The sequence below is a fragment of the Salegentibacter sp. T436 genome (genome assembly GCF_001932675.1).
Lineage (GTDB): Bacteria > Bacteroidota > Bacteroidia > Flavobacteriales > Flavobacteriaceae > Salegentibacter > Salegentibacter agarivorans.
The window spans coordinates 2,707,746-2,765,416 of sequence record NZ_CP012872.1 but is presented as its reverse complement, the minus strand read 5'-3'; the positions used below and the strand labels follow the sequence as shown (position 1 = coordinate 2,765,416).

Annotated in this window: 56 protein-coding genes (2 of these 56 cut by a window edge); 31 read left to right on the top strand and 25 right to left on the bottom strand. The window is 35.9% G+C overall.

The features are described from left to right. From AO058_RS12085 to AO058_RS12065, 5 genes are all read left to right on the top strand, one after another. A protein-coding gene (locus AO058_RS12085; protein ID WP_075326807.1) for a mechanosensitive ion channel family protein crosses the window boundary here: on the top strand, positions 1-818 show its 3' portion. Its footprint begins 490 nt before the window's first position; only the last 818 of its 1,308 coding nucleotides appear in the window; its start codon lies off the left edge, out of view; it ends in the stop codon at positions 816-818. A 114-nt stretch (positions 819-932) separates the two neighbouring features. Then, positions 933-2,006 (top strand): endonuclease/exonuclease/phosphatase family protein, encoded by a 1,074-nt coding sequence (locus AO058_RS12080; protein ID WP_075326806.1) that lies wholly within the window; start codon positions 933-935, stop codon positions 2,004-2,006. A gap of 242 nt (positions 2,007-2,248) precedes the next feature. After that, positions 2,249-4,093, top strand: coding sequence for a flavohemoglobin expression-modulating QEGLA motif protein (locus AO058_RS12075; RefSeq protein WP_075326805.1), 1,845 nt, complete (start codon positions 2,249-2,251; stop codon positions 4,091-4,093). Then, the gene (locus AO058_RS12070) at positions 4,093-5,142 is read left to right on the top strand and encodes a glutathione synthetase (RefSeq protein WP_075326804.1); all 1,050 of its coding nucleotides are present in this window, start codon (positions 4,093-4,095) and stop codon (positions 5,140-5,142) included. Before AO058_RS12075 ends, AO058_RS12070 begins: the two co-directional genes overlap by 1 nt. Positions 5,143-5,199: 57 nt before the next feature. Then, positions 5,200-6,120: a succinylglutamate desuccinylase/aspartoacylase domain-containing protein gene (locus AO058_RS12065; RefSeq protein WP_075326803.1), complete on the top strand. Its 921-nt coding sequence runs from the start codon at positions 5,200-5,202 to the stop codon at positions 6,118-6,120. Positions 6,121-6,231: 111 nt separating this feature from the next. On the opposite strand, the gene AO058_RS12060 is transcribed toward AO058_RS12065, so the two are convergent. Together AO058_RS12060 and corA are read right to left on the bottom strand one after the other, a co-directional pair. Further along, positions 6,232-7,353 (bottom strand): lactonase family protein, encoded by a 1,122-nt coding sequence (locus AO058_RS12060; protein WP_075326802.1) that lies wholly within the window; start codon positions 7,351-7,353, stop codon positions 6,232-6,234. 12 nt (positions 7,354-7,365) lie between these two features. Beyond that, positions 7,366-8,442, bottom strand: coding sequence for a magnesium/cobalt transporter CorA (corA, locus tag AO058_RS12055; RefSeq protein ID WP_075326801.1), 1,077 nt, complete (start codon positions 8,440-8,442; stop codon positions 7,366-7,368). A 268-nt stretch (positions 8,443-8,710) separates the two neighbouring features. On the opposite strand from corA, the gene nhaA reads away from it, so the two are divergent. The 10 genes from nhaA (at position 8,711) to AO058_RS18840 (ending at position 18,838) form a co-directional block, all read left to right on the top strand. Then, entirely contained in the window at positions 8,711-10,033 is a 1,323-nt protein-coding gene (gene nhaA, locus AO058_RS12050) for a Na+/H+ antiporter NhaA (protein WP_075326800.1), read from the top strand. 77 nt (positions 10,034-10,110) lie between these two features. Beyond that, positions 10,111-12,516: a heavy metal translocating P-type ATPase gene (locus AO058_RS12045; RefSeq protein WP_075326799.1), complete on the top strand. Its 2,406-nt coding sequence runs from the start codon at positions 10,111-10,113 to the stop codon at positions 12,514-12,516. 60 nt (positions 12,517-12,576) lie between these two features. After that, the gene (gene ccoS, locus AO058_RS12040; protein WP_075326798.1) at positions 12,577-12,771 is read left to right on the top strand and encodes a cbb3-type cytochrome oxidase assembly protein CcoS; all 195 of its coding nucleotides are present in this window, start codon (positions 12,577-12,579) and stop codon (positions 12,769-12,771) included. 2 nt (positions 12,772-12,773) lie between these two features. Then, a complete protein-coding gene (ccoN, locus tag AO058_RS12035) occupies positions 12,774-14,975 on the top strand; it encodes a cytochrome-c oxidase, cbb3-type subunit I (RefSeq protein ID WP_075326797.1) in 2,202 nt (733 codons plus the stop codon). 2 nt (positions 14,976-14,977) lie between these two features. Continuing rightward, positions 14,978-15,166, top strand: coding sequence for a cytochrome C oxidase subunit IV (locus AO058_RS12030; RefSeq protein ID WP_075326796.1), 189 nt, complete (start codon positions 14,978-14,980; stop codon positions 15,164-15,166). Then, positions 15,163-16,044, top strand: coding sequence for a cbb3-type cytochrome c oxidase N-terminal domain-containing protein (locus AO058_RS12025; protein ID WP_075326795.1), 882 nt, complete (start codon positions 15,163-15,165; stop codon positions 16,042-16,044). Before AO058_RS12030 ends, AO058_RS12025 begins: the two co-directional genes overlap by 4 nt. Before the next feature lie 18 nt (positions 16,045-16,062). Beyond that, positions 16,063-17,478: a cytochrome c oxidase accessory protein CcoG gene (ccoG, locus tag AO058_RS12020; RefSeq protein WP_083634176.1), complete on the top strand. Its 1,416-nt coding sequence runs from the start codon at positions 16,063-16,065 to the stop codon at positions 17,476-17,478. A 61-nt stretch (positions 17,479-17,539) separates the two neighbouring features. Continuing rightward, a complete protein-coding gene (locus tag AO058_RS12015) occupies positions 17,540-17,986 on the top strand; it encodes a FixH family protein (RefSeq protein ID WP_075326793.1) in 447 nt (148 codons plus the stop codon). Next, positions 17,987-18,688 carry a sulfite exporter TauE/SafE family protein gene (locus AO058_RS12010; RefSeq protein WP_075326792.1) on the top strand — a complete coding sequence of 234 codons (702 nt, stop codon included), beginning with the start codon at positions 17,987-17,989 and terminating at the stop codon, positions 18,686-18,688. A gap of 15 nt (positions 18,689-18,703) precedes the next feature. Further along, positions 18,704-18,838 carry a hypothetical protein gene (locus AO058_RS18840; protein WP_257787181.1) on the top strand — a complete coding sequence of 45 codons (135 nt, stop codon included), beginning with the start codon at positions 18,704-18,706 and terminating at the stop codon, positions 18,836-18,838. Between the two features lie 91 nt (positions 18,839-18,929). Here AO058_RS18840 and hemN read toward each other — a convergent pair whose 3' ends face one another. Then, a complete protein-coding gene (gene hemN / locus AO058_RS12005) occupies positions 18,930-20,285 on the bottom strand; it encodes an oxygen-independent coproporphyrinogen III oxidase (protein WP_075326791.1) in 1,356 nt (451 codons plus the stop codon). 289 nt (positions 20,286-20,574) lie between these two features. Here hemN and AO058_RS12000 point away from each other — a divergent pair, with 289 nt between their 5' ends. The 8 genes from AO058_RS12000 to AO058_RS11965 all read left to right on the top strand — a co-directional run bounded on the left by AO058_RS12000 (position 20,575) and on the right by AO058_RS11965 (position 27,353). After that, entirely contained in the window at positions 20,575-21,039 is a 465-nt protein-coding gene (locus AO058_RS12000; RefSeq protein WP_075326790.1) for an SRPBCC family protein, read from the top strand. Positions 21,040-21,117: 78 nt separating this feature from the next. Beyond that, entirely contained in the window at positions 21,118-22,185 is a 1,068-nt protein-coding gene (locus tag AO058_RS11995; protein ID WP_075326789.1) for an AI-2E family transporter, read from the top strand. Positions 22,186-22,223: 38 nt separating this feature from the next. After that, a complete protein-coding gene (locus AO058_RS11990) occupies positions 22,224-23,054 on the top strand; it encodes a DUF1853 family protein (RefSeq protein ID WP_075326788.1) in 831 nt (276 codons plus the stop codon). Between the two features lie 86 nt (positions 23,055-23,140). After that, positions 23,141-24,019 carry a cation diffusion facilitator family transporter gene (locus tag AO058_RS11985; RefSeq protein ID WP_075326787.1) on the top strand — a complete coding sequence of 293 codons (879 nt, stop codon included), beginning with the start codon at positions 23,141-23,143 and terminating at the stop codon, positions 24,017-24,019. A 111-nt stretch (positions 24,020-24,130) separates the two neighbouring features. Beyond that, the gene (locus AO058_RS11980; protein WP_075326786.1) at positions 24,131-25,291 is read left to right on the top strand and encodes a baeRF7 domain-containing protein; all 1,161 of its coding nucleotides are present in this window, start codon (positions 24,131-24,133) and stop codon (positions 25,289-25,291) included. 225 nt (positions 25,292-25,516) lie between these two features. Next, positions 25,517-26,257, top strand: a complete 741-nt coding sequence (locus tag AO058_RS11975) for an NYN domain-containing protein (protein ID WP_075326785.1) — start codon at positions 25,517-25,519, stop codon at positions 26,255-26,257. A gap of 79 nt (positions 26,258-26,336) precedes the next feature. After that, on the top strand, positions 26,337-26,735 hold the full coding sequence (locus AO058_RS11970; RefSeq protein ID WP_075326784.1) for a GlcG/HbpS family heme-binding protein: 399 nt from the start codon (positions 26,337-26,339) through the stop codon (positions 26,733-26,735). Positions 26,736-26,894: 159 nt separating this feature from the next. Beyond that, positions 26,895-27,353 carry a VOC family protein gene (locus tag AO058_RS11965; RefSeq protein ID WP_075326783.1) on the top strand — a complete coding sequence of 153 codons (459 nt, stop codon included), beginning with the start codon at positions 26,895-26,897 and terminating at the stop codon, positions 27,351-27,353. Positions 27,354-27,411: 58 nt separating this feature from the next. On the opposite strand, the gene hisIE is transcribed toward AO058_RS11965, so the two are convergent. The 20 genes from hisIE to AO058_RS11865 all read right to left on the bottom strand — a co-directional run bounded on the left by hisIE (position 27,412) and on the right by AO058_RS11865 (position 48,270). Beyond that, a complete protein-coding gene (hisIE, locus tag AO058_RS11960; protein WP_075327962.1) occupies positions 27,412-28,029 on the bottom strand; it encodes a bifunctional phosphoribosyl-AMP cyclohydrolase/phosphoribosyl-ATP diphosphatase HisIE in 618 nt (205 codons plus the stop codon). A gap of 215 nt (positions 28,030-28,244) precedes the next feature. Then, on the bottom strand, positions 28,245-29,000 hold the full coding sequence (hisF, locus tag AO058_RS11955; protein WP_075326782.1) for an imidazole glycerol phosphate synthase subunit HisF: 756 nt from the start codon (positions 28,998-29,000) through the stop codon (positions 28,245-28,247). A 49-nt stretch (positions 29,001-29,049) separates the two neighbouring features. Continuing rightward, positions 29,050-29,787, bottom strand: a complete 738-nt coding sequence (gene hisA, locus AO058_RS11950) for a 1-(5-phosphoribosyl)-5-[(5-phosphoribosylamino)methylideneamino]imidazole-4-carboxamide isomerase (RefSeq protein ID WP_075326781.1) — start codon at positions 29,785-29,787, stop codon at positions 29,050-29,052. Positions 29,788-29,962: 175 nt separating this feature from the next. Next, positions 29,963-30,565 carry an imidazole glycerol phosphate synthase subunit HisH gene (gene hisH, locus AO058_RS11945; RefSeq protein WP_075326780.1) on the bottom strand — a complete coding sequence of 201 codons (603 nt, stop codon included), beginning with the start codon at positions 30,563-30,565 and terminating at the stop codon, positions 29,963-29,965. 80 nt (positions 30,566-30,645) lie between these two features. After that, positions 30,646-31,788, bottom strand: a complete 1,143-nt coding sequence (gene hisB / locus AO058_RS11940; RefSeq protein WP_075326779.1) for a bifunctional histidinol-phosphatase/imidazoleglycerol-phosphate dehydratase HisB — start codon at positions 31,786-31,788, stop codon at positions 30,646-30,648. 117 nt (positions 31,789-31,905) lie between these two features. Further along, positions 31,906-32,952: a histidinol-phosphate transaminase gene (gene hisC / locus AO058_RS11935; protein ID WP_075326778.1), complete on the bottom strand. Its 1,047-nt coding sequence runs from the start codon at positions 32,950-32,952 to the stop codon at positions 31,906-31,908. A 122-nt stretch (positions 32,953-33,074) separates the two neighbouring features. Next, on the bottom strand, positions 33,075-34,358 hold the full coding sequence (gene hisD, locus AO058_RS11930; RefSeq protein WP_075326777.1) for a histidinol dehydrogenase: 1,284 nt from the start codon (positions 34,356-34,358) through the stop codon (positions 33,075-33,077). Position 34,359: 1 nt separating this feature from the next. After that, positions 34,360-35,223, bottom strand: coding sequence for an ATP phosphoribosyltransferase (gene hisG, locus AO058_RS11925; protein ID WP_075326776.1), 864 nt, complete (start codon positions 35,221-35,223; stop codon positions 34,360-34,362). Between the two features lie 372 nt (positions 35,224-35,595). After that, on the bottom strand, positions 35,596-36,894 hold the full coding sequence (locus tag AO058_RS11920) for a serine hydrolase domain-containing protein (RefSeq protein WP_075326775.1): 1,299 nt from the start codon (positions 36,892-36,894) through the stop codon (positions 35,596-35,598). 10 nt (positions 36,895-36,904) lie between these two features. Continuing rightward, positions 36,905-37,723, bottom strand: a complete 819-nt coding sequence (locus AO058_RS11915; protein ID WP_075326774.1) for a prohibitin family protein — start codon at positions 37,721-37,723, stop codon at positions 36,905-36,907. Between the two features lie 14 nt (positions 37,724-37,737). Further along, complete coding sequence (locus tag AO058_RS11910) at positions 37,738-39,768, bottom strand: hypothetical protein (protein ID WP_075326773.1); 2,031 nt, start codon at positions 39,766-39,768, stop codon at positions 37,738-37,740. A gap of 66 nt (positions 39,769-39,834) precedes the next feature. Beyond that, on the bottom strand, positions 39,835-40,581 hold the full coding sequence (gene fabG, locus AO058_RS11905) for a 3-oxoacyl-[acyl-carrier-protein] reductase (RefSeq protein ID WP_075326772.1): 747 nt from the start codon (positions 40,579-40,581) through the stop codon (positions 39,835-39,837). 132 nt (positions 40,582-40,713) lie between these two features. Then, complete coding sequence (gene sucD, locus AO058_RS11900; RefSeq protein WP_075326771.1) at positions 40,714-41,589, bottom strand: succinate--CoA ligase subunit alpha; 876 nt, start codon at positions 41,587-41,589, stop codon at positions 40,714-40,716. Positions 41,590-41,730: 141 nt separating this feature from the next. Then, positions 41,731-42,126, bottom strand: a complete 396-nt coding sequence (locus AO058_RS11895; RefSeq protein ID WP_075326770.1) for a hypothetical protein — start codon at positions 42,124-42,126, stop codon at positions 41,731-41,733. A 6-nt stretch (positions 42,127-42,132) separates the two neighbouring features. Then, the gene (locus AO058_RS11890; RefSeq protein ID WP_075326769.1) at positions 42,133-43,062 is read right to left on the bottom strand and encodes a UDP-3-O-(3-hydroxymyristoyl)glucosamine N-acyltransferase; all 930 of its coding nucleotides are present in this window, start codon (positions 43,060-43,062) and stop codon (positions 42,133-42,135) included. 169 nt (positions 43,063-43,231) lie between these two features. Further along, positions 43,232-43,798 (bottom strand): elongation factor P, encoded by a 567-nt coding sequence (efp, locus tag AO058_RS11885; RefSeq protein ID WP_075326768.1) that lies wholly within the window; start codon positions 43,796-43,798, stop codon positions 43,232-43,234. A gap of 8 nt (positions 43,799-43,806) precedes the next feature. Next, positions 43,807-44,592 carry an acyl-ACP--UDP-N-acetylglucosamine O-acyltransferase gene (lpxA, locus tag AO058_RS11880; protein WP_075326767.1) on the bottom strand — a complete coding sequence of 262 codons (786 nt, stop codon included), beginning with the start codon at positions 44,590-44,592 and terminating at the stop codon, positions 43,807-43,809. Positions 44,593-44,597: 5 nt separating this feature from the next. Next, positions 44,598-45,998 carry a bifunctional UDP-3-O-[3-hydroxymyristoyl] N-acetylglucosamine deacetylase/3-hydroxyacyl-ACP dehydratase gene (locus AO058_RS11875; RefSeq protein ID WP_075326766.1) on the bottom strand — a complete coding sequence of 467 codons (1,401 nt, stop codon included), beginning with the start codon at positions 45,996-45,998 and terminating at the stop codon, positions 44,598-44,600. Then, positions 45,988-47,016, bottom strand: a complete 1,029-nt coding sequence (gene lpxD, locus AO058_RS11870) for a UDP-3-O-(3-hydroxymyristoyl)glucosamine N-acyltransferase (RefSeq protein ID WP_075326765.1) — start codon at positions 47,014-47,016, stop codon at positions 45,988-45,990. The genes AO058_RS11875 and lpxD overlap by 11 nt, the downstream gene beginning before the upstream one ends. Before the next feature lie 24 nt (positions 47,017-47,040). Beyond that, positions 47,041-48,270, bottom strand: a complete 1,230-nt coding sequence (locus tag AO058_RS11865) for an HD domain-containing protein (RefSeq protein ID WP_075326764.1) — start codon at positions 48,268-48,270, stop codon at positions 47,041-47,043. 186 nt (positions 48,271-48,456) lie between these two features. Here AO058_RS11865 and AO058_RS11860 point away from each other — a divergent pair, with 186 nt between their 5' ends. The 6 genes from AO058_RS11860 to AO058_RS11840 all read left to right on the top strand — a co-directional run bounded on the left by AO058_RS11860 (position 48,457) and on the right by AO058_RS11840 (position 53,136). Further along, positions 48,457-50,007 carry a T9SS response regulator signal transducer PorX gene (locus AO058_RS11860; protein WP_075326763.1) on the top strand — a complete coding sequence of 517 codons (1,551 nt, stop codon included), beginning with the start codon at positions 48,457-48,459 and terminating at the stop codon, positions 50,005-50,007. An 85-nt stretch (positions 50,008-50,092) separates the two neighbouring features. Next, positions 50,093-50,497, top strand: a complete 405-nt coding sequence (tsaE, locus tag AO058_RS11855) for a tRNA (adenosine(37)-N6)-threonylcarbamoyltransferase complex ATPase subunit type 1 TsaE (protein WP_075326762.1) — start codon at positions 50,093-50,095, stop codon at positions 50,495-50,497. A 281-nt stretch (positions 50,498-50,778) separates the two neighbouring features. After that, positions 50,779-50,925, top strand: a complete 147-nt coding sequence (locus tag AO058_RS18555; protein WP_177195643.1) for a hypothetical protein — start codon at positions 50,779-50,781, stop codon at positions 50,923-50,925. Continuing rightward, positions 50,864-51,460, top strand: a complete 597-nt coding sequence (locus AO058_RS11850; RefSeq protein WP_075326761.1) for a hypothetical protein — start codon at positions 50,864-50,866, stop codon at positions 51,458-51,460. The genes AO058_RS18555 and AO058_RS11850 overlap by 62 nt, the downstream gene beginning before the upstream one ends. Before the next feature lie 59 nt (positions 51,461-51,519). After that, the gene (locus AO058_RS11845; RefSeq protein WP_075326760.1) at positions 51,520-52,719 is read left to right on the top strand and encodes an alanine dehydrogenase; all 1,200 of its coding nucleotides are present in this window, start codon (positions 51,520-51,522) and stop codon (positions 52,717-52,719) included. 42 nt (positions 52,720-52,761) lie between these two features. Beyond that, entirely contained in the window at positions 52,762-53,136 is a 375-nt protein-coding gene (locus tag AO058_RS11840; protein ID WP_075326759.1) for a DUF4258 domain-containing protein, read from the top strand. 82 nt (positions 53,137-53,218) lie between these two features. Here AO058_RS11840 and bcp read toward each other — a convergent pair whose 3' ends face one another. Continuing rightward, positions 53,219-53,674: a thioredoxin-dependent thiol peroxidase gene (bcp, locus tag AO058_RS11835; RefSeq protein WP_075326758.1), complete on the bottom strand. Its 456-nt coding sequence runs from the start codon at positions 53,672-53,674 to the stop codon at positions 53,219-53,221. Positions 53,675-53,792: 118 nt separating this feature from the next. Here bcp and AO058_RS11830 point away from each other — a divergent pair, with 118 nt between their 5' ends. Beyond that, a complete protein-coding gene (locus AO058_RS11830) occupies positions 53,793-54,449 on the top strand; it encodes an endonuclease III domain-containing protein (RefSeq protein WP_075326757.1) in 657 nt (218 codons plus the stop codon). A gap of 376 nt (positions 54,450-54,825) precedes the next feature. On the opposite strand, the gene AO058_RS11825 is transcribed toward AO058_RS11830, so the two are convergent. Further along, positions 54,826-55,410 carry an RNA polymerase sigma factor gene (locus AO058_RS11825; protein ID WP_075326756.1) on the bottom strand — a complete coding sequence of 195 codons (585 nt, stop codon included), beginning with the start codon at positions 55,408-55,410 and terminating at the stop codon, positions 54,826-54,828. Positions 55,411-55,648: 238 nt separating this feature from the next. Between AO058_RS11825 and uvrA the strand changes: the two genes are divergently transcribed. Next, positions 55,649-57,671, top strand: the 5' portion of a protein-coding gene (gene uvrA / locus AO058_RS11820; protein ID WP_075326755.1) for an excinuclease ABC subunit UvrA. Its footprint extends 764 nt past the window's final position; the window shows 2,023 of its 2,787 coding nt (coding positions 1-2,023); the start codon lies at positions 55,649-55,651; its stop codon lies off the right edge, out of view.

The window sequence follows — 57,671 nt, the reverse complement described above, 5'->3', positions numbered from 1 at the left end:
TTATCTTTATTATTGCCGAAATTACGGGGAAAGATGTAATTAATTTTATAATCTCCCTGGGTGCTGCTTCGGCAATTTTGCTGTTAATTTTTAAAGATACCATCTTAGGTTTTGTAGCTTCCATTCAGGTTAGTGTAAACGATATTGTAAGAATTGGCGATTGGATTACCTTTAGTAAATACGGCGCCGATGGTACCGTGACCGAAATTACCCTGGCAACCGTTAGGGTACAGAATTTTGACAATACCTTTACTTCTATTCCCACCTATAGTTTGATTTCTGAATCTTTTCAGAATTGGCGCGGAATGCAGGAATCTCCCGGGAGAAGAATTAAACGTTCGGTTTTTATAAAACAGAATTCGGTTAAATTTATTACTCCTGAAGATTTTGAAAAGTATAAGAATATACAACTAATTTCTTCTTATCTGGAAGACCGGCAAAATGAGATTAACGATTATAATACTACTAACCAAATAGACAAAAACCTGCCGTTAAACGGAAGAAACCAAACCAACCTGGGTATTTTTAGAAAGTATATAGACACTTATTTAAACAACCACTCGGCTGTACATAAAGAAATGTATATTATTGTAAGACACTTGCAACCTACCGAGCATGGGATACCTTTAGAAGTATTATGTTTTAGCCGGGATAAACGCTGGGAGAATTTTGAATATATCACCGCCGATATTTTTGACCACATTATTGCTGCCGTTTCATATTTTGATCTTCAGTTATTCGAAGCACCTTCAGGCGATGATATTAGGGATTACTTTAATAAGACCAATTTAGAAAACACTCCAAATAAAAATTCGTAAATTTTTCCGACTAAATTTAAGTTGAAGAGCTTGAATCAGGCTAATTTTCATTATCCTAAACCTTGATTAGAATTGGATTAAAAATTATCTTTTAGCCACCAAACAAAAACAAATATGACTTTAAAAGGCTTTCTTCAGGGTTTTGGAATTATCGCGGTAGTAATGACCTTAGTTCCCTTAATCGCCGCAGATTTCTGGTGGATTCGTATTTTTGATTATTTGCACATACAATTAACGCTTCTCACCCTCACGGCAATTGCCGCATATTTTATAAGATTTGATATAAAAAGAGCCGAAGATTATATTTTTATGGTTGTTTTACTGGCTTGTTTTATTTTCCAGGTTGTAAAGATTTATCCCTATTTTCCCCATAAAAATTATGAAGTTGGCCAGGCTTCAGAAGAGAATTTCAGTAATAAATTTAGCCTTTATACTGCAAATGTTCTTCAGAAAAATGAAAATCCTGACCTGGTTTTAGCCGATATTAAAAAGCAAAATCCAGATATTTTATTATTTACTGAAACCAATACTCGCTGGAAAAATGATCTTGCTGCCGTAACCAATTCTTATCCTTATAAAGTTGAAGTTCCTTTAGACAATACTTACGGGATGTTATTCTATTCCCTGTTAGAGCTTAAAAACCCTGAAATACAATTTTTAGTAGACGATAGTATACCTTCCATTCACAGCATTTTAAAATTACGCTCTGGGGAAGAAGTGATGTTTCACGCCATACATCCTACGCCGCCAATGCCGCAGCATAATCCTTCTTCTTCAGACAGGGATGCCGAAATGATGAAAATTGCATTTATGGTAAAAGATTCTAAGTTGCCGGTAATAGTAGCAGGAGATTTTAATGATGTGGCCTGGTCTTCTACCACGGCACTTTTTCAAAATGTTGGTGGTTTACTAAACACCAGGATTGGCCGTGGCTTTTATAATACTTTTGATGCTTCCAGTTTTATTATGCGATGGTCTTTAGATCACGTATTTGTCACCGAAGAATTTAGGGTTGCCGATTTTAAACTGGGAAGTTCTATAGATTCAGATCACTTACCTCTTTATATAGAACTTAACCTTGAGCCTGAAAAAGCTGAAGAACAAAAGCCCGGGCCTGCAACTGAAGAGGAAATTAAATCTGCCCGCGAACAAATAAAAGCAGAACAAGAAGCTAAAGAAAATGATTAACAAAGACTAAAGCTCTTTCTTGTTTTCGCTTCAAACTTCCATTTAGTGCACATATTTCTCACTCTTTAAGTAATTCTTTACTAGAATTCTTAAATAAAACCCAAAGTAAGTTTATGCATTAGTTTTCCTTAGTTTTCTTTCTAAATTTAAATATTGTTTAGCCACATTATAGCTCTTATTTAGCTAATACACAGTGGTTTTATTTTAATAAAATTCAATAGAAAACTTTAGAAAAACTTAGAATGCTGAATATATCTGAATTATCGGAGAAATCAATTAAACAAATTTTAACAATCCTTGAAGAAGATGGCAAAATAAGTGCTTCGCTTCCGGGGGCTGGTTTAATTCATATAGAAGATAATTTACCCTACCTGGTTGTTTATAGAAAAAGAGAAGACGATCCCGGCACCGAAAGAATAATTATTAGTGAAGCATCTTACCTTTTAATTGGTAATAAATTTTTTGAAGCTTACCAAAGATTAATCTATGCCCTGGCCGATAAGCTTTCTTCAGATTTTAAATCTTATATGGTTTTTGAGATCTATACGGGAGAACCCAATAATTGTTTTACCATTAAAGCCCCTGCGCAAAAGCTACCAAGTTCTGTAAAAGTATTAGAAAAAGAACTTAACAGTATAAACGATATATTTTCGGGACTTTATTTAAAAGCCGAAATAAAAGATACTCCCCATCGTCAAAGAGAAGGAGACGAGGATATTTTAAGTATAGACGAGGCAAAGAAATCTGGTGCAGTAATCGTTGGGCTAGAAATTCCTCCCGTTTTTCGGAATGAAAATAATGAAGTTTACCCCGTTTTTTTAAGGCAATTTAAAGATTACCTAATTACCTGTATACATAAAGCATTATTTGATTATGTGAGAGTGCAAACTTCCAGTGGGGTTGGTAGTTATCTTGCCCTGGGCAGAAAACATTTAAAGGAAAAAGTGTTTGAAATTGATAAAGCCCTCGCTAAAATAGAACGCTCTTACCAGTTTTTATGGTTGGTTTCTCCCGCCAATATTCAGGATATAAAACAAACTTTTTTTGAAAGTAATTATGAGAAGGTTTTAGATTATCACTATAGATTGCTTCCCATAGACCCCGATCTTTTAAAAAGAGAACTTTATAACCTTAAAGTTGAAGAAATAGACGATCCTGCGATGTCACATATTTTTAGGGAGAAACGTGAAGAACTGGATCAACAAATCACGATGTTAAGTGAACGTGGCACCTCTAATTTCTTTTATAACAGTATTAGACTTTATAAAGGTTTAGACTCTAAATTAAGTCAGGAAGCAGGTCAAATACTTAGGGAAGTAGACGAAGTAGCCGAAGAAGAAGATGCCGAATTTATTGATGCAAAAGGCTTTAGTAGTTTGGCCCGCCGGGAGTTTGATTATTTTGCTGAACAAGATGAAAATTTTAAAAGTAAAGTTCATATTCGTAAAGATGTGAATATTATGATGGTGAATAAAGGCGAACTTTATATCCCTGCTGATTATAGAATGAATAAAACTGAAGCGACAGCCCTTATTCAACACGAGGTGGGAACACACGTTTTAACGTATTATAATGGTACGCGACAACCTTTAGAATTATTAAGCAGTGGCCTGGCAGATTACGATCCGCTTCAGGAGGGACTGGCAGTAATGTCTGAATTTTTAGTAGACGGGCTTACCGGAAATAGATTAAGAACTTTAGCCGGAAGGGTAATTGCCGGTTCGGCATTAATGGAGGGCGCTGAGTTTCCGCAGTTGTTCCGTTTACTAAAAATGGATTATGGATTTACCCCCGAAAGAGCTTTTAATATTACTTCCAGGATTATGCAGGGCGGCGGATTTCTAAAAGATATAATTTATTTAAAAGGTTTGGTTCAACTTCGCGATCACTTACAAAATGGCGGGGAATATGAACCACTATTAGCAGGAAAATTTGGATTAAAACACACCAAAATAATTGAAGAATTAACCGAAAGAAAAGTATTAAAAACGAGCGCACTGCGCCCAAGTTATTTATTAACCGAAAATGTTACCAATAAATTAAACCTAATCAGAGAGGGGCTTCCCCTTTCACAAATGATAACCTAATGAAAATTTGCTTTGTATTAAACGATATTAAAAACGAAAAATGTGGAACCTCGGTATTATTAATGAATACTGCTCACGCTCGTGGACATGAAGTTTATGCCATGGGAGTTGGTGATTTTAATTTTCATCACGATGCACCAATTAGTATAAATAGTGTGCAGGTGCCAAAAAATACTAAAACAAAATCTCCGGCTAAATTTCTGGAAGCTTTACAGAGTTCTAAAGCGCGTAAAAAGACCATTGCAGCCAATAAACTGGATGTACTTTTTATAAGAAATAATCCTACCGAAGAAGAATCTGGGCGGGAATGGGCAGAACATGCCGGGGTTGCTTTTGGCAGGATGATTCAGCAAGAAGGCGTATTGGTATTAAACGATGCCAATGCCCTATCTAATGCATTTATAGATAAACTTTATTTTGAAGAACTTCCGCAGGAAATAAAACCCGATTCTTTAATTACCAGGAATAAAGAGGATATTTTAAAATTCTGGGAAAAGAATAATAAAAAAATTGTTTTGAAACCCCTGGAAGGTTCTGGTGGTCAAAATGTTTTTTTAATAGATGAAAATGAAAAAAATATCAATCAAATTATTGAAACCATTAGTCAGCATGGTTATGTAATTGCCCAAGAATACTTACCGGCAGTTAAAGACGGTGATGTTCGAATTTTATTAATGAATGGAAGGGTCATGGTTAAAGATGGAAAACAGGCAATTATTAGACGCGTTAGTGGTGAAGGAGAATTCCGAAGTAATTTTGCCCTTGGTGCCACTGCCGATAGTAGTGACCTTACTCCAGAAATGCAACGCATTGTAGATCTAACCGCACCAAAACTTATTCGCGACGGGCTTTTCTTCGTCGGGCTGGACGTGGTAAAAGATAAATTGATAGAAATAAACGTGTTAAGCCCAGGCGGTATGGAGCGTTTTAAAGACATAGGCTTACCAGATTTTACTCCAATGGTAATTGAAGCCATTGAGCGAAAAGTTGAATACAAAAAGCTTTACGGGCATCAATTTGATAACAGGGAAATTGCCTGTATGGAATAGTAAACAATCCCAGAGCATTCAATATAGATTATCGAGTAAAACTGAAAAAGAGATATTATGAGTAATAAACCAGAAAAACATATTCCCAGGATAATTGGGAAGTATACCAGCAATAAAAAAGGACCTTTACTCTTTATAACTGCCGGCATTCACGGCAACGAACCAAGTGGTATTAAGGCCCTGGAAGAAGTTTTTAAACAACTTGAAAAATCCAAACCTGAAATTGAAGGAACTCTGGTTGGAGTCTCTGGAAACCACAAGGCCCTTAATCAAAATAAGCGCTATATAGATGAGGATTTGAACCGGGTTTGGACCGAAGAGAATATAGAACAGAAAAAATCGGAAACCCACGAGCAAAAAGAAATGTGGGAAATTATAGACATCTTAAAGCAATTTACGGAAGAAGATTACACCAAGCGTTATTTCCTGGATTGTCACACCACCTCATCAGCGAGTTTACCTTATGTCTCGGTACAGGAAGTGAATGATAATGATGAATGGGCACATAATTTCCCCACCTTTATCGTACGTGGATTTAGCGATATAATTACCGGTGATATAGATCATTATTTAAGCAGAACCGGAATGACTGGTTTTGTTTTTGAAGCTGGACAACACGAAGATAAAACTTCAGTTGAAAATCACGAAGGTGTAATTTGGCTGGCCTTAAAAGAAGCCTGCAAACTGGATCTTTCGATAATCGAAACTTACCCTGAATGTGTAAATCGTTTTGCTGAAAAAAATGCACCAGATCAAAAAACCTTTGAATTGGTTCATCGTCACGGCCTTGAAGATTCTGATGTATTTGAAATGGAACCGGGATACGAAAATTTTCAAGAGATCAAAAAGGGAGAGCTACTGGCAAAACAAAATGGAAAAGAAATAATAAGCGAATGGGATGCCCGTATTTTTATGCCATTATACCAATCTCAGGGAAATGACGGCTTTTTTGTGATTGAGGAAGTGAAAGGAAAGTAATTGAAGTAAGCTCAAAAATCATAGGTTATTCTGAATTTATTTCAGAATCTAAGCCGTTAGAATTAATAAAGAGACCTCACCGGTAAAAAACCAGTGAGGTCTTTTATTTGATTAATTTTCAGCAAATTCTACACACACCGGAGACATTACCTCAACGGGAAGTAAATGTTCTTCAAGTTCTCCCGTTTTCATATTTATTTTAAAACTGCTAATTGTAGAAGTATCCTGGTTAGCTGCATAAAGAAAGTTTCCATTTGGAGAAATCGCAAAATTACGCGGTGTTTCTCCTTTGGTTGGGTAATAACCAATCACACTTAATTTACCGGAATTTTCATCAACTTTAAAAGTCGCGATACTATTATGCCCACGATTAGAAGTGTACACAAATTTCCCCGAAGGATGTAAATGAATATCTGCTCCTGAATTATTTTCTTTAAAATCTTCAGGAAGCGTTGAAATATTTTGAATAATCTCCAGGGTCCCGTCTTCTTCTATTTTCAATACACTTAGCTTTGAATTCAATTCGTTCATTGAAAAAGCGAAGTTTTCATCTTTAGAAAAACTAAAATGTCTTGGACCCGAGCCCTTTTCTAATTGCAAAAAAGCTTTTTCTTTCTTACTTAATTTCCCGGTTTTAGCATTAAAATTAAACATCCATATTTTATTGTTTCCAAGATCAGAAATATAAGCGGTTTTATTATCTGAAGAAATTGAAACCGAATGGGCGTGAGAGGCTTCAGGATTTTCTAACTGAATTTTTTGTTGTTTTTCCAGGTTTCCATCCTCTCCCCTTTTATAAACCATAACCACGCCACCCATATAGTTGGAGACAAAAACATAATTTCCACTTTTGTCAATCTCTATATGGCAGGGCGCAAAACTTTCGGTAGAAATTTTTCCTAATTCTTCTAAACTATTATCACTATTCCTTTTAAACGAATATATAAAACCAGATTCAGCATCGCCACCACCTAATTCGCTCACCGCATACAGGTTTTTACCATCTTTAGAAGCTTTTACAAAGCTGGGATTAGTAACTTTCGCCACAGTTTTTTCGGGATGCAAACTTCCATTTTCAGGATCTTGCAAGGCTAGAAATATTCCTTTTGCCTTTCCATCTACATGGCCTTCTTTTTTGGTGTAAGTACCTATATAAACCGGTATTTCAGCATTTTGAGCGGCACAGGTTGTGGTAAGGACCACGGCCAAACTAATTAGCGTAAATCTTATCATAATTTTATCTGGTTAAAGCCATTTTTTACGTTTAAAATAATAGATCATAAGTAGAAAAATAACAATCATTATTCCCCATAATACAAAGTAACTGTACTCCCACTGCAGCTCGGGGATATATTCAAAATTCATCCCGTAAATTCCGGCAATAAAGGTCAGCGGAATAAAAATAGAAGCCATAATGGTTAAAACCTTCATCACCTCGTTCATTTTATTGCTAATAGTGGTCATGTACATATCCATAAGCCCCCAGGCCATCTCGCGGTATAAATCTATATTTTCTGAAACCTGGAGAATGTGATCGTGAAGGTCGTTTATATAATTTTTGGTTCGGGTTTTTATGAGATCGTTCTCTAAATTCTGAAACCGGGAAATAACTTCTTTAAGCGGAAAAACTGCCCGTCTAACCCGTAAAATTGCTCTTTTTAAATCCTGAATCTCATAAGTAATATCATCACTTGGCTGACTTTCAAAAAGTTGTTCCTCCAGTTTTTCTACTTTTTCGCTTAACTCATCTACCACCAGGAAATAATGGTCTACTATAGCATCTAAAAGAGCAAAAACCAGGTAATCTGAACCATTAGTACGAATGCGTCCGTAAGCCTTTTCCAGGCGACCCCTAACACCATCAAACACATCGCCTCCTGCTTCCTGAAAAGTAAGTACATAATCTTTACCTAAAACAAAACTTATATGTTCATTTACCAATTTATCGTCCTGGTGATAAAGCATTTTGGCCACAATAAACAAATAATCTTCATACTCATCTATTTTTGGACGTTGGGTAGTATTTACAATATCTTCAATAATTAACGGGTGGAGATCGTAATATTTACCCAGTTTTTCTATCTCTGCGGTATTACTTAAACCATCTATATTAAACCAGGTAATTCGGTCTTCAGCTTCAAATTTAAAAGCATCTTCGGTAGAAGAAGAAATATGCCTTTCATAATTCTCTTTATTATAATCTATAACTTCCAGGCTGGTTTCACCAGATTCTTTTCTACCAACATAGGTTACAGTTCCCGGGGGTTGGTTTACAGATTTCATTTTTGGCCTACGTAAACTTTGCGTAATTCTTTTTACCATAATCGTACTTTGTAGGTTAAAGGTAGCAAAGTTTTGTTTTTGGCTCTATTAAAAACACGACGAAACTAAACTTCATTCAAAAATTATCACAAACCTACCTCAGCCAAAAAAAGCCCTTTTAAAAAGTTAATCGTGATGTGAGGGCAGATTTTAAAACATTTAAGTTTCAATTATTCAGTAAAACTGAGTTTAATCATATTTATATGAAGAAAACGACAATAAATTTACCTAATCCTATTAACTGAATATTCTTTACAAACAGGTTATTATGAAAAAATCGCCCCTTGATATTTACCTGCTCTTACCTATTAAAAACTTTATTGAGAGAAAAACTTCAGTTGGATTATTGCTTATTTTCTCTGCAATTCTTGCAATGATCGTTGCCAACTCACCACTGGCTGATGCGTATCACAATCTTTGGAAACAATATATTCACCTGGGAATTAACGATTTTGTAATTAGAAAAAACCTGTTGCATTGGATTAACGATGGCCTCATGTCTATTTTCTTTTTTATGATTGGTCTTGAGTTAAAACGAGAAATATTACAGGGCGAACTTTCCAGTTTTAGAAAGTCTATACTTCCAATTGCTGCGGCTATTGGCGGGATGATTTTTCCGGCTTTAATTTATTATTATTTTAATACTGGGGTAGATTCAATTTCGGGATGGGGAATTCCTATGGCTACAGATATCGCTTTTGCACTGGGTATTCTTTATCTCCTTGGAGACCGGGTTCCTCTTCCCTTAAAAGTATTTCTAACCGCAATTGCTATTGTAGACGATCTTGGAGCGGTGCTGGTAATTGCATTTTTTTATACTTCAGATATTTCTTTACAAAGCCTTGCTATTGCGGGTGTTTTTGTACTTATACTGGCTACCGCTAATTTAATTGGTATTAGAAATACCTTGTTTTATGCAATTATGGGAATTGGAGGTTTATGGCTGGCTATTTTACTTTCGGGTGTTCACGCCACTATTGCAGCGGTTCTAGCGGCCTTTGCCATACCTAACACCAAACGTATTAATACGCCTTTATTTCTTAGAAAAACTAAACTCTTAGCTTATAAAATTAAAGAGGAATTTAGAAATAGAAATAAAAACCCGAAAGAAGCTGATGACCATATTTCTCATACTATACAAAAATTCACATCATTAACCGAAGATGCCACTCCGCCACTACAACGTTTAGAACATGCGCTTTACCCCTTTGTAAGTTTTGTGGTTCTTCCAATTTTTGCATTTGCCAATGCAGGCGTGAGCCTTGGTAATGTTTCTCTTGAAGCACTATTAAGCCCGGTAACGATTGGGGTAATGTTTGGACTCATTTTTGGAAAATTTATTGGCATCGTATTCTTCTCCAGGCTTATGGTTTGGTCTAAGATTGCCAGTTTACCGCATAAAGTAAAGTGGAAACACGTCTACGGAATTGGTTTTCTCGCTGCTATAGGCTTCACCATGTCTTTATTTATTACCGAGCTCGCTTTTGAAAATGAAAATTACCTGGCCCAGGCCAAAATAGGGATTCTTTCAGCTTCTTTAATTGCAGGCCTAATTGGATATTTCTACTTACGAAAAACCGGAAATGAATAATAATTCATCTTAAAGCTGATTACCATCATATTATGTGATTCAAATTTTCGAAAAATTTGCGGTTAAAATATTTAAGAATGAACAGCTGTTTTCACTGCGGTGAAGAATGTAAGGAAGATTACATTGTTTTTCAGGAAAAAGATTTCTGTTGCACCGGTTGTAAAACAGTTTTTGAGATCCTGAACGAAAGTGACCTTACCTATTATTATGATATCCAGGAAAAACCTGGAATTTCTCCCGGAGCTTCAGAAGGAAAATTCGATTTTCTTGATAACGAGGAAATAACCGAAAAACTGCTGGAATTTAATGAGAACAATACCCAAATAGTTAATTTTCTTATTCCTTCTATGCACTGCAGTTCTTGTATTTGGGTGTTGGAAAATTTAGGGAAATTACACAAAGGAGTAAAATCGGCTCAGGTAGATTTTCCAAAGAAAACTGTACGAATAAGTTTTTCTTCAGAAAAAATAAGTTTAAAAGAGCTCGTATATCTACTTAGCCGAATTGGTTACGAACCCTATATTTCCCTTAAAGATTACGATGAAAAAGATCACCGTGTAGACCGAAGCTTAATCTATAAATTAGGCGTTGCTGGTTTTGCATTTGGGAATGTAATGTTTCTCTCTTTTCCCGAGTATTTTGAAGTTAAAGAATTCTGGCTGGAACAATTCAAACATTTATTTAGATGGTTGATGTTTGCTTTTTCTCTTCCTGTGGTTTTTTATTCTGGTGCAGATTATTTTATTTCAGCTTACAAAGGTTTACGCGCAAAGATTCTAAATATAGATGTTCCCATTGCCCTGGGAATTGCAGTACTTTTTATTAGAAGTACCACAGAAATTATCCTTGATCTTGGCACCGGCTTTTTTGATAGCCTTACGGGACTTGTTTTCTTCTTACTTCTGGGTAAATTCTTTCAGCAAAAAACCTATTCCTATTTATCGTTTGAGCGGGATTATAAATCTTATTTCCCAATGGCGGTAACGCGATTAAAAACTAATGCTTCAAAAGAGATTATAGAAGAACAGGTTCAGGTTTATAATATAAAACCCGGCGACCGAATTTTAATAAGAAACGGCGAATTAATTCCTATAGATTCGGTTTTAATGAAGGGCAGCGCGAATATAGATTACAGTTTTGTAACCGGTGAGGCCGAAGCCGTTAGTAAAGAGTCTGGTGAAACGCTTTATGCCGGTGGCCGCCAACAAGGCGGAATACTTGAGATTGAAGCTATAAAAGCCATAGACCAGAGTTACCTCACCAAACTTTGGAGCAATGAAGTCTTCAAAAAAGATAAAAAAGGTCAATTTCAAAGTTTAATCAATCAAATAAGTAAGAGATTTACCGCTGGGGTTTTAAGTATAGCATTTCTATCAACTCTTTTCTGGCTAATTTACGATCCTTCTATAGCACTAAATGTTTTTACCGCGGTTCTAATAATCGCCTGCCCCTGCGCTATTGCTTTAGCAACTCCATTTACACTTGGGAATTTGTTGCGCATCTACGGAAGAAATAAATTCTACTTGAAAGAAGCCGGGGTAATAGAACAAATTGCAAAAATAGATTGTCTTGTTTTTGATAAAACCGGCACTATAACTTCCAATAAAAAAACAGAAGTATTCTACGAAGGTTTAAAACTTAATGCTGAAGAAGAACAATTGCTTAGCAGTAGTTTAAGAGCATCTGGGCACCCGCTAAGCAGGCAACTTTACCAGATCCTGGATAAGAATAATATCCTGAGTTTAGATGAATTTAATGAACATACCGGAAAAGGAATTAGCTCTGGCAGTATGGGTAGTAAAATGAAAATTGGTTCCTCTTCTTTTGTAAAAGAAAGCGAAACTGAAACTAAAGAACTCAATAAAACAGCGGTTCATATAAGTAGTAATGAAGAATATAAAGGTTGCTACATTTTTAAGAATTCTTACCGGGAAGGCCTTGCCCATTTATTTAAGGAGTTAGGAGAAAACAAGCAACTCTTTATCCTTTCCGGTGATAATGATGGTGAAAAGGAAAAACTTGAAAATATGCTTCCCTTAAATACTAAGTTTTACTTCAATCAAAAACCTGACGATAAGCTAAATTTCATTAAAAAGCTTCAGGAAGAAGGGAAATCGGTGATGATGATTGGCGACGGACTTAACGATGCAGGTGCACTTGCCCAAAGTAATGTTGGGATTGCAGTTTCAGAAAATATTAATGTATTCTCCCCTGCTTGTGATGGAATCCTGGAAGCTTCAAATCTTACCAGATTGAGTGAATATTTTAAACTTTCAGAAAAGGGTATAAAAATTATCAAATGGAGTTTTGTACTAAGTCTTTGTTATAACGTAGTAGGCCTTGCCTTCGCCGTAACCGGTAACTTAATGCCCGTAATTGCCGCTATTTTAATGCCGCTAAGTTCTATTAGTATCGTGGCATTTACAAGCCTGGCCACAAATCTTGCCGGGAAAAAATTAAAACCTGTATTAACGAAAACCTGATTTCAATCATATTTTAAATTTTAACACCGCTTTAAGTTTGCTGAAAATAATTCATTCTAAATGAACATCATTTACCTCTTACTTGCTTTAAGTGTTTTAGTAGCCCTCATTTTCTTTGTCGCCTTTATTTTTTCAGTAAAAAAAGGACAGTATGACGATGTCTATACACCATCGGTAAGGATGCTTTTTGATGACGAATTAGTTAAAGAAAAATCTGATAAATCCAATTCCACCAAAAACAAGAAATCTAATTAACTATGGAAGTAGAACAGTTTCATTACGATAATAAGATCGTAAAAAAGTTTACTATGGCTACCCTGTTCTGGGGTATAGTAGGTATGAGTGTTGGGCTACTGCTCGCCTTTATGTTTATATTTCCCGATCTTACCGACGGAATTTCATGGTTAAGTTTTGGCCGTTTAAGACCATTACATACTAACGCGGTAATTTTTGCTTTTGTTGGGAACGCCATTTTCGCAGGGGTTTACTACTCTACCCAGCGCTTACTCAAGGCGCGTATGTGGAGTGATTTTTTAAGTAATTTCAACTTTTGGGGTTGGCAGGCTATTATTGTAGCAGCCGCCATTACTCTGCCAATGGGTTTTACCAGTTCTAAAGAATATGCCGAACTGGAATGGCCAATAGATATTGCAATTGCTTTGGTATGGGTTGCTTTTGGTGCCAACCTTATTGGTACTATGATAAAGAGAAGGCAGCGTCACCTATATGTTGCTATTTGGTTTTACCTCGCAACTTTTGTAACCGTAGCCGTGCTTCATATTGTAAATAATATTGAAATTCCTGTTTCTGCATTTAAAAGTTATTCGATTTATTCGGGAGTTCAGGATGCTTTGGTACAGTGGTGGTATGGGCATAATGCGGTGGCATTCTTCCTTACTACACCTTTTTTAGGTTTAATGTATTATTTTGTTCCTAAGGCAGCAAACAGGCCGGTTTATTCCTATAGACTTTCTATTATTCACTTTTGGTCCCTGATCTTTATTTATATCTGGGCGGGACCACACCATTTATTATATTCAACTTTACCAGACTGGGCGCAAAATCTTGGAGTAGCATTTTCTGTTATGTTATTATTCCCTTCCTGGGGAGGGATGATCAACGGACTATTAACCCTACGTGGTGCGTGGGATAAAGTACGTACAGATCCTGTTCTTAAATTCTTTGTAGTAGCTATTACCGGCTACGGGATGGCAACTTTTGAAGGTCCAATGCTTTCGCTTAAAAACGTAAATGCTATCGCGCATTTTAGCGACTGGATTATTGCTCACGTGCACGTTGGGGCTTTAGCCTGGAACGGTTTCCTAACTTTTGGGATGGTTTACTGGTTAGTACCAAGATTATTCAAAACCAAACTCTACTCTATTAAATTGGCTAATGCCCATTTCTGGATTGGTACGTTAGGTATTATTATTTACACTTTACCTATGTACGTTGCCGGATTTGTACAGGCATCTATGTGGAAACAATTTAATCCAGATGGAACCCTTACTTACGGAAACTTCCTGGAAACGGTTACTTCTATTATGCCAATGTACTGGATGCGTGCTATTGGTGGTAGTTTATACATAGTTGGTGCATTTATTTTGCTTTATAATATTGTGCAAACTGTTAGACAGGGAAGTGCAGTTGAAGACGAATTAGCTGAAGCTGCTCCTTTGCAAAAAGTAACACGAAAAAGAACTAAAGGGGAAGCTTATCACTCCTGGTTAGAAAGAAGACCCGTAAAACTTACCATTTTCGCAACTATAGCCATTTTAATTGGTGGCGCGGTACAAATTGTTCCCTCCTTAATGGTAGACGAATATGTGCCGGTAATTTCCAGTGTAAAACCTTATACTCCTTTAGAACTTGAAGGTCGGGATATTTATATCCGGGAAGGTTGTGTGGGTTGTCACTCGCAAATGATTAGGCCATTTAGAAGTGAAGTAGAACGCTATGGTGAATACTCCAAAGCCGGGGAATATGCTTACGATTATCCCTTCTTATGGGGAAGTAAACGTACCGGCCCAGATCTTATGCGGGTAGGCGGTAAATATTCCGATAACTGGCACCTTAACCATATGTACGATCCGCAAAGCACCTCTTCAGGTTCTATTATGCCTTCTTATAAATGGATAATTAAAGACGAGCTTGATAAAAGTGATACCGAAGCTAAAATGAGAGCTCTTAGCAAGCTTGGCGTACCATATTCTTTAGAAGAAATAGAAAACGCCCAGCAATGGATGGCAGAACAGGGAACTCAAATCGAGAAAAACCTGTACGCAGATCCTGATTTTGTAAAAACTTATGAAGCTGAAAAAGAATTTGCAGAACAAAACGGTACCGAATTCGTAGAAATGCGAAACCGCGAAATTGTAGCGCTAATTGCTTATTTACAGCGCCTCGGAACTGACATTAATGCGAAAGATGCAGAAGTATCAACCACTAAAACCAACTAAGCATGTTTAAATTCGTAAAAGGCCATATGGAAAGTATAGACGGGGTTATGATCTACCCGCTAATTTCCCTGCTCATTTTCTTCATCTTTTTTGTAGTGCTATTCTTATGGGTAATTACCGCAAAAAAGAAAGACATAGAAGAGGTTAGCAAATTACCCTTAGATATTAATACCGAAAACCAGGAATTATGAAAACGATAGGATATTTAAGAATTCTGGGGTTTTTAATTCTTGCCCTCGTATTAATAGAATTAACCGTTGAGACCGAAAGTGGTTGGGCAATTGAAGAATACCCAATTATTTGGTGGATTTTAGGTGTAGTACTGGTAATTGCTGTAGCCATAGAAATTTCTATAGCTGCTTTAGAAAATATGGTTTTTAAAAGTCTTAATTCTGAAGCCCAGCAACATTATACCAGGTTAAAAATTGAAAATTCTGACAAGCAGTTTATAGGCTTAAAAAAGTTCTATAAGAAAATGCTGAACCAGAAACCTTTAGAGAAAGAAGAAGAAATTCTTTTAGATCACAATTACGATGGGATAAAAGAACTGGACAACGATCTTCCCGCCTGGTGGCTTTATGGGTTTTACGTAAGTATTGTATTTGCCTTTGTGTATATGGCTTATTATCACATTTTTGATGGGGAAAATCAAACAGAAGAGTACCTGGCTGCCGTTGCCGAAGCCGAAGAAGAAATTGAAGCTTATAAAGCTGCTAATCCAGATCTTATAGATGCTTCTTCAGTAGAATTGCTAACTGATGCTGCCGATTTAGAAGCGGGAGAAACCATTTATATGGCAAGCTGTATGGCTTGTCACCGCGCCGATGGTGGTGGCGCTATTGGTCCTAACCTTACCGATGATCATTGGATTCTTGGAGGCGGAATTAGCAATGTTTTTCAAACAGTTTCTGAAGGTGGCCGTGACGGAAAAGGAATGGTGGCCTGGAAATCTGAGTTGAATGCACAGGAAATAGCCCAGGTATCCAGCTATGTTTTAAGCCTGCAGGGAACCAATCCTCCAGATGCTAAAGCACCGGAAGGAGACATTTGGGAAGCAGATTCAGAATAAATTTTAGAAGAACAGATTTTGGATAATCAGGAAAAATTCAGGGATAAAATAGCCACGGCAGACGACCAGGGAAAAAGACTATGGGTTTTTCCGAAGAAACCTTCTGGAAAATTTTATGAATATAGAAAATATGTAAGTTATGTATTGCTCATTTTACTTTTTGCCGCTCCATTTGTAAAGATAAACGGCAATCAGTTTATGATGTTCAATATCCTGGAAAGGCGTTTTAATATTTTTGGTTTTCCTTTCTGGCCCCAGGATTTTCACATTTTTGTAATTATGATGGTAATTGGGGTGGTCTTTATCATCCTCTTTACGGTAGCTTTTGGTAGAATATTTTGCGGTTGGTTTTGTCCACAAACCATTTTTATGGAAATGGTTTTCCGCAGAATTGAATACTGGATTGAAGGCGATCGCGGAAAACAAATGCGCCTGGAAAAACAAAAATGGGATGCCGAAAAAATTAGAAAACGTGCTCTAAAATGGTTCTTATTCTTTGTTATTTCGTTCCTTATAGCCAATGTTTTCCTCGCTTATTTAATTGGGAGTGATCGCTTAATTCAATACGTAACAGATGGCCCGCTAAATCACCTGAGCACTTTTATTTCATTATTGATTTTTACCGCGGTATTTTACTTTGTATTTGCCTGGTTTAGAGAACAGGTTTGTGTAATTGCCTGTCCTTACGGAAGGCTTCAGGGCGTTCTTTTAGATAATAAATCTATAGTAGTAGCCTACGATCACAAACGCGGAGAAAAGGAAAAAGGAAGGGCAAAATTCAAGAAAAATGAAAACCGTGCAGAAACCGGAAAAGGAGATTGTATAGACTGTTTCCAATGTGTGCAGGTTTGCCCTACCGGAATAGATATTAGAAACGGTACGCAGCTGGAGTGTATAAACTGTACCGCTTGTATAGATGCCTGCGATAGTATGATGGAAGCGGTAGACCTTCCAAAAGGTTTAATACGCTACGCCAGCGAAGAAAATATTGAAAAAAAGGCAAAATTCAGGTTTACTCCCAGGTTAAAAGGTTACAGCATTGTACTAGGAATCTTAACCGCAGTTTTGGTGGGGATGTTATTTATAAGAAGTGAAGTTGAAGCCCGTATTTTAAGATTACCCGGGCAGTTATACGAACGGAAAGCCGATAACGTGGTGAGTAATGTTTTTACCTACAAATTGGTAAATAAAACCACAGCCGATTTTGAAGATATTGAATTTAGGTTATTGTCCCACAAAGGAGTAATAAAACCGGTAAAGACTTCAAATATTACCGTACCGGGACAGGAGTTAACCGAAGGGACACTCTTTATTGAAATACATACGGCCGCATTAGAAGATGAAAAAGAAAAGCTGAAAATTGGGGTTTATAGTGGTGAAAGGTTAATAGAAACAACGAGCACTATGTTTATGGGACCCCGCAGTTTTAATTAATGAAAGTGCGCATAAGAACTCATAAATTATTAAATCTCGATTAAGAGTAAAATATAAAGAAATGAAAATAAACTGGGGAACAGGAATTGTAATTGGAATGGCACTTTTTATAAGTTTCATTATGTATTTAGTGATAAATATGCTTACCGATAAAAAATTTGATCACGATTTGGTAACTGAAGAGTATTACCAAAAAGAACTGCATTACCAGGAAGAAATTGATGCAGAAAATAATGCATTTTCATTAGAAGAAAACATTAGTGACCGGCGGGTAAAAGATGGATGGATCGTAGAATTTCCTAAAAACCTGGAACTTTCTAAAATTTCAGGAAATCTAAATTTCTATCGCCCTTCTAATGCTAAACTTGATTTTAATATTCCTTTAGAATTAACATCACATCAAATTTTTATTGCAGATAAAAACCTTGTAGAGGGGCGTTGGAATATCAATATTCATTGGGAATATGAAGAAACGCCCTATTTATATAAAAACGAAATTGTTTACTAAATGTGGATTTCGGCATTAATATTTGGACTTTTAGGAAGTTTCCACTGTGTGGGAATGTGCGGTCCCATTGCATTTTTATTGCCGGTAGATCATAAAAACAACTTAAAAAAACTAGGCCAAATTTCCCTTTATCATTTTGGAAGAATAAGTTCCTATGCCCTTATTGGTATTCTATTTGGCTTACTAGGCAAAAGTTTCAGATTGTTTGGGCTTCAACAGCAACTTTCAATTTTAGTGGGAGTTTTAATGATTTTAGTAATTCTTATTCCGTATAAAAAATTCAGTAAATACAATGGTTCAAAATTTATCTTCAAAATTGTTTCAAAAGTAAAAAGCCACCTGGGTAAACAGCTGAAACAAAAATCACCCGATACTTTTTATACCATTGGCTTTCTAAACGGTTTCCTCCCTTGTGGACTGGTTTATATGGCGGTTTTTGGAGCTATCGCTGCGGGAACGGCTTTAGAAGGCAGTTTATATATGGCACTTTTTGGCCTAGGAACGGTGCCTTTAATGACTGCCGCAATCTACCTGGGAAACTTTATTAACCTTAACCTGAGATCAAAAATAAGAAAAGCGGTTCCTGTTTTTGTGGTAATAATGGGATTGCTGTTTATACTTAGAGGAATGGGACTCGGAATTCCATACCTCTCCCCCATGGAAATAACTCCGAAAATCACTGCAGCGCAAAGCTGCCATTAACCTAAAACATTTGTTATGAATTTATTTGACACTATTGCATTAGTAAATTGGGAACTGGGCACTTTTCTAATCGCGATGTTTTTTGTTGTTTGCGCCGGCCTGGTGCTTATTGTTCTAAATATGATAGGCAGCGGAAATGACAAAGAATAAAATTTGAATTTTCAAAAAAAAGAAACCTTATAAACATAAAAAAGTCCGTCTGGGAATTTCCAGACGGACTTTTTTGTATTCTACTTTCAGATTAAACTGTCATAGAAAATAATTGGGTGTTTGGTTTCTGTGCCTGCATTCTTAAATCAAAAGCCATACAAATATTACGAACAAAAGGTCTTCCCTTTTCGGGAATGGTTAAGCCTTTTTCAGAAAAACTAACGAGTCCATCAGCTTCCATTTCCCTTAATTTAATAAGTACTTCGGGTAATTCTTCAAAATAATCTTCGGGAGCGACCCAACTCGTTTCCAGGCGACACATTAATTTAAGAATGTGTTTTCTAATTACAAGATCTTCTTCATTTAAAATATGCCCCCGGAAAACCGGAATTATTCCCTCGGCAATAAGTTCCTGGTAAGTCTCAACCGATTTTTCATTTTGGGCAAAACCGTACCAGCTGTCACTAATTGCTGAAACTCCCAGGCCAATCATAGACGCACCAGACGAGGTGGTATAGCCCATAAAATTACGGTGTAAAGTTTTATCTTCTACCGCTTTATAAAGAGAATCGGTTTTAAGAGCAAAATGATCCATTCCTATTTCAATATATCCTGCTTCTTCCAGCATTTTTTTCCCCGTTTCGTACATTTCACGTTTTTCATCGGCACCGGGAAGATCAGAGTCTTTGAAGCCGCGTTGCCCATTTCCTTTAATCCACGGTACGTGCGCATAGCTGTAAAACGCAATACGGTCTGGCATTAACTGCTTCGTCTTTTCAATAGTATCAATTATATCTTCTTTGGTTTGAAATGGTAAACCAAAAATAATATCATGCCCTACCGATGTAAACCCGGTTTCCCTGGCCTGTTCGGTGGCATTTTTTACGTTTTTAAAAGGTTGAATCCTATGAATTGCTTTTTGTACTTTTTCACTATAATCCTGCACGCCGTAACTTACGCGTCTAAAACCAAGATCGGCTAAAACCTTTAAATGCTCTTTGGTGGTATTATTTGGATGTCCTTCAAAACTTAATTCTGTTTTACAATCTCTTTCAGCTTTACGAAAAAGCATATTCAGTAAAAATTTAAGGTTCTCTGGAGCAAAAAAGGTTGGCGTCCCCCCACCAAGATGCACTTCTCTAATAAATGGTTTTTCGCCCAGCATTTCTAAATAAAGATCCCATTCCCGTAACACGCTTTCTATATATGGCGTTTCAACCGAGTGTTTTTTGGTAATTCGCTTATTACAACCACAAAAAGTACAAAGGCTTTCACAAAACGGTAAGTGTATGTAAAGGCTAATTTCTCTATTTTCCTGGAAGCTGCGTTTTAAACTGTGCTCCCAGGCACTTGCAGAAAATGTATTGTCGTCCCAATATGGTACTGTTGGGTAGCTGGTATATCGTGGTCCCGGAACATTGTATTTACTAATAAGGTTAGAAGACATAAAGCAATAGTTTTTTACAAAATTAAAATACGTGTGCCTTATTAGATATGAGTAAGATCAGGTTCTGCATAAAAATTCAAACTAATATGTTTTTTTCTACATATAGTTTAAAAAACAGAATCTCTAATTTTGAGAATTAATATTTACGATTTTTATAATTTAACTTGTTAATTTTTCTTAAATTTAATTAAATAAGCAAAGGTGAAGCTGGTGATTTTAATATTCGCCCTATAGCAGTTAACCGCGATAAAATTTTATAAGCTTCACTGTTTAATTAAAAAACTATTCTATGTCCCGAAAAATAAAGAAGGAAATTCGAATTAACGAAAATGGAGGTAAAGTATTTAATGCGCTAATAACTCCCAATTTAATTAAGGAATGGTGGGGTGCTACTCAAGCCATTGTAGTGCCAGATGAAGATGGCATTTTTGCCTTAAGCTGGGGAGAAAATCCTGATAAAGCTGATTACATTGCGGCGGCAAAAATTTCAGAATTTAAACCCCACGTAAAACTTACCTTAAGCGATTATACCTATTTAGCCGATAATGAATATTTACCTTTTAAGGCAAAATTTAAAGTGAAATTCAGAATTCACTGTGAAACTAAATATTGTGTCCTAAAATTAGAACACTCAGGTTTTCCCAAAAAATCTGAAGCAGATCAATTTTACTCTGATTGTGAATCTGGTTGGGAAGAAAACCTGGAATCGCTAAAAAATCTTGTAGAACAGGAAAATGTGCCGGTTTATAGCTAAAATGTGCTTCATTTAAAGGAAGAGTAGAAAAATTAAATTACTTTTTCTACCTTCAAAGTTTCAAACCAACTTTAAAAAATGAATTCGGCACCAAAAAACTTGCTTTATCCGCTTGTTGCCTTAATACTAGGCGCTTATTTTCTTTTCACAGGCCTGGTTGATGCAAAAGGCTTTCTAGCTCCCTTAGTAACCGCAATAATTCTCGCGCTGTTACTTATTCCATTGGCTAATCTTATGGAAGCAAAGCTAAAACGCCTTTTTTCATCACTTATAAGTACCATTTTATTACTGCTGTTTTCTTTTGGGGTTTTTATTTTACTCTCTTTTCAAATTAAAAATTTTGTAGACGATTGGGATAAAATTAAGGAGACCATGACGCCCAAAATTGAACAGCTACAAAATTATGCTTACGAGCATACTGCGTTAAGCAGCGAAGATTTAGAAGAATACAAGAAAGAAAATGATATAAAAAGTATGCTCACTTCTGGCGGAAATTCAGGACAAAAGGCTTTTAATTTTCTTAATTCTGTAACCAGCTTTTTTAGTAATTATTTACTCACTTTTATTTATATTTTTTTCCTGCTAAATTATAGAAGACGCTTTAAAATATTTATTCTAAAATTATTCTCCAATCAACGTAAAGAGGAAGTAAAGCAAATTATTGATGAAACAGCCCGGGTGGCACAATTTTATTTAAGAGGAAAATTAATCCTAATTATAATCCTTTCTATTCTCTACAGTATAGGCCTGGGAATTTCGGGCGTGAATAATTATATTTTAATTGCAGTAATCGCTTCTTTTCTCACCCTTATTCCGTTTATAGGAAATATTATTGGGATGGGACTTGCATTAATATTTGGTTACCTAACCCAGGGCGAAACCAGCATTTTAATTGGCGTAATTCTCACTTTTACTATAGTACAATTTATTGAAAGTTATGTTTTAGAACCCTTTATTGTAGGTGACAAGGTTGATATTCACCCTTTTTTCGTAATCCTCGCCATAATTTTAGGAAATATGATTTGGGGCGTAATGGGAATGATATTGGCAATTCCGGTTTTGGGAATTTTAAATGTAATCTTTAATCACGTGCCATCTTTAAAACCTTTTGGATACCTGCTAAGCACAGATGAAGATAAAGATTAATTTATCTTTCTAAACTACTTCAGTTCTAAATAAAAAGAATGCAAAATCGCGTCGAAAAGCAATTTCAGGGATTTTTAAAAACACCTCCCCTTTGGACAAACTCATTTCAACAAATAGATCAGTTTAAACTTCCTGAAATTGAACAGCCATTAAAGCAGCCTATAACCAAAGATTTACCTTCGCTTTCATCAAATTTTGTAATGGGAAAGCGGGTAGAACGATTTTTTAAATGGATAATTAACCAAAATCCAAATTATAATTTGCTGGCTGAAAATATGCAAATTAGTCGCAATAAAATTACCCTTGGCGAATTAGATTTTCTTGTTGAAGACTTAATAAATAGGCAGGTATGTCATATTGAAATAGTTTATAAATTCTATGTTTACGATCCTTCTTTTTCAACAGAAATGCAACGCTGGATAGGCCCCAACCGCCGGGATACTTTATTGCAAAAAACCGGGAAATTAATAGAAAAACAATTTCCCCTACTTTACAAACCCGAAACCGAAGAAGTATTGAATTCATTAGGTGTGAAACCAAAAGAAATATTACAGCAAACCTGCTTTAAAGCTAATTTATTTGTGCCGAAGCATCTTGAGGAAAAACAATTCCCGGTAATAAATAATGAATGTATTGCGGGAATATGGCTTCATTTTAAAGAATTTCTTTCAGCTGAATATCATACGTTACAATTTTACGCACCAAAAAAGCAAGACTGGCCAATTCTACCGCGACACGGCGAAAACTGGGTTAATCATTCAGAAATAATTGCTCAAATTGTAAATTCATTCCAAAGAAAAAAAGCGCCATTAATTTGGGTAAAAAAAACGGGCAATAAATTTGAACGGCTATTTGTTGTTTGGTGGTAGATTAGACGATTTTTGGAGAAACACTGGCTTAAATCCGGAGAATAATATTATTCCCATTAAATTTGCAGGCTGAACCACACCACACAATGGATCAAAACACCAATGAAGCAATAAAGGCCTCCTGGCTTAGCATTATAGGAAATGCTTTATTGGCTATTGCAAAATTTATCACCGGAGTTTTTGGAAATTCTTACGCCTTAATCGCAGATGCAATTGAATCTACTACCGATGTTTTTTCGTCGTTTTTAGTATTATTAGGACTTAAATATTCGAGTCGCCCGCCAGATAAAAATCATCCTTACGGCCACGGCAAGGCAGAACCACTAATGACATTTGCCGTAGTAGGGTTTTTGGTAGTTTCAGCCACAGTTATCGCTTACGAAAGTATAGAACACATTAGAACCCCGCACAAAGTTCCCGAACCTTATACCCTTATTGTTCTTGCCGTAATTATAATTATTAAAGAATATTTTTACAGAAAAGTTTCTAAAAAAGGCAATGAAACAAACAGCACCTCACTAAAGGCTGATGCCTGGCACCATCGTAGCGATGCCATTACTTCATTAATGGCATTTATAGGAATTTCTATCGCACTTTTTATGGGGAAAGGTTACGAAACGGCAGATGACTGGGCCGCGCTTTTTGCTTCAGGATTTATCTTATACAATGCCTATCTTATTTTACGCCCAGCACTTGGCGAAGTTATGGACGAACATATGTATGATGATATGATTGCTGAGATTAGAGAAATATCTGGTGGCGTTCCAGGAGTTCTAGATACCGAAAAATGCTATGTTAGAAAAACCGGAATGACCTACCACGTAGATCTCCATATAACCGTAAATGCTGAAATTAGCGTAAAAAAAGGTCACGATATTGCTCACAATGTAAAAAATGAACTCCTGGCCCATTTCCCCGAAATTTTTGACGTGCTTATTCACGTTGAACCCGATGATTTTTATTAAACCTAAATCTTGACATCTTCTTAAGATTAGCGTTAAAGCCCTGCTAAACCCCATTGAAATAAAGCGAAATCAACTTATCTTGAGTAAATAGTTAACCAAAAAATTAGTAAGATGAGTTTGATAAATGAAAAAGACTTGCAAAAATTAAGCAATCAAGAAAATAAAACCTGTATTTCTATTTTTATTCCTACTCAAAGAGCAGGAAAAGAAGTGCTGGAAGAAAAGAATAAAACCCACCTAAAATCTCTTTGGAAAGAAGTTGGTAATGAACTTAAGAAAAAAGATATTCCTGAAGAGAAAATTCAGGAAATTGGTAAACCTATAGAAGAACTTCTTAATGATAAATCTTTTTGGCGCCATCAAAGCGATGGACTCGCAATTTTTGCTGCTGAAGGATTTTTTGAAAAATACACCCTGCCGGTAAACTTTGAAACGCATACTTATATTTCAAATGAGTTTTATATAAAACCATTGGTCCCCATGTTTTCTGAAGATACCCGTTTCTATTTGTTGGCACTTCAATTAGAAGATGTGGTTTTATATGAAGCTACCAAATACAGCATAGGCAAGGTAGAAGTAGACGATTTAACGCCTTCCCGCCTGGAAGAACGCGTAGGTTTTGATTATAAACAAAAACATTTAGATTTTAGAAGCCAGGGCGCCGGTGGAGAAAAAACCATTTTTCATGGGCACGGCAGTGGTAGCGAAGAAGAACGAAAAGAAGAAATTCTAAAGTATTTTAGAGCTATAGATAAAGGCCTGGATACTATTCTACACAACGAGAATGTTCCACTGGTAGTTTCTACTCAAGATTACCTTTTCCCTATTTATAAGGATGTAAACACTTATAAACATTTGTTTGATAAAGTGGTTTCCGGTAACCCATCTGATACCGATATATTTGGATTGCATGAAAAAGCGCTGCAAACTGTAGAACCATATCTTGAGAAAACAAAAAGGGATAAAATGAAGAAATTTGAAGAACTGAATAATACCGAAAGTACCGGTACATCAGTAACCGATATTCTCCCGGCAATACAACAGGGAAAAGTAGATACTTTATTCCTGGAAAACAGAAATGAAATCTGGGGCACTTACAATAATGATAATATGAATGTGAGTATAGATAATGAACAAACGAGTAAGAACTATTCATTGATGAACTGGGCTGCCAAAGAAGTTTTAAGACAGGGAGGAAATGTTTTTCTAATTCCTGATGCCCAAATGCCAGATAAAAATTCAAAAATGAATGCACTTTATCGTTTTAATTAGTAATTACCTTTTTAAAGGTGTTATATATTTATTACCGAGTTAAACTATTAAGTTATCGAATAAGGAAAAGACGGCGTACAGCCGTCTTTTCTATGCAAAAAAAGTATCTTTACTCGATAATCGAGATTAAATGCTCCCAAGCTTAACTCGAAATCAAATTATATTTTCCAATAATAATGCTGCGTGAGCTTGCTCCGGAGTAGTTTACTTTAAATAACAGATTCTATGGAAACCAACCTTGCGGTACTAATTGATGGTGATAATATACCATCTGCATATATTAAAGAAATGATGGAAGAGATTGCCAAATACGGCAATCCCACTATTAAAAGGATTTATGGTGACTGGACAAAACCCCATTTGGTAAAATGGAAAAATGTTTTGTTGGAAAACGCAATAAATCCTATTCAGCAATATGGTTACACCCAGGGGAAAAACGCGACAGATTCTGCAATGATCATAGACGCCATGGATATTTTGTATTCAGATAAAGTAGATGGTTTTTGCCTGGTTTCCAGCGATAGTGATTTCACAAGATTAGCTACAAGACTGCGTGAAGCAGGAAAAAATGTAATTGGAATTGGAGAAAAGAAAACCCCGGAACCATTTATTGTAGCTTGCGACCGCTTTATTTATATTGAAATTTTAAAGAGTTCTGATAAGGATAATGAGCAAGAAAGCGAAAAAGGCGGAAAAACTTCCAAAAAGAAAAACGTAGATAAAATTACTCCAAAAGTGGTAAGGCTTATTTCTCAAACAATTTCAGATGTTGCCGATGAAGACGGTTGGGCGTTTCTTGGAGATGTAGGAAGTTTACTTCAGAAAAAACAACCTAATTTTGATTCGCGTAACTATGGCTTTCAGAAACTTACCCCTATGATTCATTCTATAGATAAATTTGAAATTGAATCCCGAACCAATCAAAGCAGTAAATTCAAATTAATTTACGTGAGGAACAAAGATTAAATATTCGTTATATTCCTCTTAAAATCAATATATTCCGTTTTTGATTATATAATTTAGGACAAATTAAAAACCTTAAATTATGAATATCACTTTAGCACAAGCACAAAAAGTAATTGCTGCCGCCGAAAAGAAATCGAAAGAATTAGATGTGAAAATGGATATTGCGGTAGTAGACTCTGGCGCAAACCTAACCGCTTTTGCCAGGATGGACGGCGCCTGGCTGGGCTCGGTAGATATTGCCATTAAAAAGGCTAAGACTGCCAGGTTTTTTGATATGAATACTGGCGAAATTGGAAAATTATCACAACCCGGTGAAGCACTTTTCAATATTGAGCATTCCAACAACGGACTTATAACGTTTCCTGGTGGCGTGCCTTTAAAAAACAAAAGCGGTGAAATTATTGGAGCAGTAGGAGTTTCTGGAAGTTCTGTAGAAAACGATCACGCAGTTGCAAATTTTGCTGCGGAAATCATTTAGAGTATTAAAATAGAAACTATTAGGTAATGGAAGTCCTATTTTTGGTTTCCATTACATCTTACTTATATATTTGTTTAGAGAATTTAAAATTGAGCTGACGGGCTAAGATTAATATTATTACTACAGCTAAATATTGGTTTCATTAAACAACAAAACTATATGAAAAAATCATTGATTTTAATTTCCTTATTCTTCATATTTATTACGCTTTCTACAAAAGCTCAGGATCTTAATTCTAAAATCACTATCGATCATATCGCAGTTTATGTAGTTGATCTTGAAAAAAGCACCAATTTCTATGAAAACATCATTGGGTTAGAAAAAATACCCGAACCTTTTAAGGATGGTAAACATACCTGGTTTACTTTGGGGTCAAATGTTCAACTGCATTTAATTAAAGGAGCATCTACCATTATTGAACCCGATAAAAACAGCCATCTTTCCCTGTCTGTTCCATCTGTTCCTGATTTTATTAAGGTTTTGGAAAAAAATAAAATACCTTATGAAAACTGGCTTGGAGAAAAACAAACGGTTACCAATCGTGTTGACGGAGTAAAACAAATTTATATCACCGACCCTGACGGAAACTGGTTAGAAATAAATGATGCAAAGAAATAACGCTGCTTTTAGCAAACTAATAACAGTTCCTTCAAAACATATTGGCTAAGTCTCTTTTTTAATGTCTGTTTTCCAAAACTTCAGCGATATCTTTTAGGGAATAACCTTTTGCTTTTAGCAGAATCAAGTAATGAAAAAGTAAATCGGCGCTTTCGTTTAAGAATAACTCTTCATTATCATCTTTGGCTTCAATAACCGTTTCTACAGCTTCCTCACCTACTTTTTGGGCAATTTTATTCATTCCCGCGTCAAAAAGTGAAACCACATAAGAATTTTTATCTTCTCGTAACTCAGGCTCCACCTCGCTCATCCTTTTTCGTTTAGCGATAATTCCTTCCAAATGAGAAAGAAAACCGAAATTAGGCTCATTATCCTCTGCCCAGCAAGTATCTGTTCCTTTATGGCAGGTTGGACCTTCAGGTTTAACCGAAATTAGCAAGGTATCATTATCGCAATCATTTTTAATGTTGACTAAATGAAGGTAATTACCGCTTTCTTCGCCTTTGGTCCATAAACGATTTTTAGTCCTGCTGAAAAAAGTGACTTTCTTGGTTTCATTGGTTTTCAAAAATGCTTCCTCGTTCATATATCCTAGCATCAACACATTTTTGGTCGAAGCATCCTGAATTATCGCAGGAATAAGTCCGTCGTTATTTTTATTAAAATCTATATTCATCATTATATTTTTATACGTCATCCTAATTTATTTTAGGATGTATATTTGTATTAATAGAAACAGTTTTATAAGCTTTGAAACCCTCATGCTAACCCAAAGCTTCAGGATTATTTCAAACGAGTTAGAAGCTGAAACAAGTTCAGCTTGACGAAATATACCACCAATCAAGCTTGTTTCTCTATTCTATCTTCTCTTCTCTTTTTTCATGCTATTATTTAAAGCCTAACTTCCACTCCATTTCTACGAAGTTCCTCTTTTAAATCTTTAATTTCAATTTCTTTAAAGTGAAAAACACTGGCTGCAAGTGCTGCATCAGCTTTTCCTTCAATAAAAGTATCGCAAAAATGCTGCATATTTCCGGCACCACCTGAGGCGATGATCGGAATATTTAATTCTGAAGATAAAACTGCCAGGGCTTCATTAGCAAAGCCTTCTTTAGTTCCATCATTATTCATAGAAGTAAATAAAATTTCTCCGGCACCACGTTCTTCAACTTCTTTCGCCCATTGAAATAAATTGATATCGGTAGGCACTTTTCCACCAACCAAATGTACCAACCATTCGCCGTTTACCTGCTTGGCATCTATCGCCACAGTTATACACTGACTCCCGAATTTAGCTGCAAGTTCATTAATCAAATCAGGATTTTTAACCGCAGAAGAATTTATAGAAACTTTATCGGCGCCATTTTTAAGCAAAATATCTACATCTTCTACTGATGAAATTCCACCGCCAACGGTAAACGGAATGTTTACTTTTTCGGCAACCCGTCTAACCAAATTGGCCAGGGTTTTTCGCTTCTCTTCAGTAGCCGAGATATCAAGGAAAACCAATTCATCTGCACCAGATTTTGCATAGATCTCAGCCAATTCTACAGGATCACCGGCATCGCGTAAATCTATAAAATTTACGCCCTTAACGGTTCTTCCGTCTTTAATATCCAGGCAGGGTATAATTCGTTTTGTAAGCATTTTAAAAGTTTTGTATTAAATAAATACTTTTTGATTTCCCTTTTGGAGGCTAGGGGGCTATTATAAATTTCTCTAATTCTTTCATCTGAATACGGCCTTCGTAAATCGCTTTTCCTATTATAGTGCCTTCGCATCCAAGTTCAGCCAGTTCCGGTAACTCGCTAAAGGTAGAAATTCCACCCGAAGCGATAAGTTTTAGTTTTTTATCTTCTGATGAAGTCTCTTCCAGAATTCTGCGATACAGTTCAAAGGAAGGACCTTCTAACATTCCATCTTTAGAGATATCGGTGCAAATTACATAGTTTATTCCCTCTTCCTGGTATTCCTGAATAAAAGGGATTAGTTCTTTATTAGATTCTTCCTGCCACCCACTAACTGCAATTTTTTCATTGTTGGCATCAGCTCCCAGGATTATTTTATCTGAACCAAATTTCTGAATCCAGGATTTAAAAATATCTGGATCTTTAACAGCAATACTTCCACCGGTAATTTGATGCGCACCGCATTCAAAAGCAATTTGTAAATCTTTATCGGTTTTTAATCCGCCGCCAAAATCAACTTTTAAGCTGGTTTTTGAAACGATCTCTTCCAGGACTTTATGGTTTACGATATTTTTTGATTTGGCACCATCCAAATCTACCAAATGCAAATATTGAATTCCATGTGCTTCAAAATTTTTAGCTACTTCTAGCGGATTTTCATTATAAATTTTCTTGGTGTTATAATCACCTTTAGAAAGGCGAACACATTTACCTTCAATAATATCTATAGCTGGAATTATTCTCATTTTTGTTTTTACTTATTGTTTTGCCACGAATGCACTAATGTTTTGTTTTATTATCAATTTTGCTTCTCTATGTCATTACGAGCGACAAAGGAGCGTGATAATCTTTTGCTAGAAATTTTTTGGTTGAACAGATTGCTTCAGTCGTGCCTCCATCGCAATGACGTCGTCTTTAAATCTACTTTACCGTGTTGGATTGGGTGACTTTCAAAAAATTCTCAAGAATTTTCTCACCCGCATCACTGCTTTTCTCTGGGTGAAATTGTACACCATAGAAATTATCTTTTTGAATAGCCGAAGTGTATTCCACTCCATACTCGGTTGAAGCTATGGTTTCTGCGCATTCCTTTACATAAAAACTATGTACCAAATACACGAATTCTCCTTCTGAAATTCCGGTAAACAACTCGGACCTTAAATCATAAATTTTATTCCACCCAATTTGCGGAACTTTTAATTGGTTATCGAATTTCACCACATCAGCATGAAAAATTCCAAGTCCGTCTGTATCTCCTTCCTCGCAATAAGTACACATTAACTGCATTCCCAGGCAAATCCCTAAAACCGGCTGTTTCAAAGTAGGAATCACTTTATCTAAACCGGTAGACTTTAGCATTTTCATTGCACTGCTGGCCTCGCCCACACCGGGGAAAATTACTTTATCTGCTGACTTTATTTCTTCGGCATCACTACTTAAAATAGCCTCATATCCAAGTCGTTTTATGGCAAATTTGATACTTTGAATATTACCGGCTCCGTAATCTATTATTACAATCTTCATATTCTATTATTGAGTATTAAGCATTGAGTTTTGAGTTTCCTTAAAATATCTAATTACTCAATACTCATATCTAAAATCTTTTAAAGCATTCCTTTAGTTGATGGAAGTATCATTTTTTCAGCATCGCGTTTTACCGCTACTTTAATTGCTTTGGCAAAGGCCTTAAATATCGCTTCAATTTTATGATGCTCGTTTTGCCCTTCAGCTTTTACATTGAGGTTGGCCTTAGCACCATCGGTAAATGATTTAAAGAAATGATAGAACATTTCTGTAGGCATTTTTCCAACCATTTCTCGTTTAAATTCGGTTTCCCAAACTATCCAGTTTCTACCTCCAAAATCTATAGCTACTTGTGCCAGGCAATCGTCCATAGGCAGGCAAAAACCGTATCTTTCTATTCCAAGTTTATTACCCAAAGCTTTACTGAAAACCTCTCCAAGAGCAATTGCCGTATCTTCTATGGTGTGGTGCTCATCAACCTCTAAATCGCCCTTTACCTGAACCGTAAGATCCATTTGGCCGTGGCGTGCTATCTGATCTAACATATGATCAAAAAATGCAATGCCGGTACTAATATCAGATTTTCCGGTACCATCTAAATTTAGTTGAATAAAGATATCGGTTTCTTTGGTTTTCCTTGAAATTTCAGCCGTTCTATCGTTCAGCTTTAAAAATTCATATATTTCTTTCCAACTATCGGTTTTTAAAACAATAGTTTCTTTAACCTTATCCTGATCATTTTTAACCTCATCAGATGCAAGGTCTTCGTGGGTATCTATAAATATACCTTTCCCACCAAAATTATATGCAAATTCAATATCTGTAAGTCGGTCACCGACCATAAAAGAATTCTTTAGATCGTAGTTTTCTTCGTTATTTAGATACTTCTCCTCTAAAAGGCCGGTGTTAGGTTTCCGGGTGGGAGAATTATCTTTTGCAAAAGTACGGTCCATCAAAACCTCTTTAAATTCCACTCCTTCATTTTTAAAGGTTTGAAGAATAAAATTTTGAATAGGCCAAAAGTCTTCTTCAGGATAAGCATCTGTTCCCAGGCCATCCTGATTAGTCACCATTACCAATTCGAAATCAAGTTCTGCGGCAATTTTCTTTAAATAATACAAAGCCTCCGGATAAAACTCCAGCTTTTCAATACGGTCTACCTGGTAATCTTCCGGTTCGTGAATTAAAGTCCCATCACGATCTATAAATAATACTTTTTTCATAATCTATTTTTTCTTCGATGGTCTAACCACCAATTCAAGCTGAACTTGTTTCAGCTTATAATATGTTTTTATGCTAACAACTTAGATCCTGAAACCAGTTCAGGATGACGCTTACGTTTAATCTATATGTTTCAATGCCTCAAGTAATTTATAATTCTCCTCTCCAGTCCCCACCGTAAACCGTAAGGTATTTTCACAAAGCGGTTGTGTGGTTCGGTTTCTGATTACTATGCCTTTTTCTAATAGTTGGTCATAACGTTTATTGGCGTCATCTACTTTTACCAATATAAAATTAGCATCTGAAGGATATATTTTTTCAATAAAATTCACTTGAACTAATGCTTTACTTAAAAGAGCTCTTTCCTTCAGTAAATCAGATATTTCCGAATCCACTTTTTCCTTATTCAGTACACGCTCTAAAGCTCTTAGCTGAGTTAATTCGTTTACATTATAAGGTGGTTTTATCTTATTTAAAATCTGAATAATTTCTTCGGAAGCATAGCAAATTCCCAATCTAATTCCCGCCATTCCATATGCTTTTGAAAGCGTTTGGGTGATCACCAAATTTGGGTATTTTTCCAATTTATTTAGCCAGCTTTCTTCAGTCGAAAAATCAATATAAGCTTCATCGATAATTACTAATCCCTTAAAATTCTCAAGAATATGAATGATCTTTTGTTCGGAAAATGAGTTTCCGGTGGGATTATTCGGCGAACACAAAAAGATCATTTTTGTGTTTTGGTCTACCGAATTCAGGATTTCTTCAACATTTGGTTCAAAATCTGAACTCAGCAAAACTTCCCTATTCTCAATATTATTGATATTGCCCAGTACTTTATACATCCCATAAGTTGGCGGCAAAGTAATCACATTATCAGTTCCAGGCTCACAAAATGCCCTAAACAATAGATCCAGCACTTCATCGCTCCCATTTCCCAATAAAATATGCTCTGTCGAAACATTTTTGATTTTTGCCAATTCAGCCTTTAGGTTGCGTTGTTGCGGATCTGGATAACGGTTTACATCGGTTTGAAACGGATTTTCATTAGCATCCAGAAAAACCATTTCTGAGCCCGTAGACTGGTATTCGTCCCTTGCGGAAGAATAAGGTTTTAAACCGGCCACGTTTGGCCTTACCAGGTTATGTATATTGAATTTTTTCATTTATAATATTAAATTGGATTAAATCGTCATTGCGAACAAAGTGAAGCAATCTCAACATTTAGTTACCACAATTTAAAGATTGCTTCGTGCCTCGCAATGAGGTCCAAAAGTCACTTGAACAATTATTTCAATTCCTTTAATCGTAATGTCACCGCATTTTTATGCGCTTCCAAACCTTCGGCTTCAGCCATTAATTCTATGGCAGGCCCAATTTCCTTAATTCCTTCTTCTGTTATTTTTTGAAAAGTCATACTCTTCATAAAACTATCAAGATTTACACCGCTATATTGCTTGGCGTAGCCATTTGTTGGCAAAGTATGGTTTGTTCCTGAAGCATAATCGCCCGCACTTTCTGGGGTATAGTTTCCTATAAAAACCGAACCTGCATTCTGAATTCCTGCAGCAAAAAAGGCCTCATCATCGGCACAAATAATAAAGTGCTCTGGCCCATATTCGTCGATTAACTCCAGCGCGTCTTCTTTCTTTTCAATGTAAATTAGTCTCGAATGAGCTATAGCCTTTTCAGCAATACTTTTCCTGGGTAAAACCTCTAACTGACTTTCTACCTCTTTCTCCACCTTTTCAATTAGATCTTTAGAAGTAGAAACCAAAATCACCTGGCTATCTGCACCGTGCTCTGCCTGGCTTAGAAGATCTGAAGCCACAAAAGCAGCATTGGAAGAATCATCTGCAAAAACTAATAATTCTGATGGCCCGGCAGGCATATCTATCGCTACATTATGGCGGGTTGCCAGTTGTTTAGCCACGGTAACAAATTGATTTCCGGGACCAAAGATCTTGTAAACTTTAGGAATACTTTCTGTCCCAAAGGTCATAGCCGCAATCGCCTGGATTCCCCCAACTTTATATATTTTGGTAACGCCACACAGTTCGGCGGTGTATAAAATGGCTGGATGCACATTTCCGTTCTTATCTGGCGGAGTACAAAGCACAATTTCCTTACAACCAGCAATATTTGCGGGTGCGGCTAACATTAAAATAGTAGAAAATAAAGGAGCGCTGCCGCCAGGAATATACAACCCAACTTTTTGAATCGCCCTCTTTTCCTGCCAACATTTTACGCCTTTGGTAGTTTCAATTTCAATCCTATCGGTTTTCTGGGCGGTGTGAAATCTTTCGATGTTATTTTTAGCCAATTTAATGGCTTCTTTCAATTCCTCGGAAACCTCATTTGCAGCAGCACTTACTTCTTTTTCGGTAACCTGAGTATTTGTTAGGTTTATGCCATCAAAAAGTTCGGTATATTTTGAAACTGCCGCGTCCCCTTTGGTTTTAACTTCAGCAAAAACCTGATTTACCGTTTCTTCAATATCTTCTACGGTTTGGGTGGGTCTTTTTAAAATTTCAGGCCATTCGGCTTTAGTAGGATTAAAAAACTTTTTCATTTTAAAGTACCATTTTTTCGATTGGCGCTACTAAAATACCTTCGGCACCATTTTGTTTTAATTCATCTATAACTTCCCAGAAACGCTCTTCATTAATTACGGTATGTATAGAACTCCAACCTTCTTCAGCAAGTGGTAAAACAGTTGGGCTGCGCATTCCAGGTAGTAATTTGATTATGTTCTCTAAATTCTCATTTGGAGCATTTAAAAGAATATATTTAGAAGTACGCGCATTTAAAACCGATTTCAACCTGAATTGTAATTTCTCTAAAATCTGTTGACGAACTTCCGAAATTTTAGGTGAAATAGCGAGCACAGCTTCACTCTTCAGCATTACTTCTACTTCTTTTAGTCCGTTTTTGAAAAGCGTGCTTCCACTGGAAACAATATCACAAATACCATCTGCAAGCCCAATATTTGGAGCTATTTCTACAGAGCCATTAATAATATGCAATTCGGCTGTAATTCCTTTCTTTTCCAGAAATTCATTTACAGTATTTGGATAAGAAGTGGCTATCTTTTTTCCATCCAAGTCATTAATGCCATTATATTTCATCGATTTTGGTACAGCAAGAGAAACACGACATTTTGAAAAGCCAAGTTTTTCACCCTGGATAATATCTTTACCCTTTTCAATTAAAACATTCTCCCCAATAATTGCTGCATCTACAACACCATCTCTTAAATATTGAGGAATATCACCGTTTCTAAGATACATTACTTCCAAAGGAAAGTTACGAGACGAAGCTTTGAGTTGTTCCTTTCCATTATCTATAGAAATGCCCGCATCCTTTAATATTTTAAGGGAATCTTCGTTTAATCTCCCTGATTTTTGAATAGCTATTCTTAATTTTTCTTGGCTCATTTTTTTAATTTTTCTTTTTAATTTTTGGTTGGTGGCTATAAAATAAAAAACCCGTTTGAATAGCTCAAACGGGTTTTAAATATGCTGAAATCACAACACACCAAATTTACCTCGCCTGAGCGCAGTAGTAAATATGATGGTGATGTAATTGAAAATTCTTCATTGTGATTACAAATCTAAATATAAATTTTAAACTGCAAAACAGCTTTCTTGTTTTTTATGAATTGTTTTACTCGATAATCTAGATTTAAATGCTTCGAAGCCTGTTAGATCTAAATTACTCCTCTTAATATTTCGGAATCTTACTTGAAATAATTTTCTAAAAATCTGTTGAAGTTTGCATTAGCAGTAAAATTCAATTGATTCTATATACTAATCATCTATAGCACTAAAAAGCATTTGCCGGAATTTCCAGCCGGTTTCATCACCGGTATTTCCCTGGGTTTGCTTTAACAAAACACCAATTATTTGCTCTTCGGGATCGGCAAAATACTGGGTATTAAAATAACCACCCCAATCAAAAGTACCGGCACTACCCTGCCCTCCTGCAATTTCTCCTTTTTTGCTAACTACGCCAAAGGCAATACCATAGTACTGATTTGGAAAATTAAATTTTTCTCCTGTTTGATTTCCCATTATAATATCTACCGTTTTTCGACTTAATAAGCGAGTACCATTATATTCGCCTCCATTTAGATACATTTGAAGGAATTTAGCATAATCCTCTGCGGTACCCGATAGCCCGGCGCCTCCTGAAAAAAATGTTCCATCTTCTGTTAGCGGATAATTGGTATTATAAAATGTATTCGGAAAGTTTTCCCATTTTCCATCTTTTTTATGCTGTACAGCCACTAAGCGATCTTTTTTAGATGAAGGTTGATAGAACCTGGTATCATCCATTTGCAGAGGGTCGAAGATTCTCTCTTGTAAGAATTCATCAAAATCCTGTCCTGAAACTACTTCAATAAAATAACCCAGAACATCCAAACCTAAACTATAAGTGAATTTTTCACCGGGCTCGTGATGTAAAGGTAAAACGGCCAATTTTTTTACATTTTCTCCAATCTTAACTTCTTCTTCAGTGAACAATTCGGTAATTCCCGCCTTTGCGTAAATCTTTTTAATACGCTCGTCACTGTCTATCGCTCCATAACCAAGACCAGAAGTATGTGTTAGTAGGTGCCGAATAGTTATTTCATTTTCAGCTGGCGTAGAAGTAAAACTACTGTCAGCTTCATTAAAACTCTTTAGAATTTTGGGATCTTTAAATTCAGGGATATACTTTGAAACAGGATCGTCCAAACGGAACTTTCCTTCTTCCCAAAGCATCATTACCGCGGTAGCTGTAATAGCTTTTGTTTGAGAGGCTAATCTAAAAATCGCATCTTTTTCAAGTTCTTTTCCTGAGGCATTAGCTTCGCCATAAGCTTCGTAAAAAACAATTTTCCCATCCCTGGCTATTAAAGCAACCGCTCCCGGTATTTGGTTTTCTTCAATTGCCGATTGGAGCATTTCTTCAATCTTCTGAATTCTTTCTGAAGACATCCCTACTTCAGCAGGAGTAGCTGATTCCAGTTTTCCGGAATCAATAACGGAAGTCGTTTGTGCAGAAATAGCAAGGCTTCCTATAAAAATAGAAAGCCTTGCGATATTTAAGAAAATAGATCTCATCTTTAATAGTTTAATTTGAACCACCTAAAATTAAAGGCATACCATCTTCACCTGAACCTATAATAACGGTTTTAGAGTTACCCGATTTCGCAAGTTCTAATGTTGCCTGAATTCCTTTTTCCTTTAGAATATTGGGTGTTAAAGAGGCGTTTAAGATTTCGTTAGCACGAGCTTTACCTTCAGCATCAATTCGTTGACGTTCGGCTTCTTGTTCAGCTTTGGTCAAGCGAAATTCATATTCTAAAGATTCCTGCTCCTGGCGTAATTTACGCTCAATCGCATCTTTAATATTTGGCGGAAGGGATACATCACGTACCAAAACCTCGTTTACCTGTACATATTGGTCCTGTAGCAAAATTTGAGTTTCTTCTAAGATCTCTTTCTGAATAGCTTCTCTCTTACTGGCATAAAGTTGCTCTGGGTTATATCTTCCTACAACAGATCTTGCAGCCGATCTTACTGCAGGCTGAAGTAAACGCCTAATATATTCTTCACCTTTTTCCCTGTGTAGGCTTCCCAGGTTTGCATAAGAAGGTTGAAACCAGGTAGAAGCATCAATATCAATTTGAAGTCCGTTAGAACTTAGCACTTGCATTTGTTCTTCCAGCGACTGTTGTCTTACTTCATAAACAAAAACCCTGTTCCAGGGAGCTACCAGGTGAAAACCTTCATTTAACGGTGGCTCATCTGTAACTACACCGCCACCAAAAGTTTTATAAAGCACACCGGCTTCACCAGAACCTATGGTAACAGTAGATTTTGCAACAAATATTATTAAAAGTACGATTCCTATAATAATAGGAATTCCGAGTTTAGGTAATTTTTCCATCTATATAATTGTATTTAAATTAATCCTTTGTATTTTCTGAAAAACCATTCTGCGGTGAGTATCAAAACAAGCAGAAATAGAAGGTAATACCAGTCTACCAAAGGTACAATTTTTTGACGGCTTTTCTGAACAGGTTTGTATTTATCGTTGCTTAAAAGTGCATTGCTTATTTCCTGAAGTTCATCTTTGTAATAAACCCTGGTTCCAGAATTTTCTGCAAGCGCCTCCATCGCATTTTTATTAGCTGAAATAAACTGCTGCTCAATATTGTAGGCAATTACTTCAAAGCTACCTGAACGGGATATTTGAGATGTTGTTTCGGTAATCGTAAAATCATAATTTCCGGCAGGTAAATTGCCTAAATCTACTTCATAACCGTTGTTTCTTAGAACTAATTGAGACTCTAGATTCTCTACAGCATTTTCTGCGGAAATCACCAGGTTCGCGTTAGGATCAAACTGATAATTTTGATCGAAGAAATTAGCGGTTATTTTTACAGCTTCATTTTCGTAATAAAATGAATTATAATCTACTGTTAATCGTTCTCGTTGTTGTGTTGAAGCAATATTCTGAACCAGCTTACCAATAAAATTATCAAATTTTTCAAAAGATTTATGCTCTAAAAAGGTATTAGAACGCCATCTCCAGAGATTTTCTCCAAAAATAAAGGCATTTTTATTTTGGCCTTTTCCGGCAATAGCGATTAAAGGCTGTGAAGTTTCTACATTTTCAATTTTCTGAAAATAAATGCTTTCAAAACTATTATTTTGAATATTGATATTTCCAAACTTATCTTCCAACGGAGGAAATTCTGAAAACCCGGTTTCTTCAAACTGAAATTGAATAAAATTGGAATTTTTTACAGCAAAAATTTCCTGTGACTGATTAGTAAAATCTTTTGCCACAAAATCCTGAATTCTATTAATAAAATTCCAATCGGTTTGAGTTCCAGTAACCAGTAGGTAATTTTGATTATTCTCTTTTAAATCTTCAAAGATAGTGGCAAAACCTGAAGTTGGCTGGTACAATATAACTAGCTGATAATCTTCTAAATTTGATAAATTATCCTGAAGATATTTTATATCAAGTTGTCGTTGTTTATTGGTTTCAATAGACTTTTTAAAAGTTCCTATATCGGGATGTGGCGCAGCACTTATTAACAGAATTTTACTGCGTTCGTCAATGACTTCAACGGCAAACTTTTTAGAATTATTTGCTTTGTTTTTTTCATTTTCTAACGGAATAATTTCGGCTTTATAAGAAAGAACACCAAGCTTTGAAGCCGGAAGCTCAGTACGAATTACAGCCGAATTGTTATCTGAATTAAGAGAAATTTTTTCTGAAAATATTATATTCTCCTCAGATTTAATTACGAATTCTGAATTTATTTGTTCTTCGCCAGAATAGGAAATAAAAGCTTCAACGGGAAAGCGATTATCTAAAAAAGCGTAGGTATTTACATTAAGTTGAGCTAATTCTAAATCTGAATATTGCGTGGTATCACCTACCACTAAGGGATAAATTTCCTGGTTATTTCCGGGTTTAAAGTAACGAAAATCCCTACCCGTGCTTTGATTACCGTCAGAAATAAGAATTACGGCCGTAGCTTTTTTTCGAAATAATTCTTTTAATGATTCCAGCGCAGCGTAAATATTGGTTTGGGAAGCTTTAAATTCGGGTGTGTTAGAGTTTATCAGTTCATTCTCAAAGTTATATTGCACCAACTCAAAACGCTCCTGAAGCGCTTTATTCGACTTTAAGTCTTCTAAAATATCCCGCACTGTATCTTCCTGCTCTAAATGCGCGATAGATTCAGAATCATCTACAGCCAAAATTAAATTCGGTTTTTCGAGTTCGTAAGTTGTTGAAGAAATTTTAGGATTAATAAGTAGCAAAAGAAGTATAAAGACTGAGAAAAATCGTAGAGCAAAAAGAATGTAAATTTCCCTTCTTTTATTTTTATTCTTAAAGAGATACTGAAAAAAAGCAAACCCCAGCGCAGTAATTATGGCCAGGGCTATGAGTATGATGTTGCTTATATTCATTTATGGGAAATAGAGTTAAAAGTTAATGGTAAATCTTTTAACTAATAACTATTCACTTTTATCTGACTAGGTGTGCATTCCGCCGTCTACGTGAAGTACCTGGCCGGTAATATAAGAACTAAGGTCGCTGCCAAGAAAGACACAGGCGTTTGCAATATCTTCTGGAGCTCCACCTCGTTTTAACGGGATAGCCTGTCTCCATCCATCCACAACTTTTTCATCAAGCTTTTCTGTCATTTCGGTTTCTATGAATCCTGGAGCAATCACGTTGGTTCTAATATTCCTGGAACCAAGTTCCTGTGCCATAGATTTAGAAAAACCAATAATCCCGGCTTTTGAGGCTGCGTAATTTGCCTGGCCGGCGTTTCCGGTAACTCCAACTACCGAACTCATATTAATAATACTTCCTTTGCGTTGCTTCAGCATAGTGCGCTGTACAGCTTTGGTCATATTAAAGATAGATTTCAGATTAACTTCAATCACCTTATCAAAATCTTCTTCGCTCATTCGCATTAGCAAGTTGTCTTTGGTGATTCCGGCATTATTAACCACAATATCTATATCTCCAAAATCGGCAGCTACATCCTTTACCAATTGCTCTGCTTCCTTAAAACTTGCCGCATTAGACTGGTAAGCTTTAGCTTTTACTCCAAGTTTACTTAATTCATCGGCTAGTGCATTTGCAGATTCGGCCGAAGAGTTATAGGTAAAAGCTACATTTGCCCCGTGTTGTGCAAACACTTCTGCAATACCTTTCCCTATTCCGCGACTACCACCGGTTATTATGGCATTTTTTCCTTCTAATAATTTCATATTTATAAAAAGATTGGTGTTTATTTAATAGTTTCAAATATAGCAAAAGCTGAAGGCAAGAAATAAAAAATCCTCCTGTATTTAGCCATTATGCCAAATAAGGAGGATTTTAATATAGTTTTAAGCCAGATATTATCCTTTCATAACTTCGGCTACTTTTTTTCCAATTTCAGCTGGAGAATCAACAACGTGAATTCCATTTTCTTTTAGAATAGCTTTTTTGGCTTGGGCGGTATCTTCGCTGCCGCCTACAATTGCTCCTGCGTGCCCCATTGTACGGCCTGCTGGTGCAGTTTCTCCGGCGATAAAACCTACAACCGGTTTTCTGTTTCCATTTTCTTTAATCCACTTAGCCGCATCTGCTTCTAATTGACCTCCAATTTCACCAATCATTACGATGCATTCGGTTTCTTCGTCGTTCATCAATAATTCTACGGCTTCTTTAGTAGTGGTTCCAATAATTGGATCTCCACCAATACCAATTGCAGTGGTAATTCCAAGACCTTGTTTTACAACCTGATCTGCTGCTTCGTAAGTTAAAGTACCCGATTTAGATACAATTCCTACTTTTCCTTTTTTGAAAACAAAACCTGGCATAATCCCAACTTTTGCTTCTCCCGGAGTAATTACACCCGGACAGTTAGGACCTACCAAACGGCAATCTTTATCCTGAATATAATCGTATGCTTTTACCATATCGGCAACAGGAATACCTTCTGTAATTGTAATAATTACTTTAATACCTGCATCTGCAGCTTCCATAATTGCATCTGCAGCAAAAGCCGGTGGTACAAAGATTATTGAAACATCTGCCTCTGTTTTTTCAACAGCCTCAGATACTGTATTAAAAACCGGTTTATTAAGGTGTTTTTGACCTCCTTTACCGGGAGTTACACCTCCAACAACATTGGTTCCGTATTCTATCATTTGTTCAGCGTGAAAAGTACCTTCGCTACCGGTAAATCCCTGCACTATTATTTTTGAATTTTTATTGACTAAAACGCTCATAAATTTTTTGATTTTTGCGATTACAAAAGTAGGTTTTTAAATATAAAACCTAAAGTTTTTTGGTGGTTTATTGGGCTTGTACTCTTAAAATTGAATTAAAGTTTTAACTCAAAATCTTGAATTAATGCGAATCTTTAAAATTTAAGACCAGGGACTTTCATCTATCTCTTCTCCAAGTTGCGAGATTTGTACCCCTTTAAAAAGTTTATTGTCTTTTAATTCCCAAATGGCCATAAAATGCGCAAGCGGCATTTCTTCATCGGGATTTTCTATGGTTTTTACGTGATAAGTAAACTGAATAGCGATTTGATGATCTTCTTCTACTGTCTTTTCAACTTCAGCTTTAAGCGATTCGTAGTTTTTAGACATATCATTTCTAATGGAAAGAATCTCATCAAAATTCAGCTTTTTAAGTCCGGTAGTACCATACCAGGTGAGATTTACATTGGGATGCAAATAATTGTCTAATGTTCCTTTTTCATCCTTAAATAAGGAGGTATAAAAATTCTCAACAATCTCTTTACTTTTTAAGCCCATAGTCTTTTACTTTAATTTTTCCAGCAATTTAGGTAATTGCCTTAAGAGCGCCAACTCTTTTAATTTGGCCCGGGATTCCATTGCCGGGTTTCCTGTATAAATTTTATTAGCCTTTGTAGATTTCGTGATGCCGGCCTGGCCCATAAGAATTCCGCCTTTTTCTACGGTTATCCCGCTGCGCATCCCAACCTGGCCCCAAACAGTAACTTCGTCTTCAATAGTTACAGCACCGGCTATGCCTACCTGGCTGGCGATAAGGCATTTTCTACCAATAACGGTATCGTGACCAACCTGGATTAAATTATCCAGTTTGGTTCCTTCTTTAATCGTAGTATCTCCCGTAACTCCTTTATCTATAGTGCAATTTGCGCCAATTTCTACATCATCTTCTATAACCACACGTCCGCCAGATCTTAATTTATCAAAACCTTCTGGCCGGGTTTTGTAATAGAAAGCATCACCACCCAAAACAGTACCGGAATGTATAATCACGTTATTCCCGATAACCGCATTATCATATATACTTACGTTGGAATGAATTAAGCAATTACTACCTATTTTCACATTATTCCCAATAAAAGTATTTGGTTGAATATGCGTACCCTCCCCTATTTGAGCCGAATCTGAAATAGATTTTTCAGATTTCTGAAAAGGTTTAAAATATTGGGTAAGCTTATTAAAATCTGAAAAAGGATCTTCTGAAATAAGCAAAGCTTTACCTTCAGGACAATCGACTTTTTTATTGATTAAAATTACGGTCGCTGCCGAATTTAAAGCTTTATCGTAATATTTTGGATGATCTACAAAAACAATATCGCCGGGTGTTACCACGTGAATTTCATTCATACCCAAAACCGGAAAATTGGCATCCCCAATGTATTGAGCATCAATAATAGTGGCAATTTGTTGCAGCGTATGTTCTTGTGGAAATTTCATATTGATTAATGTTAACTATAGAAAAAGATTAAAAATCCTGTAACGTCAAGCTGAACTTATTTCAGCTTCTAACATGAATATTAATTTTTATTCTTAGATCCTGAAATATCCCGAAACTTAGGGACAGGATAACGATCTTGTAAATTTTCAATCCTTAATTCTGAAAGAACTACTCTTTAATTCTTTCTTTGTAAGTACCCTTTTCGGTTTCAATTTTAATTTTGTCGCCTTCATTAATAAACAAAGGAACGTTTACTTCAGCGCCGGTTTCAACAGTTGCCGGTTTTGTAGCATTTGTAGCTGTATTACCTTTAACTCCAGGCTCAGTGTGTGATACTTCTAACACAACGCTGGCAGGCATTTCTACTGAAAGAGGAGCGTTATCTTCGGTATTGATTATAACTGTAACCACTTCGCCTTCCTTTAAAAGTTTTGGCTGATCTAAAGCTTGCTCTACAAGACGAATTTGGGTATAATCTTCAACATTCATAAAATGATAAAATTCACCATCATTATATAAATACTGAAACTTATGGGTCTCTACACGAACATCTTCAATTTTATGACCGGCAGAAAATGTGTTTTCTATAACTTTCCCTGTAGTTACGCTTTTAAGTTTAGTTCTTACAAAAGCAGGTCCTTTTCCAGGTTTTACGTGTAAAAATTCAGTTATCTTATAAATATCGTGGTTGTAACGAATACACAATCCGTTTCTAATATCGCTTGTACTAGCCATTTTTTAATTTAATTAGAGCTAAAGTATCCTTTCATGATACCTCGCTGTGAGTTTTTAATGAATTCTAAAATTTCGTCTCTTTCTGCAGTTGCTTGCATTTCAGCTTCAATTATAGCAACAGCCTGGGAGTTGTTATAGTTTTTCTGATATAAAATTCTATAAATATCCTGTATTTCACGAATTTTTTCGGTAGTATATCCTCTTCGGCGTAAGCCAATAGAATTAATACCAACATAAGAAAGTGGTTCTCTTCCCGCTTTTACAAACGGTGGCACATCTTTTCTAACCAAAGATCCACCCGTTACAAAGGCGTGCCTCCCAATACTACAAAACTGCTGAATTGCTGCCATTCCTGCAAGAATCACGTAATCTCCAACATTTATGTGGCCGGCAAGGGTACTGTTATTAGAGAAAATACAATTATCTCCTACAATACAATCGTGTGCAATATGGCAATAAGCCATAATCCAGCAATTTTTCCCAATTACCGTTTTCATTCGGTCTGTAGTACCACGATTAATAGTTACACATTCCCTAATGGTTGTGTTATCTCCAATAACCGTAATGGTATCTTCGTCGTCAAATTTTTTATCCTGCGGAATAGCAGAAATAACGGCTCCCGGAAAAATACTGCAATTCTTTCCAATGCGGGCACCTTCCATTATAGTTACGTTAGATCCTATCCAGGTTCCTTCGCCAATTACCACATTATTATGAATAGTGGTAAAAGGTTCTATCACTACATTTTTAGCAATTTTGGCTCCCGGATGTACGTAAGCTAAAGGCTGGTTCATATTTTTTATTTTGATTTTACAATTTGCGCCATTAGTACAGCCTCGGTAGCTAATTTTCCATTCACATAGGCATAGCCCTGCATTTGGCAAATTCCGCGGCGTATAGGCGCAAGTAATTCTAATTTGAATATTAAAGTATCGCCAGGTACTACCTGTTGTTTAAATCTTACATTATCTATTTTCATAAAATAAGTAAGATAATTTTCTGGATCTGGCACCGATTTTAAAGCAAGAATACCCCCGGTTTGAGCCATAGCTTCTACCTGGAGTACGCCGGGCATCACCGGTTTTCCCGGAAAATGGCCTACAAAAAAAGGCTCGTTCATGGTTACATTCTTTAAACCAATCACACAGCTATCTGTACAGCTATAAATTTTATCTACCAGGAGAAATGGAGAGCGATGTGGCAATATATCCATGATATCGGTAACATCCATTAATGGTTTTTGATCAAAATCTATTTTTGGAACATTATTGCGTTTTTCGGCTTTAATTATTTTAGCCAGTTTTTTAGCAAATTGGGTATTTACATAATGCCCAGGCTTGTTGGCAATAACTTTTCCACGAATTCTGGTTCCTATTAAAGCAAGATCTCCCACCACATCTAAAAGTTTATGTCTTGCAGCTTCATTAGGATAATGTAAGGTTAAATTATCCAGAATTCCATTTGGTTTAACCGAAATATTATCACGATTAAAAGCAATGCGAAGTTTTTTAAAGGTTTCTTCGTTTATTTCTTTGTCTACATAAACAATAGCATTGTTTAGATCGCCTCCTTTAATTAATCCGTGATCTAACAAAGCTTCAAGCTCGTGTAAAAAGCTAAAAGTTCGCGCATTTGCAATTTCATTCTTAAACTCAGAAAGGTGTGAAATTGTAGCGTTTTGCGTGCCCAAAACTTTTGTTTCAAAATCAACCATGGTGGTTACCTGGTATTCATCGGCGGGCATTACAATTATTTCGCTTCCACTTTCATCGTCGTGATAAGTAATTACTTCTTCTACTACAAATTCTTCACGCTCTGCTTCCTGTGCAACTACCCCGGCTTTTTCTAAAGCTTCAACAAAGAACTTTGAAGAGCCATCCATTATTGGAGGTTCAGATGCATCTAATTCAATTACAATATTATCTATATCCATACCTACACAAGCGGCCAGCACGTGTTCTGAAGTTTGGATTTTCACCCCTTTCTTCTCCAGGTTGGTACCTCTTTGGGTATTTACAACATAACTTACATCTGCTTCAATCTCGGGTTCTCCTTCAAGATCCATTCTTTTAAAAACATAACCGGTATTTTCTGCAGCAGGTTTAAATGTCATTTTCACTTTCTGCCCGGTATGCAGCCCAACCCCTTGAAGAGAAATCTCTTTATCTATGGTATGTTGTTTCGCCTGTTTATAAGCCATTTTTAATCTTTTTTTCTAATTGGTTAAGTGTATCTATGGTTTTAGGTAAGTTTTTAAAATGAACATAAGATTTGGCAAAATCTCCATAGCCAAAAGCGGGAGAACCCTGTAGCATTTCATCATCTTTCACATTTCGACCAATCCCAGATTGCGCCTGAATTTTCACCCTGTCTCCAATTTGCAAATGTCCTGCGATGCCGGCCTGTCCTCCAATTAGGCAGTTTTTACCAATTTTAGTAGAACCTGCAATTCCCGCTTGTGCAGCGATAGCTGTGTTAGAGCCAATTTCAACATTATGTGCAATTTGAATTTGATTATCCAGTTTTACACCTTTTCTTATAATAGTAGAACCTAATGTGGCACGGTCTATTGTAGTACCAGCCCCAATATCTACATTATCTTCTATAATTACATTTCCAATTTGAGGAACTTTTGAATATATCCCATCTTCTCCAGGGCTAAATCCAAAACCATCTGCTCCTACTATCACGCCGCTGTGTAATACACAATTATTACCTATAATTGTTTCTGAATAAACTTTTACACCGGGAAAGATAATAACATCATCTGCTATCTTAACATTATCCCCAATATAAACATTAGGATAAATTTTTACGTTTTTACCAATTTTCACATTGTCACCAATATATGCGAAAGCACCCAAATAAAGATTTTCTCCAAACTCAGCTGAATCTGAAACAAAGCTGGGCTGTTCAATTCCTTGCTTGTTTAATTTTATCTGGTTGTAATATTCAAGTAATTTAGAGAATGCTTTGTAAGCATCTTTTACCTTTATTAAAGTGGTTGTAATTGGTTCTTCGGCTACAAAATCACTATTTACAATGGTTATAGACGCCTGGGTAGAATATATATAAGAAGTATATTTAGGATTACTCAAAAAGGTAAGGGAACCTTCCCCGCCTTCTTCAATTTTAGCTAATTCAGATACTTCGACCTCAGGATTGCCCTCAATTTTTCCGTCGAGAATCTCTGCTATTTGTGCTGCTGTAAATTTCATTCTGGCAAAAGTAAAAAAAAAGCGTTAATGTTTGGCCTTCGGGTAGCATATATAATACTTAACCACAGTTTTTGAAAGGGCTTTCAGGTTTAATTGGTCTGATGCTTTAGCTACATCGCTAATCTTCCCATTTTTATGTAAAATATTAATATTATTATTTTCACTTTTATAAGCGGTGTTTGTCACTTCGCCGCTAAACACAAAATAATCTGCTTCTTCTGCTGAAATACTCTCTTTTTCCTGCAGTGCTATGCGACGTTTTTCAAGCTTTTCTACCGATGGTTTTTTCTTCTTAATCTTTACTTTTAGAAGATCCCGGTTTATAATCATATTACATAAATTACTCAGCACAAAATCGTTGTGATATTGCCATTCTTTCATTGCAGAAATAATATCGTAATCGTCTAAACGAGCAAAAACCGATAGGGTTTCAGAAGAAAAATTCTCTGGACCTATCTTATTATAAAGAAAATACGAAAGCGCTTTACTGGCATTAAGTTTTTCACCTTTTTCAACCAGCTCTTTAGCACGTTTTAAAACTCTTATTAAAAGTTGCTCTGCTACCAAACTGGTTTTATGCAGATAAACCTGCCAGTACATTAGTCTTCTTGCAACAAGAAATTTTTCTACTGAATAAATTCCTTTTTCCTCAATCACCAAATCGTCATTTACCACATTTAACATGGTTATTAAACGTTCGCTATTTATGTTTCCCTCTGCGGCTCCGGTATAAAAACTATCACGCTTTAAATAATCAAGCCTATCCATATCCAACTGACTTGAAATTAACTGGTTTAAAAATCTTCGGTTATATGTTCCGCGGAAAATTTGAAGTGCCAGCGTTAAACTTTGGTTAAAGTCACGGTTCATTTCTTCCATAAAAAGCAAAGAAATACTTTCGTGATCTACGCCTTCTACAATGCTATGTTCCATTGCGTGAGAGAACGGGCCGTGGCCAATATCGTGCAGTAAAATGGCAATTTGCAGAGCTTCTTCTTCGGCTTCAGAAATTATAACTCCTTTATGCCGAAGTATCTGCACTGCTTTTTGCATTAAATGCACACAGCCAATAGCATGATGAAAACGGGTATGATGCGCACCGGGATAAACCAAATAAGACATTCCCATTTGTGAAATTCTGCGTAAGCGCTGAAAGTAAGGATGCTCAATAATACTGAAGATTCGCTCACTCGGGATGGTAATAAATCCGTAAATTGGATCGTTTAATATTTTAAGTTTATTAGTTGAAGTCAAGCTTTGTAACGTATTAATTTAAAACAAAGATACATAGATAGACTTTGGAAGTTGAAAAACCAATTATTAAGTTATAAAAAACCTCAATTTTCAATAAACTAATTAGAACAAGTAATTGAAAAACGACTTAAAGTCAAAAATACATAGAAGAAGAAAATCTCATTAAATGAGTAAAAAATATAAGATATGAATAAGATAAAAATACTTTGGGTAGATGATGAAATAGATTTACTGAAACCGCATATTTTGTTTCTTGAATCTAAAGATTATGAAGTGGTTACCAGCCAAAGTGGAACTGAAGCACTAGAACAAATTGAAGAAGAAAGTTTTGATATAGTTTTTCTTGATGAAAATATGCCCGGACTTACCGGCCTGGAAACTCTTGCTGAAATTAAAGAGAAAAGAGAAAATCTTCCTATTGTAATGATTACCAAAAGTGAGGAAGAATATATTATGGAGGAAGCTATAGGCTCTAAAATAGCCGATTATCTTATAAAACCGGTAAATCCCAACCAGATTCTGCTTAGTATAAAAAAGAACCTGGATCACTCCCGACTTATTTCTGAAAAAACCACTTCAAATTACCAGCAGGAATTTAGGAAGATCGCGATGGATTTAAGCCAGGTAAATACTTTTGAAGAATGGGCAGAACTTTATCAGAAACTAATTTACTGGGAACTTCAACTCGAAGGCCTGGAAGACAGTGGAATGTTCGAAATTCTGGAATCGCAGAAAAATGAAGCCAATACACAGTTTTGCAAATTTATAGACAAAAATTATCCTTCATGGTTTGAAAAAGGTGTAGAGGCTCCAATTATGTCGCATACCATTTTTAAAGAAAAAGTTGTTCCAGAAATTAACAACAAACAGCCTACCCTCTTGGTTGTTGTAGATAATTTAAGATACGACCAATGGAAAGCTTTAGAACCGGTGATTTCTAATTATTACAAAAAAGAAAAGGAAGAACCTTATTACAGTATTTTACCCACCGCTACCCAATATGCTCGTAATGCAATGTTCTCTGGCTTAATGCCCAGTGAAATGGAAAAGTTATTCCCACAATACTGGAAAAACGACACTGAAGAAGGCGGGAAAAATAATCACGAAGCTGAGTTTTTAAATGAACAATTAAAAAGACTGGGCAAAAGCTTTAAAAGTGAATATCATAAAATTACGAGTTTAAAAGCAGGTAAGAAACTTGCAGAAAACTTTAAAACTCAAAAAGATAACGATCTTACTGTTGTAGTTTACAATTTTGTAGATATGCTTTCTCACTCAAAAACAGAGATGGAAGTGATTAAAGAATTGGCTTCTAACGATAAATCTTATAGATCTTTAACTTATAGCTGGTTTAAGAATTCCCCGTTATTAGATATTATTCAGCAAGCGCGACAACTTGGTTTTAAATTAATTCTTACCACAGACCACGGAACTATTAATGCTAAAAATCCTTCAAAAGTAATTGGAGATAAGAACACCAGTTTAAACCTTAGGTATAAAACGGGTAAAAGTCTAACTTATGAAGAAAAAGATGTATTGGCGGCTACAAACCCAAAGAGCATACATCTACCCAGTATTAATATGAGCAGTTCTTTTATTTTCGCAAAGGGAGATCTTTTCTTTGCTTATCCTAATAATTACAATCATTATGTAAGCTACTACAGAAACACCTATCAACACGGTGGTGTGTCCCTGGAGGAAATGATTATACCATTTGTAGTAATGGAGCCAAAATAGGGGATTAATCCCTGATTTCTAGCAGAATATAGGGTATATTAAATTATTCCCTATCTTTGTATTGCCCAAAATTTATATATTTAATATGCCGGTTACCTACAATTTAGCCCAAATTGATGAGGCTGTACAATACATAATAAAGAACGCTAAAAATAATGTTCTGTTATTTTATGGTGAAATGGGTGCCGGAAAAACCACCCTTATCAAAGCTTTAGTAAAAGCTTTAGGGAGTGAAGACAAAGTATCAAGCCCCACATTCTCATTAGTGAATGAGTACCATACTCCCCAGGAACCAATTTATCATTTTGATTTTTACAGACTTGAAGACCCCAATGAAGCCCTGGATATAGGTTTAGAAGAATATTTAAATTCACCTGGATGGATTTTAATAGAATGGCCACAAAAAATACAGGATTTCCTGGAAGAAAACTTTCAGAAAATTGAAATTTCAATTCAGGATGAAAATACAAGAACGTTAAATTTATGTTAATGAAAAGTTAATAAAACTCTAAGTGCTTAAAAAATCCAGTGTTAGTATTTTTGGGTGTTTTGGTAGACAGTATTAAACAAAAAAACATAATAAACAGAAAATTTTTATATTTTTGGCTATTAAATTTTTAGCAGTGTAAATTAAAAACCGCTAGAAAATAGCCATTTTTTTGCTTAAAAAAAGGCGCAAAAGTACGATTAATGTATTAATTTATAGCGTTTTATAATTTTATAGGTTTGCTTCAGTAAACAAAACGAAACAACAATCTAAACTATATTATTATGAAACTTAAAGCAGTACTTTTCGCAGCAGCAATTTTTGGAGCAAGTTTTTTTGTAACTTCAACTACAGATAACGATACTAATAATGACCAAATCAAAGAACAAGCTGTCGACAGAACAAAGATCAAAATTCCTGCTGCTGGGTAGTATTATTGCACTTAGTATCGCATTTTCACCTTATTTATTTTATTTATATGAAATTTTCCCAAGCGGCCCCGTTTGGGGAAATTCCTTATTTACTTACAAAAGTCTTTACTATGAAGATGTAATGACAGCTGCCTGGACATATTTAGGTAAAATCACCCCGCTATTTCTTCTTCTTATTTGGTTCTTTACATGTAAACATTGGTGGTATCATGCAATTTTGGTTCCTATAATAATGTACGGTTTTCAATTAGTAGTAGCTTTTTACGAAGATGTTTATTTAGATACTAATCTTGCACTGGATACTGACGGCTTACTATATCTTGCACCTTTCTTTATAATTATTCTTTCACTAGTTTATCTAATTAGAATCAAAATTTTCGATAGAATTTACGGTATAGACCTTAGCGAAATTGATGAAACCGATGTTTCTGTCTTTTCCCCTATTTCAGAATTAGACCGCAGGGAGGTTAAATCTTTTCAGGAAGAAGAGGAATATTGGGAACCAACTCAGGAAGAATACTATACCCGACTTTAATTCTCGGTGTTTTTAAAAATAGTTGTAATTTCCCTTTTCTAAAGTTTTAGCATTTAACTATGGGCAAACAGGTTTCGCCTTTTACCAAAGAGCAATTAATTCCGCAGGAAGAAACCCTGGAAATCTACAAAAACAAGGGACAGTTATTTATTGGCGTTCCTAAAGAAACCTCTTACCAGGAAAAACGTATTTGTTTAAGTCCCGATGCTGTTGCTGCAATCACTGCTCACGGCCATAGGGTTATGATAGAATCTGGAGCCGGAAAATGGGCTCGATTTAGCGATAAAGATTACTCTAACGCCGGTGCCGAAATCACCAAAGACACCAGTAAAGTTTTCTCCTGCCCTACTATTCTTAAAATAGAACCACCTTCTTTAGAAGAGCTAGATTTAATTAATCCGCAAACCATTTTAATTTCTGCGCTTCAGCTTAAAACCCAGTGCAAAGAATATTTTCAGAAATTAGCTTCTAAACGAATTACCGCTTTGGGCTTTGAATTTATTCGGGATGACGACGGGAGTTATCCCATTGTTAGGGCATTAAGTGAAATTGCAGGTACCGCTTCTGTATTAATTGCTTCAGAAATTATGAGCAATAATGTAAACGGAAATGGTTTAATGTTTGGAAATATAAGTGGAGTTCCACCGGTAGAAGTGGTAATTCTTGGCGCGGGTACAGTTGGTGAATTTGCTGCCCGTTCGGCTTTGGGACTGGGTGCAGGTATTAAAGTTTTTGACAGTTCGCTTACCCGGCTAAGAGATATTCAAACCAATCTTAATCAAACATTTTACACCTCTACCATTCAACCTAAAAATTTGAGTAAAGCGATTAAGCGTTGTGATGTTCTAATTGGCGCAGTTCGCGGTAAAAACCGTTCTCCGGTGCTAATTACCGAAGATATGGTAACCAGTATGAAACGTGGCGCTGTAATTATAGATGTTAGCATAGATATGGGAGGTTGTATTGAAACCAGCGAAATTACCACGCACGATAAACCAATATTTACTAAACACAATATTTTGCATTATTGTGTTCCAAATATTCCTTCCAGGTACGCTAGAACTTCCTCACTTTCAATTAGTAATATATTTACGCCATATCTTTTACATATTGCTGAAGAAGGCGGACTCGAAAACACCTTGAGATTTAATAAAGGTTTGAGAAATGGTTTGTACTTTTACCATGGAATTTTAACCAACAAATCTATAGCCGATTGGTTTGATCTTTCTTACAGGGACATTAATTTGCTCATTTTTTAGATCAGTTTCTAATCAGGTTTACTTTCTTAAATTTATAAATAGATGAAACTTATTCATAGAATTGGATATTTCTCGGTGGGCTTGTTCTTCGGGATTGTGATTTTACTTTTCTTTTTAAGCGGAAAGAAAACTTCTTGCGATTATTCTCCCGATGCCCGTGTTTTGAAGAATATAAGGATTAAAGAGCGTATTTTTACTGAAGAGGCTTTTAGCTATTTTGAGAATAATAAATTAGATACCGCCCTGGTTTCTCAAAGTTTAGAAAATGGCGATGTAGACTTTAGCCGAAGCAATACCGATACCGAACCTTGTAATATTTATCTAATTACCAACAAAGTCGATTCAGCAATCCTGGAGCTTCAAATTGAAAATTGCGATAGCACGGCCACTATTCAAAAGGCAATTTTAAAAGATTAATTCTAAAAAGAATTGTCAGCCAGAGCGCAGTCAGAGAGTTTTTAAACATTTCAACTGCACCCAGAGTGACATTTACTTAAATTTATTCAGAGAGAATTTGAGCTGTATGCTCTTTGGTTTTTACCTTTTTAATTACCTCTTCAATTTTACCATCTTCATCAATAATAAAGGTGGTTCGGTGAATTCCGTCATATTCCTTTCCCATAAATTTCTTTGGTCCCCAAACACCGTAAGCCTGGATAACTTCCCTGTCTTCATCGGCTAACAATGGAAAAGGAAATTCGTATTTATTTTTAAAATTGCTTTGTCTTTTCTGTGTATCGGCACTCACGCCCAGAATCGCATAACCTTTTTCCTGAAAACGCTCCCAGTTATCTCTTAGGTTACAGGCCTCTGCTGTGCAACCCGGAGTACTCGCTTTGGGATAGAAAAACAATACTAACTTTTTACCTTTAAAATCTGATAATTTTACTGTATTTCCATCCTGATCCTTTACTGAAAATTCAGGGGCTTTGTCACCCGCTTCTAATGTTGTCATAATTCTTATTTTTGCAATAATTTATCCTTCGGCCTAACCAAAGGATTAGATTTAATTTTTAAAATTTCGACATAAAGGTCGAAGTTATAATCTCACTTATCGAGTAAATTTAAACAATATGACCAAACAAGAAAAGGTACAGTTCGTAATTGATACCTTAAACGATATTTATCCTGAAATTCCAATTCCTTTAGACCATAAAGATCCTTATACTTTATTGATTGCAGTACTACTTTCAGCACAAAGTACCGATGTAAAGGTAAACCAGATCACGCCAAAACTATTTGAAATTGCCGATAACCCAAAGGCTATGGTAAAACTTTCAGTAGAAGAAATTCGGGAAATTATTAAACCAGTGGGTCTTTCTCCTATGAAATCTAAAGGAATTCACGGTTTATCTGAAATTTTACTGGATAAATACAATGGTGAGGTTCCCCCAAATTTTGAAGCCCTTGAAGCTTTACCGGCAGTGGGCCATAAAACAGCAAGTGTGGTTATGGCACAGGCTTTTAACGTTCCTGCGTTTCCGGTAGACACCCATATTCATAGATTAATGTATCGCTGGAATTTAAGCAACGGAAAAAACGTGACTCAAACCGAAAAGGACGCAAAACGCCTATTTCCAAAAGATCTTTGGAATAAACTTCATTTACAAATTATTTGGTACGGTCGCCAATATTCACCGGCAAGAGGTTGGGATCTTGATAAAGATATTATTACCAAAGAAATAGGGAGAAAAACTGTGATTAGCGAATATTATAAAAAGAAAAAATAGATTTAAAAATAAAGTGGCTGACTGAAAATCTCTTAAGAACGTCATCCTGAATTTATTTCAGGATATAAGATGTTAAAGTGAAAAACATGTTAGAAGCTGAAACCCGAAACTTCCGGACAGCTTGACGAAAAACAGAGATTTTCAAACAGCCACTTTTCTAAATACTAATTAAGAATTGTACCGAATTTAATTCCTCGGGTTTCCACCACTCTTAATGCTTTTGAATAATTTAAAAGAAACTCTACCGTTTCTTTTTTGGGATTCAAGTCCTTAAACTGATCTTTTTTTGATATTTTTTTAGTGTAAAGTTTCCTCATTAGATAATATTTTGCGTTGGTTTCTTATTCTAACGCAATCTTTTGAGGAATATTATAGATTAGTTTGTTAAAACCAAATTATGTTTTTCAATAATCTTCCTAAGATTGATTAAAGCGTAGCGCATTCTTCCCAAAGCCGTATTAATACTTACACCGGTACGCTCAGAAATTTCTTTAAAACTCATATCCTTGTAAATTCTCATAGTAAGAACCTCTAATTGATCTTCAGGCAATTCTTTAATGAGCTCTTTTACATCATTTTCAATCTGGTCTTTAATAATTTGAGTTTCAATATTCAATTCAGAATCACTTAAAACCGAAAAAATATTAAAGTCGCCACTATTATCAAATTTAGGCATACGTTTATTTCTTCTAAAATGGTCAATAACCAGGTTATGCGCAATTCGCATTACCCAGGGAAGAAATTTACCTTCTTCATTATATTTTCCACGTTTAAGGGTATTAATGACTTTGATGAAGGTGTCCTGAAAAATATCTTCAGCAACATCCCTGTCAAAAACTTTAGAAAAAATAAAACTATAAATTCGGTGTTGGTGCCTGTTTATAAGTTTGCTTAGGGCGATTTCATTTCCTTGCATGTATTCACGCACAAGAACAGCGTCAGTGATTTCAACGTTATTCATATCAGTTACTTTTGTTCAGGACGGTTGGGGCTCCTGAGGTTAGGTTATTTAGTTTCTAAAAGTAACTTTATGCTATAGGCAGGTGTAGTTTTATGATTTTTGAATGACCAAATATAGCAAGATATATTTAACAAAAGCAAACAAAAGTTTAAATTTTTAACATTACAATAGGATTTTTATGGCTTTTTACACTGCTTCTTATTAAGTACCTTTGCATTTCTGAACTAGAAAAATAAGCATGAATATTGACGTTGCCGAGGTAAATCCTAAAGAAAATATCATCATAAAAGGTGCAAAACTGCACAATCTTAAGAATATAAATGTAGTTATCCCGAGGAATAAATTGGTGGTAATTACCGGACTTTCGGGTTCGGGAAAATCCAGTTTAGCCTTCGATACGCTGTATGCTGAAGGCCAACGCCGCTATGTTGAAAGTCTATCTTCTTATGCACGCCAGTTTTTAGGCCGATTAAATAAGCCCAAAGTTGACTATATAAAAGGAATCGCTCCCGCCATAGCTATTGAGCAAAAAGTAAATTCCACCAATCCACGTTCTACCGTGGGTACATCTACGGAGATTTACGATTACCTTAAATTACTTTATGCGAGAATTGGGCGAACCTACTCTCCTATTTCAGGCAACGAGGTAAAACGAGACCGCGTGGCCGATGTAATAGATCACGTAAAATCTTTTGAAGAGCGTGAAAAATTACTCTTGCTGGCTCCAATTCATATAGAAGAAGGAAGAACTCTTGCTGAAAAAATTAAGGTTCTCGCGCAGCAAGGTTATAGCCGTATTAAAGTAAAAGACGATGTTCTTAGAATAGATGAGGCAGATCTTGAAAAAATTAAAGCTAAAGATACTTTATTAGTCGTAGACCGAATTATCACCAAAGATGAAGAAGACTTTTACAATAGATTAGCAGATGCTACCGATGCTGCCTTTTTTGAAGGAAAAGGCGAACTTTATATTGAAAACTTAAAATCAGGAAAAAAACGACATTTCAGCAATAAATTTGAGTTAGATGGGATTAGTTTCCTTGAACCTAACGTTCATTTATTCAGCTTTAATAATCCTTATGGTGCCTGCCCTAAATGCGAAGGTTATGGCGATGTAATTGGAATTGATGAAGATCTTGTGATTCCAAATACAGGACTTTCAATTTACGAAAATGCAATTTTTCCCTGGCGTGGCGATAGTATGAGCTGGTACCGGGATCAATTAGTAAATAATTCGCATAAATTCGATTTTCCAATTCATAAACCCTGGTTTCAGCTTACGCAGGAACAAAAAGATTTGGTTTGGAATGGAAATAAACATTTTGAAGGTCTAAACGATTTCTTCCAGTTTTTAGAAAGCAAAGCTTATAAAATTCAGAATAGAGTGATGCTTTCCCGCTATCGCGGAAAAACCCGCTGTAGCACCTGTAAAGGGAAAAGATTACGCCCTGAGGCCGAATATGTAAAAATTGCCGGGCATAGCATTACCAATCTCGTTGAAAAACCATTAGATAAAGTGCGGGAATTTTTTGACGATTTAAAATTAAACGAATACGACCAACAAATAGCAAAAAGGCTTTTAACAGAAATCAATAACCGACTCAAATTTTTATCGGAAGTTGGTTTAGATTATCTCACTTTAAACAGAAAGTCAAACACGCTGTCTGGTGGTGAATCACAACGAATTAACCTGGCAACTTCCCTGGGAAGTAGTTTAGTGGGTTCTATGTATATCTTAGACGAACCTTCTATTGGTTTGCATCCGCGCGATACGGAACGCTTAATTGGGGTGCTTCATAACTTGCGTGATCTTGGCAACACCGTAATTGTGGTAGAACACGATGAGGATATTATGAATGCTGCCGATGAAATTATTGATATTGGCCCCGAAGCAGGAACCCACGGAGGTGAAGTTGTAGCGACGGGAACGCTAAAGCAAATTTTAAAATCAAATTCGCTCACCGCTCAATATCTTAATGGAAAAGAGGAAATTCCCGTACCTAAAGAGCGCAGAGAAGCTTCAGGGGAAATCAGGATTTTGGGAGCAAGAGAAAATAACCTTCAGAATATAGATGTAACAATTCCTCTTAAAACCTTTACTGCCATAACCGGGGTTTCAGGGAGTGGAAAAAGTACGCTGGTAAAGAAAATTCTTTATCCGGCAGTTCAAAAGAAAATTGGAGGTTATGGAGAAAAAGCTGGCCAGTATACCGATATTGAAGGAGATTTTAAAAACCTGGGGAGCGTAGAATATATAGACC

What these genes read in the sequence shown, in the direction of transcription:
- AO058_RS12080 (WP_075326806.1), top strand. Translation starts at nt 933, where the DNA reads ATGACTTTAAAAGGCTTTCTTCAGGGTTTTGGAATTATCGCGGTAGTA.
- AO058_RS12075 (WP_075326805.1), top strand. Translation starts at nt 2,249, where the DNA reads ATGCTGAATATATCTGAATTATCGGAGAAATCAATTAAACAAATTTTA.
- AO058_RS12070 (WP_075326804.1), top strand. Translation starts at nt 4,093, where the DNA reads ATGAAAATTTGCTTTGTATTAAACGATATTAAAAACGAAAAATGTGGA.
- AO058_RS12065 (WP_075326803.1), top strand. Translation starts at nt 5,200, where the DNA reads ATGAGTAATAAACCAGAAAAACATATTCCCAGGATAATTGGGAAGTAT.
- AO058_RS12060 (WP_075326802.1), bottom strand. Translation starts at nt 7,353, where the DNA reads ATGATAAGATTTACGCTAATTAGTTTGGCCGTGGTCCTTACCACAACC.
- corA (WP_075326801.1), bottom strand. Translation starts at nt 8,442, where the DNA reads ATGGTAAAAAGAATTACGCAAAGTTTACGTAGGCCAAAAATGAAATCT.
- nhaA (WP_075326800.1), top strand. Translation starts at nt 8,711, where the DNA reads ATGAAAAAATCGCCCCTTGATATTTACCTGCTCTTACCTATTAAAAAC.
- AO058_RS12045 (WP_075326799.1), top strand. Translation starts at nt 10,111, where the DNA reads ATGAACAGCTGTTTTCACTGCGGTGAAGAATGTAAGGAAGATTACATT.
- ccoS (WP_075326798.1), top strand. Translation starts at nt 12,577, where the DNA reads ATGAACATCATTTACCTCTTACTTGCTTTAAGTGTTTTAGTAGCCCTC.
- ccoN (WP_075326797.1), top strand. Translation starts at nt 12,774, where the DNA reads ATGGAAGTAGAACAGTTTCATTACGATAATAAGATCGTAAAAAAGTTT.
- AO058_RS12030 (WP_075326796.1), top strand. Translation starts at nt 14,978, where the DNA reads ATGTTTAAATTCGTAAAAGGCCATATGGAAAGTATAGACGGGGTTATG.
- AO058_RS12025 (WP_075326795.1), top strand. Translation starts at nt 15,163, where the DNA reads ATGAAAACGATAGGATATTTAAGAATTCTGGGGTTTTTAATTCTTGCC.
- AO058_RS12015 (WP_075326793.1), top strand. Translation starts at nt 17,540, where the DNA reads ATGAAAATAAACTGGGGAACAGGAATTGTAATTGGAATGGCACTTTTT.
- AO058_RS12010 (WP_075326792.1), top strand. Translation starts at nt 17,987, where the DNA reads ATGTGGATTTCGGCATTAATATTTGGACTTTTAGGAAGTTTCCACTGT.
- AO058_RS18840 (WP_257787181.1), top strand. Translation starts at nt 18,704, where the DNA reads ATGAATTTATTTGACACTATTGCATTAGTAAATTGGGAACTGGGCACT.
- hemN (WP_075326791.1), bottom strand. Translation starts at nt 20,285, where the DNA reads ATGTCTTCTAACCTTATTAGTAAATACAATGTTCCGGGACCACGATAT.
- AO058_RS12000 (WP_075326790.1), top strand. Translation starts at nt 20,575, where the DNA reads ATGTCCCGAAAAATAAAGAAGGAAATTCGAATTAACGAAAATGGAGGT.
- AO058_RS11995 (WP_075326789.1), top strand. Translation starts at nt 21,118, where the DNA reads ATGAATTCGGCACCAAAAAACTTGCTTTATCCGCTTGTTGCCTTAATA.
- AO058_RS11990 (WP_075326788.1), top strand. Translation starts at nt 22,224, where the DNA reads ATGCAAAATCGCGTCGAAAAGCAATTTCAGGGATTTTTAAAAACACCT.
- AO058_RS11985 (WP_075326787.1), top strand. Translation starts at nt 23,141, where the DNA reads ATGGATCAAAACACCAATGAAGCAATAAAGGCCTCCTGGCTTAGCATT.
- AO058_RS11980 (WP_075326786.1), top strand. Translation starts at nt 24,131, where the DNA reads ATGAGTTTGATAAATGAAAAAGACTTGCAAAAATTAAGCAATCAAGAA.
- AO058_RS11975 (WP_075326785.1), top strand. Translation starts at nt 25,517, where the DNA reads ATGGAAACCAACCTTGCGGTACTAATTGATGGTGATAATATACCATCT.
- AO058_RS11970 (WP_075326784.1), top strand. Translation starts at nt 26,337, where the DNA reads ATGAATATCACTTTAGCACAAGCACAAAAAGTAATTGCTGCCGCCGAA.
- AO058_RS11965 (WP_075326783.1), top strand. Translation starts at nt 26,895, where the DNA reads ATGAAAAAATCATTGATTTTAATTTCCTTATTCTTCATATTTATTACG.
- hisIE (WP_075327962.1), bottom strand. Translation starts at nt 28,029, where the DNA reads ATGAATATAGATTTTAATAAAAATAACGACGGACTTATTCCTGCGATA.
- hisF (WP_075326782.1), bottom strand. Translation starts at nt 29,000, where the DNA reads ATGCTTACAAAACGAATTATACCCTGCCTGGATATTAAAGACGGAAGA.
- hisA (WP_075326781.1), bottom strand. Translation starts at nt 29,787, where the DNA reads ATGAGAATAATTCCAGCTATAGATATTATTGAAGGTAAATGTGTTCGC.
- hisH (WP_075326780.1), bottom strand. Translation starts at nt 30,565, where the DNA reads ATGAAGATTGTAATAATAGATTACGGAGCCGGTAATATTCAAAGTATC.
- hisB (WP_075326779.1), bottom strand. Translation starts at nt 31,788, where the DNA reads ATGAAAAAAGTATTATTTATAGATCGTGATGGGACTTTAATTCACGAA.
- hisC (WP_075326778.1), bottom strand. Translation starts at nt 32,952, where the DNA reads ATGAAAAAATTCAATATACATAACCTGGTAAGGCCAAACGTGGCCGGT.
- hisD (WP_075326777.1), bottom strand. Translation starts at nt 34,358, where the DNA reads ATGAAAAAGTTTTTTAATCCTACTAAAGCCGAATGGCCTGAAATTTTA.
- hisG (WP_075326776.1), bottom strand. Translation starts at nt 35,223, where the DNA reads ATGAGCCAAGAAAAATTAAGAATAGCTATTCAAAAATCAGGGAGATTA.
- AO058_RS11920 (WP_075326775.1), bottom strand. Translation starts at nt 36,894, where the DNA reads ATGAGATCTATTTTCTTAAATATCGCAAGGCTTTCTATTTTTATAGGA.
- AO058_RS11915 (WP_075326774.1), bottom strand. Translation starts at nt 37,723, where the DNA reads ATGGAAAAATTACCTAAACTCGGAATTCCTATTATTATAGGAATCGTA.
- AO058_RS11910 (WP_075326773.1), bottom strand. Translation starts at nt 39,768, where the DNA reads ATGAATATAAGCAACATCATACTCATAGCCCTGGCCATAATTACTGCG.
- fabG (WP_075326772.1), bottom strand. Translation starts at nt 40,581, where the DNA reads ATGAAATTATTAGAAGGAAAAAATGCCATAATAACCGGTGGTAGTCGC.
- sucD (WP_075326771.1), bottom strand. Translation starts at nt 41,589, where the DNA reads ATGAGCGTTTTAGTCAATAAAAATTCAAAAATAATAGTGCAGGGATTT.
- AO058_RS11895 (WP_075326770.1), bottom strand. Translation starts at nt 42,126, where the DNA reads ATGGGCTTAAAAAGTAAAGAGATTGTTGAGAATTTTTATACCTCCTTA.
- AO058_RS11890 (WP_075326769.1), bottom strand. Translation starts at nt 43,062, where the DNA reads ATGAAATTTCCACAAGAACATACGCTGCAACAAATTGCCACTATTATT.
- efp (WP_075326768.1), bottom strand. Translation starts at nt 43,798, where the DNA reads ATGGCTAGTACAAGCGATATTAGAAACGGATTGTGTATTCGTTACAAC.
- lpxA (WP_075326767.1), bottom strand. Translation starts at nt 44,592, where the DNA reads ATGAACCAGCCTTTAGCTTACGTACATCCGGGAGCCAAAATTGCTAAA.
- AO058_RS11875 (WP_075326766.1), bottom strand. Translation starts at nt 45,998, where the DNA reads ATGGCTTATAAACAGGCGAAACAACATACCATAGATAAAGAGATTTCT.
- lpxD (WP_075326765.1), bottom strand. Translation starts at nt 47,016, where the DNA reads ATGAAATTTACAGCAGCACAAATAGCAGAGATTCTCGACGGAAAAATT.
- AO058_RS11860 (WP_075326763.1), top strand. Translation starts at nt 48,457, where the DNA reads ATGAATAAGATAAAAATACTTTGGGTAGATGATGAAATAGATTTACTG.
- tsaE (WP_075326762.1), top strand. Translation starts at nt 50,093, where the DNA reads ATGCCGGTTACCTACAATTTAGCCCAAATTGATGAGGCTGTACAATAC.
- AO058_RS18555 (WP_177195643.1), top strand. Translation starts at nt 50,779, where the DNA reads ATGAAACTTAAAGCAGTACTTTTCGCAGCAGCAATTTTTGGAGCAAGT.
- AO058_RS11850 (WP_075326761.1), top strand. Translation starts at nt 50,864, where the DNA reads ATGACCAAATCAAAGAACAAGCTGTCGACAGAACAAAGATCAAAATTC.
- AO058_RS11845 (WP_075326760.1), top strand. Translation starts at nt 51,520, where the DNA reads ATGGGCAAACAGGTTTCGCCTTTTACCAAAGAGCAATTAATTCCGCAG.
- AO058_RS11840 (WP_075326759.1), top strand. Translation starts at nt 52,762, where the DNA reads ATGAAACTTATTCATAGAATTGGATATTTCTCGGTGGGCTTGTTCTTC.
- bcp (WP_075326758.1), bottom strand. Translation starts at nt 53,674, where the DNA reads ATGACAACATTAGAAGCGGGTGACAAAGCCCCTGAATTTTCAGTAAAG.
- AO058_RS11830 (WP_075326757.1), top strand. Translation starts at nt 53,793, where the DNA reads ATGACCAAACAAGAAAAGGTACAGTTCGTAATTGATACCTTAAACGAT.
- AO058_RS11825 (WP_075326756.1), bottom strand. Translation starts at nt 55,410, where the DNA reads ATGAATAACGTTGAAATCACTGACGCTGTTCTTGTGCGTGAATACATG.